The sequence below is a fragment of the Anaerostipes faecis genome (genome assembly GCF_910574135.1).
Classification (GTDB): domain Bacteria; phylum Bacillota; class Clostridia; order Lachnospirales; family Lachnospiraceae; genus Anaerostipes; species Anaerostipes hominis.
Genome location: NZ_CAJSYK010000003.1, coordinates 57,672 through 113,841, shown reverse-complemented (window position 1 = coordinate 113,841; position 56,170 = coordinate 57,672). Strand labels below are relative to the sequence as shown.

At 40.8% G+C, this 56,170-nt stretch carries 72 protein-coding genes and 1 riboswitch (2 of these 73 only partly in view); of the genes, 63 read left to right on the top strand and 9 right to left on the bottom strand.

Features of this window, described 5'->3' with window-relative positions:
* On the bottom strand, positions 1–1,166 hold the 5' portion of the coding sequence (locus QGT46_RS03865; protein ID WP_024729335.1) for a CaiB/BaiF CoA transferase family protein. Its footprint begins 4 nt before the window's first position; 1,166 of the gene's 1,170 nt are visible here — the first part of the coding sequence; its start codon is at positions 1,164–1,166; its stop codon lies beyond the left edge, outside the window.
* Positions 1,163–2,308 carry an ABC transporter substrate-binding protein gene (locus tag QGT46_RS03860; protein WP_148459110.1) on the bottom strand — a complete coding sequence of 382 codons (1,146 nt, stop codon included), beginning with the start codon at positions 2,306–2,308 and terminating at the stop codon, positions 1,163–1,165. Before QGT46_RS03860 ends, QGT46_RS03865 begins: the two co-directional genes overlap by 4 nt.
* 256 nt (positions 2,309–2,564) lie before the next feature.
* Between QGT46_RS03860 and QGT46_RS03855 the strand changes: the two genes are divergently transcribed.
* From QGT46_RS03855 to QGT46_RS03825, 6 genes are all read left to right on the top strand, one after another.
* The gene (locus QGT46_RS03855) at positions 2,565–3,578 is read left to right on the top strand and encodes an L-rhamnose/proton symporter RhaT (protein ID WP_148459111.1); all 1,014 of its coding nucleotides are present in this window, start codon (positions 2,565–2,567) and stop codon (positions 3,576–3,578) included.
* A 36-nt stretch (positions 3,579–3,614) separates the two neighbouring features.
* On the top strand, positions 3,615–4,691 hold the full coding sequence (locus QGT46_RS03850) for a Gfo/Idh/MocA family protein (protein ID WP_148459112.1): 1,077 nt from the start codon (positions 3,615–3,617) through the stop codon (positions 4,689–4,691).
* A gap of 346 nt (positions 4,692–5,037) precedes the next feature.
* Positions 5,038–5,460 carry a hypothetical protein gene (locus QGT46_RS03845; RefSeq protein ID WP_270430697.1) on the top strand — a complete coding sequence of 141 codons (423 nt, stop codon included), beginning with the start codon at positions 5,038–5,040 and terminating at the stop codon, positions 5,458–5,460.
* Between the two features lie 121 nt (positions 5,461–5,581).
* Positions 5,582–6,463 carry an amidohydrolase family protein gene (locus QGT46_RS03840; protein WP_148459113.1) on the top strand — a complete coding sequence of 294 codons (882 nt, stop codon included), beginning with the start codon at positions 5,582–5,584 and terminating at the stop codon, positions 6,461–6,463.
* Positions 6,464–6,477: 14 nt separating this feature from the next.
* A complete protein-coding gene (locus QGT46_RS03835) occupies positions 6,478–6,801 on the top strand; it encodes an L-rhamnose mutarotase (RefSeq protein ID WP_148459114.1) in 324 nt (107 codons plus the stop codon).
* Between the two features lie 696 nt (positions 6,802–7,497).
* Entirely contained in the window at positions 7,498–8,373 is an 876-nt protein-coding gene (locus QGT46_RS03825; protein ID WP_287519864.1) for a dihydrodipicolinate synthase family protein, read from the top strand.
* A gap of 52 nt (positions 8,374–8,425) precedes the next feature.
* Here the strand turns inward: QGT46_RS03825 and QGT46_RS03820 are convergent, their stop codons facing one another.
* A complete protein-coding gene (locus QGT46_RS03820) occupies positions 8,426–9,145 on the bottom strand; it encodes a FadR/GntR family transcriptional regulator (RefSeq protein WP_024729343.1) in 720 nt (239 codons plus the stop codon).
* Positions 9,146–9,370: 225 nt separating this feature from the next.
* Between QGT46_RS03820 and QGT46_RS03815 the strand changes: the two genes are divergently transcribed.
* Positions 9,371–9,544 carry a hypothetical protein gene (locus tag QGT46_RS03815; protein ID WP_270430684.1) on the top strand — a complete coding sequence of 58 codons (174 nt, stop codon included), beginning with the start codon at positions 9,371–9,373 and terminating at the stop codon, positions 9,542–9,544.
* A 257-nt stretch (positions 9,545–9,801) separates the two neighbouring features.
* On the opposite strand, the gene QGT46_RS03810 is transcribed toward QGT46_RS03815, so the two are convergent.
* Entirely contained in the window at positions 9,802–10,038 is a 237-nt protein-coding gene (locus tag QGT46_RS03810) for a hypothetical protein (RefSeq protein WP_270430682.1), read from the bottom strand.
* 192 nt (positions 10,039–10,230) lie between these two features.
* On the opposite strand from QGT46_RS03810, the gene QGT46_RS03805 reads away from it, so the two are divergent.
* The 34 genes from QGT46_RS03805 to QGT46_RS03640 all read left to right on the top strand — a co-directional run bounded on the left by QGT46_RS03805 (position 10,231) and on the right by QGT46_RS03640 (position 29,126).
* A complete protein-coding gene (locus QGT46_RS03805) occupies positions 10,231–10,533 on the top strand; it encodes a nucleotidyltransferase family protein (protein WP_024729344.1) in 303 nt (100 codons plus the stop codon).
* Positions 10,520–10,909 carry an HI0074 family nucleotidyltransferase substrate-binding subunit gene (locus QGT46_RS03800; protein WP_024729345.1) on the top strand — a complete coding sequence of 130 codons (390 nt, stop codon included), beginning with the start codon at positions 10,520–10,522 and terminating at the stop codon, positions 10,907–10,909. Before QGT46_RS03805 ends, QGT46_RS03800 begins: the two co-directional genes overlap by 14 nt.
* 375 nt (positions 10,910–11,284) lie before the next feature.
* Positions 11,285–11,605, top strand: coding sequence for a 30S ribosomal protein S10 (gene rpsJ / locus QGT46_RS03795; protein ID WP_009289945.1), 321 nt, complete (start codon positions 11,285–11,287; stop codon positions 11,603–11,605).
* A 118-nt stretch (positions 11,606–11,723) separates the two neighbouring features.
* Complete coding sequence (rplC, locus tag QGT46_RS03790) at positions 11,724–12,353, top strand: 50S ribosomal protein L3 (protein WP_024729346.1); 630 nt, start codon at positions 11,724–11,726, stop codon at positions 12,351–12,353.
* A 23-nt stretch (positions 12,354–12,376) separates the two neighbouring features.
* A complete protein-coding gene (gene rplD / locus QGT46_RS03785) occupies positions 12,377–12,997 on the top strand; it encodes a 50S ribosomal protein L4 (RefSeq protein ID WP_024729347.1) in 621 nt (206 codons plus the stop codon).
* Positions 12,997–13,296, top strand: coding sequence for a 50S ribosomal protein L23 (rplW, locus tag QGT46_RS03780; RefSeq protein ID WP_024729348.1), 300 nt, complete (start codon positions 12,997–12,999; stop codon positions 13,294–13,296). Before rplD ends, rplW begins: the two co-directional genes overlap by 1 nt.
* A 190-nt stretch (positions 13,297–13,486) precedes the next feature.
* Complete coding sequence (gene rplB / locus QGT46_RS03775; protein ID WP_024729349.1) at positions 13,487–14,329, top strand: 50S ribosomal protein L2; 843 nt, start codon at positions 13,487–13,489, stop codon at positions 14,327–14,329.
* 16 nt (positions 14,330–14,345) lie between these two features.
* Positions 14,346–14,627: a 30S ribosomal protein S19 gene (rpsS, locus tag QGT46_RS03770; RefSeq protein ID WP_006568489.1), complete on the top strand. Its 282-nt coding sequence runs from the start codon at positions 14,346–14,348 to the stop codon at positions 14,625–14,627.
* A 33-nt stretch (positions 14,628–14,660) separates the two neighbouring features.
* Positions 14,661–15,050: a 50S ribosomal protein L22 gene (gene rplV / locus QGT46_RS03765; protein WP_006568490.1), complete on the top strand. Its 390-nt coding sequence runs from the start codon at positions 14,661–14,663 to the stop codon at positions 15,048–15,050.
* A 12-nt stretch (positions 15,051–15,062) separates the two neighbouring features.
* Positions 15,063–15,719 carry a 30S ribosomal protein S3 gene (rpsC, locus tag QGT46_RS03760; protein ID WP_024729350.1) on the top strand — a complete coding sequence of 219 codons (657 nt, stop codon included), beginning with the start codon at positions 15,063–15,065 and terminating at the stop codon, positions 15,717–15,719.
* Positions 15,719–16,156, top strand: a complete 438-nt coding sequence (rplP, locus tag QGT46_RS03755) for a 50S ribosomal protein L16 (RefSeq protein WP_006568492.1) — start codon at positions 15,719–15,721, stop codon at positions 16,154–16,156. The genes rpsC and rplP overlap by 1 nt, the downstream gene beginning before the upstream one ends.
* Positions 16,146–16,349, top strand: a complete 204-nt coding sequence (gene rpmC, locus QGT46_RS03750) for a 50S ribosomal protein L29 (RefSeq protein ID WP_006568493.1) — start codon at positions 16,146–16,148, stop codon at positions 16,347–16,349. Before rplP ends, rpmC begins: the two co-directional genes overlap by 11 nt.
* A gap of 20 nt (positions 16,350–16,369) precedes the next feature.
* On the top strand, positions 16,370–16,624 hold the full coding sequence (gene rpsQ / locus QGT46_RS03745) for a 30S ribosomal protein S17 (protein WP_006568494.1): 255 nt from the start codon (positions 16,370–16,372) through the stop codon (positions 16,622–16,624).
* A gap of 28 nt (positions 16,625–16,652) precedes the next feature.
* Positions 16,653–17,021, top strand: a complete 369-nt coding sequence (gene rplN, locus QGT46_RS03740; RefSeq protein WP_006568495.1) for a 50S ribosomal protein L14 — start codon at positions 16,653–16,655, stop codon at positions 17,019–17,021.
* A gap of 12 nt (positions 17,022–17,033) precedes the next feature.
* A complete protein-coding gene (gene rplX / locus QGT46_RS03735) occupies positions 17,034–17,345 on the top strand; it encodes a 50S ribosomal protein L24 (protein ID WP_024729351.1) in 312 nt (103 codons plus the stop codon).
* Between the two features lie 23 nt (positions 17,346–17,368).
* Positions 17,369–17,908 (top strand): 50S ribosomal protein L5, encoded by a 540-nt coding sequence (rplE, locus tag QGT46_RS03730; RefSeq protein WP_024729352.1) that lies wholly within the window; start codon positions 17,369–17,371, stop codon positions 17,906–17,908.
* A 14-nt stretch (positions 17,909–17,922) separates the two neighbouring features.
* A complete protein-coding gene (locus QGT46_RS03725) occupies positions 17,923–18,108 on the top strand; it encodes a type Z 30S ribosomal protein S14 (RefSeq protein ID WP_006568498.1) in 186 nt (61 codons plus the stop codon).
* Between the two features lie 23 nt (positions 18,109–18,131).
* Positions 18,132–18,533: a 30S ribosomal protein S8 gene (rpsH, locus tag QGT46_RS03720; protein ID WP_024729353.1), complete on the top strand. Its 402-nt coding sequence runs from the start codon at positions 18,132–18,134 to the stop codon at positions 18,531–18,533.
* Positions 18,534–18,759: 226 nt separating this feature from the next.
* Entirely contained in the window at positions 18,760–19,302 is a 543-nt protein-coding gene (rplF, locus tag QGT46_RS03715) for a 50S ribosomal protein L6 (protein ID WP_024729354.1), read from the top strand.
* 14 nt (positions 19,303–19,316) lie between these two features.
* Entirely contained in the window at positions 19,317–19,685 is a 369-nt protein-coding gene (gene rplR / locus QGT46_RS03710) for a 50S ribosomal protein L18 (protein ID WP_024729355.1), read from the top strand.
* A 14-nt stretch (positions 19,686–19,699) separates the two neighbouring features.
* Positions 19,700–20,209 (top strand): 30S ribosomal protein S5, encoded by a 510-nt coding sequence (gene rpsE, locus QGT46_RS03705; protein WP_024729356.1) that lies wholly within the window; start codon positions 19,700–19,702, stop codon positions 20,207–20,209.
* 13 nt (positions 20,210–20,222) lie between these two features.
* Positions 20,223–20,405 carry a 50S ribosomal protein L30 gene (rpmD, locus tag QGT46_RS03700; RefSeq protein ID WP_009289941.1) on the top strand — a complete coding sequence of 61 codons (183 nt, stop codon included), beginning with the start codon at positions 20,223–20,225 and terminating at the stop codon, positions 20,403–20,405.
* 23 nt (positions 20,406–20,428) lie between these two features.
* Complete coding sequence (gene rplO / locus QGT46_RS03695; protein WP_006568504.1) at positions 20,429–20,872, top strand: 50S ribosomal protein L15; 444 nt, start codon at positions 20,429–20,431, stop codon at positions 20,870–20,872.
* Between the two features lies 1 nt (position 20,873).
* The gene (gene secY / locus QGT46_RS03690; RefSeq protein ID WP_024729357.1) at positions 20,874–22,190 is read left to right on the top strand and encodes a preprotein translocase subunit SecY; all 1,317 of its coding nucleotides are present in this window, start codon (positions 20,874–20,876) and stop codon (positions 22,188–22,190) included.
* A gap of 66 nt (positions 22,191–22,256) precedes the next feature.
* On the top strand, positions 22,257–22,901 hold the full coding sequence (locus QGT46_RS03685; RefSeq protein WP_148459115.1) for an adenylate kinase: 645 nt from the start codon (positions 22,257–22,259) through the stop codon (positions 22,899–22,901).
* Between the two features lie 7 nt (positions 22,902–22,908).
* Positions 22,909–23,664 carry a type I methionyl aminopeptidase gene (gene map, locus QGT46_RS03680; RefSeq protein WP_024729359.1) on the top strand — a complete coding sequence of 252 codons (756 nt, stop codon included), beginning with the start codon at positions 22,909–22,911 and terminating at the stop codon, positions 23,662–23,664.
* Positions 23,665–23,681: 17 nt separating this feature from the next.
* Entirely contained in the window at positions 23,682–23,900 is a 219-nt protein-coding gene (gene infA / locus QGT46_RS03675) for a translation initiation factor IF-1 (RefSeq protein ID WP_006568508.1), read from the top strand.
* Between the two features lie 71 nt (positions 23,901–23,971).
* On the top strand, positions 23,972–24,085 hold the full coding sequence (rpmJ, locus tag QGT46_RS03670) for a 50S ribosomal protein L36 (protein WP_024729360.1): 114 nt from the start codon (positions 23,972–23,974) through the stop codon (positions 24,083–24,085).
* 245 nt (positions 24,086–24,330) lie between these two features.
* Positions 24,331–24,699, top strand: a complete 369-nt coding sequence (rpsM, locus tag QGT46_RS03665) for a 30S ribosomal protein S13 (RefSeq protein ID WP_006568509.1) — start codon at positions 24,331–24,333, stop codon at positions 24,697–24,699.
* A gap of 134 nt (positions 24,700–24,833) precedes the next feature.
* Positions 24,834–25,226, top strand: coding sequence for a 30S ribosomal protein S11 (rpsK, locus tag QGT46_RS03660; RefSeq protein WP_006568510.1), 393 nt, complete (start codon positions 24,834–24,836; stop codon positions 25,224–25,226).
* Between the two features lie 18 nt (positions 25,227–25,244).
* Entirely contained in the window at positions 25,245–25,838 is a 594-nt protein-coding gene (rpsD, locus tag QGT46_RS03655; RefSeq protein WP_024729361.1) for a 30S ribosomal protein S4, read from the top strand.
* A 45-nt stretch (positions 25,839–25,883) separates the two neighbouring features.
* Positions 25,884–26,840 (top strand): DNA-directed RNA polymerase subunit alpha, encoded by a 957-nt coding sequence (locus tag QGT46_RS03650; protein WP_024729362.1) that lies wholly within the window; start codon positions 25,884–25,886, stop codon positions 26,838–26,840.
* A 73-nt stretch (positions 26,841–26,913) separates the two neighbouring features.
* Positions 26,914–27,450: a bL17 family ribosomal protein gene (locus tag QGT46_RS03645; RefSeq protein ID WP_024729363.1), complete on the top strand. Its 537-nt coding sequence runs from the start codon at positions 26,914–26,916 to the stop codon at positions 27,448–27,450.
* Between the two features lie 344 nt (positions 27,451–27,794).
* Positions 27,795–29,126, top strand: coding sequence for an MFS transporter (locus tag QGT46_RS03640; protein ID WP_270430659.1), 1,332 nt, complete (start codon positions 27,795–27,797; stop codon positions 29,124–29,126).
* A 61-nt stretch (positions 29,127–29,187) separates the two neighbouring features.
* Here QGT46_RS03640 and QGT46_RS03635 read toward each other — a convergent pair whose 3' ends face one another.
* A complete protein-coding gene (locus QGT46_RS03635) occupies positions 29,188–31,137 on the bottom strand; it encodes a BglG family transcription antiterminator (protein ID WP_148459116.1) in 1,950 nt (649 codons plus the stop codon).
* A gap of 180 nt (positions 31,138–31,317) precedes the next feature.
* Between QGT46_RS03635 and QGT46_RS03630 the strand changes: the two genes are divergently transcribed.
* From QGT46_RS03630 to QGT46_RS03610, 5 genes are read left to right on the top strand one after another with little or no spacing between them, the layout of a single operon-like run.
* Complete coding sequence (locus QGT46_RS03630) at positions 31,318–31,959, top strand: class II aldolase/adducin family protein (RefSeq protein WP_024729366.1); 642 nt, start codon at positions 31,318–31,320, stop codon at positions 31,957–31,959.
* Positions 31,960–31,976: 17 nt separating this feature from the next.
* Positions 31,977–33,122, top strand: a complete 1,146-nt coding sequence (locus tag QGT46_RS03625; protein ID WP_024729367.1) for an iron-containing alcohol dehydrogenase — start codon at positions 31,977–31,979, stop codon at positions 33,120–33,122.
* A 17-nt stretch (positions 33,123–33,139) separates the two neighbouring features.
* The gene (locus QGT46_RS03620; protein ID WP_024729368.1) at positions 33,140–35,107 is read left to right on the top strand and encodes an FAD-dependent oxidoreductase; all 1,968 of its coding nucleotides are present in this window, start codon (positions 33,140–33,142) and stop codon (positions 35,105–35,107) included.
* 44 nt (positions 35,108–35,151) lie between these two features.
* Entirely contained in the window at positions 35,152–36,201 is a 1,050-nt protein-coding gene (locus QGT46_RS03615) for a 2-hydroxyacid dehydrogenase (protein WP_024729369.1), read from the top strand.
* Positions 36,202–36,216: 15 nt separating this feature from the next.
* Positions 36,217–37,398 (top strand): MFS transporter, encoded by a 1,182-nt coding sequence (locus QGT46_RS03610; RefSeq protein WP_148459117.1) that lies wholly within the window; start codon positions 36,217–36,219, stop codon positions 37,396–37,398.
* A gap of 216 nt (positions 37,399–37,614) precedes the next feature.
* On the opposite strand, the gene QGT46_RS17195 is transcribed toward QGT46_RS03610, so the two are convergent.
* Positions 37,615–38,664 carry a zinc-binding dehydrogenase gene (locus QGT46_RS17195; protein WP_301589625.1) on the bottom strand — a complete coding sequence of 350 codons (1,050 nt, stop codon included), beginning with the start codon at positions 38,662–38,664 and terminating at the stop codon, positions 37,615–37,617.
* Between the two features lie 219 nt (positions 38,665–38,883).
* On the opposite strand from QGT46_RS17195, the gene QGT46_RS03600 reads away from it, so the two are divergent.
* Complete coding sequence (locus QGT46_RS03600) at positions 38,884–40,446, top strand: xylulokinase (RefSeq protein ID WP_024729372.1); 1,563 nt, start codon at positions 38,884–38,886, stop codon at positions 40,444–40,446.
* A gap of 13 nt (positions 40,447–40,459) precedes the next feature.
* Positions 40,460–40,696 carry an HPr family phosphocarrier protein gene (locus tag QGT46_RS03595; protein ID WP_024729373.1) on the top strand — a complete coding sequence of 79 codons (237 nt, stop codon included), beginning with the start codon at positions 40,460–40,462 and terminating at the stop codon, positions 40,694–40,696.
* Positions 40,697–40,772: 76 nt separating this feature from the next.
* Here QGT46_RS03595 and QGT46_RS03590 read toward each other — a convergent pair whose 3' ends face one another.
* The 3 genes from QGT46_RS03590 to QGT46_RS03580 form a co-directional block, all read right to left on the bottom strand.
* Entirely contained in the window at positions 40,773–41,564 is a 792-nt protein-coding gene (locus QGT46_RS03590; protein WP_148459118.1) for a hypothetical protein, read from the bottom strand.
* Positions 41,527–41,784: a hypothetical protein gene (locus QGT46_RS03585; protein WP_148459119.1), complete on the bottom strand. Its 258-nt coding sequence runs from the start codon at positions 41,782–41,784 to the stop codon at positions 41,527–41,529. Before QGT46_RS03585 ends, QGT46_RS03590 begins: the two co-directional genes overlap by 38 nt.
* Positions 41,785–41,953: 169 nt before the next feature.
* Complete coding sequence (locus QGT46_RS03580) at positions 41,954–42,169, bottom strand: hypothetical protein (protein WP_024729376.1); 216 nt, start codon at positions 42,167–42,169, stop codon at positions 41,954–41,956.
* Between the two features lie 191 nt (positions 42,170–42,360).
* A riboswitch (cyclic di-GMP riboswitch) is annotated at positions 42,361–42,435 on the bottom strand.
* Between the two features lie 68 nt (positions 42,436–42,503).
* Here QGT46_RS03580 and QGT46_RS03575 point away from each other — a divergent pair.
* The 15 genes from QGT46_RS03575 to rplM all read left to right on the top strand — a co-directional run.
* Complete coding sequence (locus QGT46_RS03575; RefSeq protein ID WP_024729377.1) at positions 42,504–43,355, top strand: energy-coupling factor transporter ATPase; 852 nt, start codon at positions 42,504–42,506, stop codon at positions 43,353–43,355.
* Positions 43,340–44,203: an energy-coupling factor transporter ATPase gene (locus QGT46_RS03570; RefSeq protein ID WP_148459120.1), complete on the top strand. Its 864-nt coding sequence runs from the start codon at positions 43,340–43,342 to the stop codon at positions 44,201–44,203. Before QGT46_RS03575 ends, QGT46_RS03570 begins: the two co-directional genes overlap by 16 nt.
* Positions 44,196–45,008, top strand: coding sequence for an energy-coupling factor transporter transmembrane component T family protein (locus tag QGT46_RS03565; RefSeq protein WP_024729379.1), 813 nt, complete (start codon positions 44,196–44,198; stop codon positions 45,006–45,008). The genes QGT46_RS03570 and QGT46_RS03565 overlap by 8 nt, the downstream gene beginning before the upstream one ends.
* A 14-nt stretch (positions 45,009–45,022) precedes the next feature.
* The gene (truA, locus tag QGT46_RS03560) at positions 45,023–45,781 is read left to right on the top strand and encodes a tRNA pseudouridine(38-40) synthase TruA (protein WP_148459121.1); all 759 of its coding nucleotides are present in this window, start codon (positions 45,023–45,025) and stop codon (positions 45,779–45,781) included.
* Positions 45,782–46,174: a radical SAM protein gene (locus tag QGT46_RS03555; protein ID WP_330655725.1), complete on the top strand. Its 393-nt coding sequence runs from the start codon at positions 45,782–45,784 to the stop codon at positions 46,172–46,174.
* Entirely contained in the window at positions 46,149–48,245 is a 2,097-nt protein-coding gene (locus QGT46_RS03550) for a ribonucleoside triphosphate reductase (RefSeq protein ID WP_270430634.1), read from the top strand. The genes QGT46_RS03555 and QGT46_RS03550 overlap by 26 nt, the downstream gene beginning before the upstream one ends.
* Before the next feature lie 404 nt (positions 48,246–48,649).
* Positions 48,650–50,497, top strand: a complete 1,848-nt coding sequence (locus QGT46_RS03545; RefSeq protein ID WP_148459122.1) for a S8 family serine peptidase — start codon at positions 48,650–48,652, stop codon at positions 50,495–50,497.
* Between the two features lie 38 nt (positions 50,498–50,535).
* Positions 50,536–51,696, top strand: a complete 1,161-nt coding sequence (locus QGT46_RS03540) for a hypothetical protein (protein WP_148459123.1) — start codon at positions 50,536–50,538, stop codon at positions 51,694–51,696.
* Between the two features lie 185 nt (positions 51,697–51,881).
* Positions 51,882–52,160, top strand: coding sequence for a DUF2712 domain-containing protein (locus QGT46_RS03535; protein ID WP_330655731.1), 279 nt, complete (start codon positions 51,882–51,884; stop codon positions 52,158–52,160).
* 66 nt (positions 52,161–52,226) lie between these two features.
* On the top strand, positions 52,227–53,012 hold the full coding sequence (locus QGT46_RS03530; protein ID WP_148459125.1) for a hypothetical protein: 786 nt from the start codon (positions 52,227–52,229) through the stop codon (positions 53,010–53,012).
* A complete protein-coding gene (locus QGT46_RS03525; protein ID WP_148459126.1) occupies positions 52,999–53,745 on the top strand; it encodes a WxPxxD family membrane protein in 747 nt (248 codons plus the stop codon). The genes QGT46_RS03530 and QGT46_RS03525 overlap by 14 nt, the downstream gene beginning before the upstream one ends.
* Entirely contained in the window at positions 53,732–54,430 is a 699-nt protein-coding gene (locus QGT46_RS03520; protein WP_148459127.1) for a DUF2705 family protein, read from the top strand. Before QGT46_RS03525 ends, QGT46_RS03520 begins: the two co-directional genes overlap by 14 nt.
* Before the next feature lie 14 nt (positions 54,431–54,444).
* Complete coding sequence (locus QGT46_RS03515) at positions 54,445–55,068, top strand: ABC transporter ATP-binding protein (protein ID WP_148459128.1); 624 nt, start codon at positions 54,445–54,447, stop codon at positions 55,066–55,068.
* 15 nt (positions 55,069–55,083) lie between these two features.
* On the top strand, positions 55,084–55,638 hold the full coding sequence (locus QGT46_RS03510) for a hypothetical protein (protein WP_148459129.1): 555 nt from the start codon (positions 55,084–55,086) through the stop codon (positions 55,636–55,638).
* Between the two features lie 159 nt (positions 55,639–55,797).
* Positions 55,798–56,170, top strand: the 5' portion of a protein-coding gene (gene rplM / locus QGT46_RS03505) for a 50S ribosomal protein L13 (protein WP_006568523.1). It continues 62 nt past the right edge of the window; 373 of the gene's 435 nt are visible here — the first part of the coding sequence; its start codon is at positions 55,798–55,800; its stop codon lies beyond the right edge, outside the window.

Below are 56,170 nucleotides of genomic sequence, written 5' to 3'. Positions count from 1 at the left end.
AGTGCATCTCCTTTCTCTGAGATCAAGCCGAATTCACGGCTGATTTTTTCGGTGTCTTCTCCTAATGCGGGTGCCCACTTGGAAGACTTCATAGAATCTCCGTTTACAGTGATCGGACATCTGGACGTCCACAAATCCTGACTGGTATGCGGACGCTTTACATTTTGAAGAAAGTCCAGGGCTTGAAAGCCATCGGACTCTATTAAACGATTCCAACTATATACATCAGAGCACCAATAACCGTTCGCTTCCAAGATGTCTAGCCAATGACCAGTTGTTTCTGATTTTAACTTTGCTCCGATGAGCTGCTTGATCTCCTCTCTTTTTGTAAACCATTCGTTCTGATCCGTATACCGGGCAAGTTCATCAATGTGGAGATATCTGCCCAGATCTGTCACAGAGCCCATTGCCAGTGCTATGTAGTTATCTCTGGTTTCATAGATACCGTAAGGAGCGCTTAAGTATGCATGGGCATTGTTGTATTTGCTGCGCTGAGGCTGCTTATGACCGTCATTCAGATAGGTTGTCAGAACTTCAAACTGCATATCTAAAATAGATTCCAACAGGCTGACCTCCACAAGGCCGCCCTTGTCAGTTCGGAATCTTCTGAACAAGCAGGCCATGATCCCTTCTGCAAGATGAACCCCGGTATAGGAATCGGCAATAGAGAGAGCAAAAGGTGCAGGGGGTTCACCGTCATTTCCATTTAGCCATGCAATTCCTGATAAGGACTGCAGCAGCAGGTCCTGACCTGGCTTCTTTGTCCATGGCCCTACTGTGCCGTATCCGGTAACGGTTCCGTATACAATACGAGGATTTATTTTCGTTACCGCATCATAGTCCAGGCCTATTTTTTTCATAACACCGGGCCTGAAATTCTCGATCATTACATCTGCTTTTTCGATGAGTTTTTTTACGGCCGCAAAGTTACTTTTGTTTTTCAGGTCAGCACAGAAGCTTTCTTTGTTGCGGTTGATTGTCTGAAATAAGACGCTGTCTTTATCTGCAATTAGATTCTTCAGGGTCATACTGCGGCTGCCGTCTCCAGAAGAGGGGCGTTCTATTTTGATAACTCTTGCACCAAGGTCTGCCAGGCGCAGAGCGGCAGAAGGACCAGCCAGGTACTGGCTGAAGTCTAAAACTAAGATTCCTTCTAGTGGTTTCATGAGTTTTCTCCTTTCGATTTGAGATAAAGGGCATTTAACTGATTCAGTGTTTTTTTCGGATCACCGCCGTTCATAACATAATCCTGGACATAATCACCTGCATGATCCTGGAAGTACAAGTATCCGCTGTATCTTGGACGCAGATAAGAGTGATCCAGGGTTTTTAATGTGTCTTTGAAGAAATCCATACACCGGCTGTTGGCGGTTTTATCTGTCCATGCACCGCGGTGGCCCGGCTGTCCTCCGTTATCAAAGAATAAGGTTCTTTGAATGAGAGGAGATGCCGTATACTCAGCAAATTCAACAGCGGTATCAATATTCTTGCACTGGCTTGAAATGGCAAGACCGGTACCTCCTAAGACTGTTCTAAACATATTTCCTTTGTAAGTGACCACATCTGCTGCTTTCAACAGGTGTTTTGCATAACCTTCCCTGGAATAGTTGGTATATCCATAAGCGAATGGACAATAATAGATTTCCTCTTGTGAAGAGAGAACCTCATGGACCTGGATTGGATCCCAGGAAAACATCTCTTTAGGACAGTAACTGGCAAGTTCTCTCATAGTCTCTAAAATTTCAATTCCCGAGGAGATATCGATGACTTCATCCTCTGTAAAAAAGCTGGAAGCAGAAGTGGCTGCAAACATATAGAAGTCCATTAATAAGTTCAAAGGGATACCGGCGTAAGCTACCACCCCCTGTTTTGCCAGAGTCAGCACTTCCTCAAAGGTCATAGGGACATTTTGTCCAGTGTTCTCAAAGTAATCCGGCCGGTATACTGCGATGGGAGTAGCTGCATCAATTGCCAATGCGCTCTGGAATCCCTGAAAATTGTAACTGATATGGGAAGCACCCACAGAATTCTCAGCCTGATCTTTTAGAAAATCTTTAGACAAATACTTTTCTAATGGAAGCAGGATTCCTGTGTCTGCAGCAAAACCAGCCCATGGATGGTCAATGATCAATAAATCATATGTCTTCGCCAGATTTTCTATAGGAGCATCGGCAAATTCCTGGAGAGAACGTTTTTCCCATTGAATATCGACACCCGGATGGAGTTCACTGAATCGTTGTGATACGGCTACGATAGAGGTAAAACCTCTGCTGTGCGACCATGTGATACCTTTTAATGTTTTGTTCATGAATGTTACCTCCTAACATTATCTCAAGTCGGTAATACCAAGGATAATATGTTGGTACTACCAAAATTTTTTCTTTTATTATATGTTTTATTGTATAATAGGAAAAATAAATGCGTCAATGGGAAAAATAGATAAAAACTGATAAAATATTTAGTTAATATTGCATATTGCATTAAAATAAATGCAGTGTTAAAGTGTAGACAACTGGTATCGTGGTAGTACCAAAAAACGAATGTGAATTAAGGAGGATGTATTAATGGTGATTTATGGTTTTGGTGTTTTGCTGCTTGCATGTCTGTTTCAGGGGAGTTTTGGTATCTGTTTTAAAAAATATCAGCCTTTTTCATGGGAAGCGTTCTGGGTGTTATTTTCAATTGTAGGAGTTCTGCTTATTCCTCATATCTGGTCGTTCATAGAAGTTCCTAATTATATAAGCTACATTATGCAGACCCCGGCGAAGACACTATTTTTGGGGGCGCTGGCAGGATTCTTTTGGGGGATCAGTTCTATTTGGTACAGTAAGTCCATTGATATGATAGGAGTTTCCTTGGTAACCGGGATCAACCTTGGACTTTCTAATCTGCTGGGAAGTTTTGTTCCCATGGCCATCCTCGGCAATGTGCCGTCTGCAAGAGTATTGGCTGTTCTTCTGGTCGGTCAGGCCGTTTTATTAGTAGGAGTTGTGATTTTATCAAAAGCCGGATTTATGAAGAATGATGATACCAGGGAAAGTATGCAGACAGAGGGAAAGAAAGGTTCCTTATTTGTGACAGGACTGATCATGGCACTGGCATCCGGGGCAGGTTCTGCAGCCATTAATATCGGCGCAACAGCATCAAATTATCCTGTGAATCTGGCGGTTGCGGATGGCATCAATCCTACAAGTGCTAGTTTATTATCATGGGTAGTGGTATTCTTCGGCGGTTTCATCGCAAATTTTGTCTACGCTATGATCAAATTGATCAAGAACAAAACTTATACGGATTATACCAAACCGGGATGCGGAAAAGCATACTTTAAAGTTCTTATTACATCCATTGTGTGGTTCAGCGCACTGGCTGTCTATGGAAAAGCGACATCATTGCTGGGAACCTTTGGACCGGTAGCCGGATGGGTTGTCTTTAATGGTTTGGCACTGATCATTGCGAATTTATGGGGATTTGCCGACGGTGAATGGAAAGGCTTTGAGAAAGCAAAAAAGGTGGCATTACTGGGAAATGGCGTCATCGTAATAGCGTTGGTGATCGTGGGTATATCAAATGGTTTGTAAATTAATTATAATGATATTGAATAGGAGGAAGCAAAAATGGTAAGCAGTGTAAAGGAATTAAACTATGCACCAGAAATGCCTGAGAAGGCAAGAAATATTGTGATCATAGGTGCGGGAGGGATCGTTTCAGGATCTCATCTCCCGGCATATCGGCTGGCAGGATATCCGGTGGTGGGCATCTATGATCTTGATGAGGAAAAGGCCAAAAGTGTGGCAAAAGAATTTGGGATCGCAAATACAGCGTCTACTGTAGAAGAACTTGTAAAGATCGGAACAGAGTATGATGCGGTATTTGACATCGCGGTTCCAGCTTCAGCGACAGCTGCGATCTTAAAACAGCTTCCGGATGGAGGGGGTGTTCTGATGCAGAAGCCCATGGGTGAAAGCATTGAACAGGCAAAAGAGATTCTGGACATCTGTCATCAAAAGAATCTGACTGCAGGAGTAAACTTCCAGCTCCGCCAGGCTCCTTATATTATAGCGGCAAGAAAGCTCATTGAAGAAGGTGTTATCGGGGATGTTGTAGATGTGGACTGGAGAGTTGTAGAACTTCATCCATGGCATTTGTGGGATTTTCTGTTTGAAAAAGAGAGGATGGAAATCAATTATCACAGCATCCACTACATTGACTGTATCCGAAGCATTGTCGGGGATCCGTCAGGAGTTTACTGTAAAACCATGCAGCATCCCAAAATGAGAGATCTGGCTCAGACACGTACAGCTGTCATCATGGATTATGGAAAAGATCTGAGGGTAAACATTCATGTCAATCACAATCATGATTTTTCAAATGACTATCAGGAAAGCACATTAAAGATTGAAGGAATGAAGGGTGCTATCCGTGTGACGGTTGGTTTGATCCTTGATTATCCGACGGGACGGCCTGATAAACTGGAATATATTACAGATGACGGCAAGGGATGGCGTGAAGTAGAAGTGAAGGGAAGCTGGTTCTCAGAAGCATTTATCGGCACTATGGGTGGATTGATGAAGAAGTTAGATGATCCGGATTATCATTATATGAATAGCGCAGAGGATGCTTACCGCACTATGTGTGTTGTGGAATCCTGCTATGAGTCAAGTGCTGATGGTGCAACGCCGGTAGAATATTAAAGGTAGTGTAAAGTAGCCTATGAAAAAACGAGCCAAAGAAAAATAGAGCTCAATGAACCTTGATAATTGCAGATATTATAGATGCTGACAGCATACGCCACCCTTGACGGCGCGCCAAAGCAATGCTCTGAACGTCATACCGACGGCGAAGAACTCAAGAACAGCTAGCAGCTCTGTTTCGTTGCAGCTTCAGGATTTCCTGTCGACCAGGAAAAATCAGGAGCTGCCATTTGTCGGGTATGCCACTTGCACCTTCCAACAATTCCGCCTTATTTAGGGGTTCTTTTCCGCCGGATAATTCGTGTGGACGTAAGAAGTTGTAATAGGCAACCCAAAGGGAGGCGTTGTGAACAGCGCCGCTTTCTGTGCCATAGCCGCAAGTAATGCCGTACGATTCTTTGAAGGTGTGGTTAAGACGTTCTATGAACTGCATAAACGGACGGAACTTTTTGAATTTATCAAAGGCCATGCGTATGGTGAGGATACAGGGACCTGGCTCTCTGGAAGTGGATACCTGATATCCGAGAATCGAGCGAGAGACTTTGTCCATGATGAGCCGGACATAGGCTTTAACGCCACTGATTTTAATGTAAGTTTCATCGGCAGCCAGTTCATTGGATGGATTATAGTTATAAGAATCCACAAAAGGACGGATGATGACAGCAGCTGTCTTAGCATAGTTGTTGCTGATACATTTATGGACACGGAAGTGTTTTCGGTCTTTGACAGGCTGGAGTGCATGACCACAGTATGGGCATTGGAGTTTTAAAGCAGTAACTATCTGAAGGAATATTTCGGGTCTTACCCTTGTGAGGCTTTACTGGTTTTTTCTGCTTTGCCATAGCTGAGGTGGTAATACTCGGTACCATATTAAAAATGGAGGGGATATCATGAAAATAATAGATACGCATTTACACCTTTGGAATATTAATGAGTTTTCTCTGCCGTGGCTGGACGGAGAAGGTTCTGTTTTAAAAAGAAATTATTCTATAAATGACTACAGCAAAGATATGGCGGCAGGATCAGATTATGAAATAGAAAAAGCGGTTTACGTGGAAGTGGACAGCGCCGATTTTGAAAAGGAACGTGAAAATCAATATGCATTAAACCTTTGCAGGGACAGTTCCAATATGGTATCTGCAGCTATTATTTCCGGTGACCTGACGAAAGATCAATTTAAAGAATATATCAATGCTTATCGGGATATTCCTCAGGTGAAAGGGGTAAGGCAGGTGCTTCATGTACCGTCTGTAAAGCCTGGAACATGTCTTTCCGGACAATTTATTGAAAATGTACGCTATCTTGGAGAAAACGATTTTCTCTTTGAGGGATGTTTAAGGAATGAAGAGCTTCATGATCTGTATCAGATGGCAAAACAATGTCCAGATACAATGATCGTTTTAGATCATATGGGAATTGCAGATCCGGATATTATTTCAAAGCCGGCTCCGGATGCAGAGGAACTGGCGTATAAGCGGCAGTGGATAAAAAACCTGACATTGCTGGCAGGACTTGAACATGTCGTGTGTAAAATCTCAGGACTAAATCCTGCCGGAGAGTGGAATGTAGATACTTTACGTCCGGCTGTGGATATTGCACTGGACATCTTTGGCGAAGACCGGGTGATGTTTGCAAGCAATTATCCGGTATGTAATATAGCAACCGGACTGTCCCCGTGGATTAAAAGTCTGGATGAAATTACAAGAGAGCGGGGAGAAGAGTTTCAAAAGAAACTATTTTATAACAATGCCAAACGGATTTATCATTTATAAGAAAGGAAATCATTATGGGAAAAGTACAGCGTTTTGGAAGTATTTCAAAAGTGAAACCGGAAAAATTAGAGTATTATAAAAAGCTGCATGCCAATCCATGGCCTCAGATCAATGCGATGATCAAAGAATGTAATATTGAAAACTATTCTATTTATTATCATGATAACCGTCTGTTTACTTATTTTGAATATACAGGGGATGATTACGAGGCAGACATGGCAAAAATGGCGGCAGATCCTGAAACTCAGAGATGGTGGGATGAATGTATCCCGTGTCTTGCCCCATACACAGAGGACGGACCGTGGCTTGATATGGAATGCGTATATCGCTTGGATTAGTATTGGAGGAAGAGTGAAAAATAAAGTAGATTTTGAGACGCACTTAAATTAGTTATCGTTGCGTTTTACTAACTTAGTGCTATCGTAACCAAGAGATTCAAGGTAGGCGAAAACATTGTTTTCGTTTAATGTAACCCGCCCTACATGATTTTGGGGATTCATCAATTCCTCATAGTCAGTCGGGGTAAAAGGCTTCTTTTCGGAAACCATGTGGTAAATACAGACCATCATCATACGTGCAATGGCGATAATGGCTTTCTTGTGACCACGACGCTTTTTGATACGTCCATATTAGCAATTATTCTTGATAAGCCAGGTTCTTGCCGGTGGTTACGATGGTTGCAACGATGACATTTTTGTGGACATCAAGCCCACAGCAGATGGAGTATCTTAGCTTCATCATAAGTATCACCACCTTAACTAAAAAAGGAATAGCAGCATTGACTGTCATCCTGCGACTAAATAAACATGGTTTATTACCAATGATAAGAGTCCGGGCTCAATGTCCCACTTGTTTGTGCTTGAAAGGATGACGGCACATATAAAAATACGGGGTGAAATAAATTCGCCACTCCTCCTCCCGTGCTCTGTAGTGTATTGCTATTCCATAGGAAGATTATATAACGGAAAATGGAGGGGCACAACTTTTTTCATTAACCTGTTTGTGCCTTGAGCGAAGCGAAAGGAATGGTAAAAATGATGAAAGGTTTATATGTGGCATCTATCACCCCTTATGATAGAGAGAATAAGATCAATGAAGAAGCAGCCAAACAGCTGTTTAGCAAGAATTTGGAAGAAGGTGCAAAAGGATTTTTTGTGGGAGGCAGCTCCGCAGAATGCTTTCTGATGACGAGAGAAGAAAGGGTTCAGTTGTTTGAAATAGCCAGCGGATTTAAAGAAAAAGCAGATCTTTTTGCCCATGTGGGAGCGCTTTCCACGGATGAAGCAATCTATTATGCCAAAGAAGCCAAAGCGATGGGATATGAGAATATTGCGGCAACACCTCCTTTTTACTTTGGATATTCACAGAAGGCCATTGCGCAGTACTTTTATGATATTGCTGAGGCGGTTGATATGCCGATTTTATATTATAATATCCCTTGTAATACATATAAAGAGTTGGATTTGACCAATGCGGATACGATTGCCTTGTTAAAGTCGGGAGCCTTAAGCGGTGTAAAGCATACTAATCTGGATGTGTATCAAATGGAGAGAATCAAAAATGTGAACCCTGAGTTATTGACATTCGGCGGATTTGAACAGAATATGGTTGCCTTTTTAGCGTTGGGATGCGACGGATTCATTGGAAGCACATTCAATTTTATGCTTCCGCACTACAAGAAAATTTATGATTTATATCTGGACGGAAAATCGGAAGATGCAAGAAAGCTCCAGATCAAAGCAAATAATATTATGGAGTGTATCTGGAATATCGGATTGTTCCCTGCGATCAAACATATCTTAAATGCCAGAGGAATGTATGTAGGGGAAGTGAGAAAACCGTTTCTTGAGTTAAGTCAGGAAGAAAAAGAAATTGTGGATCGTGTGGTCAGAGAAAATTTAGAGAACTAAAAATAAAGAAGTATTTCCGCTGAATGTGGGAAATACTTCTTTTTATTGTGTATTATTGTTCAATGGATGCGGAATTATCTATGGTAATAGATTGAATAGAATATTTAAAAAAGTCATCTAAGGCTTTTTTTAGTTTCTCCCGGTCATCCTGGTGAAAACAGTCAATGATTTTTTTGCGGTAATAAATGGCAGACGCTCTCGAGGTTGATAAAGCAAGAATCTTCATAGCTGATTCTTTCCTGAGGAGTACCATGGTCTGCATGAGCTTGTTATAGATGTTGTTGCCGCATGCACTTCCTACATAGAGATCAATATCTGAAATCAATGTATAGAAAGTGTCTGACGAAATTTCATTGATATCGGCATCAAACAGGACATCACCATAAGAAGTGATACGGGATATAATGTCTGGAGTCCTGTGATCAAAACATGTTAAATATACTTCAGTTTCGATCAACTTCCTTGCGGCATAAATTTCATCATGATTGTGGATCTCCTGATGATATATCCATAATAAAGTTTCATCGGGGATCTTGATTCCTTCCTCGTTGACAAAGCTGCCGTCACCTGGTTTGATCGTGATTAGACCAATCAGTGATAATGCGCGAAGTGCCTCACGAATCCTGCTTCTGGTGACATTGAACATCTCGCCCAAAGCGCGTTCATTTGGAAGTTTTTCTCCTGGTTTTAATTGTCCGGAAGTGATCTGAGAAGCAATCTCCTGCATGATCTGTTCCGTTAAAGTGATTTTCTTGACTGGTTCAACTTCCATGAAGCTAACCTCCTTTGTTTAAAATCGATACTCTAATTATACTGATAAAACAAGGAAATAGCAACTGATCTAGGTGCGGGAAAAACGAATCTGGGTACCTTTAATACTTCAGATAGACGTGCTTTGCACGAAAAGACACCGGCGCAGGTCCTCCTTCACTGACTTGTGCAGGATGGATTCGGAGTCATACCGAAATCTTCAAATGAGAGAAGGATCCGGCAGAACATGGGGAATTTTGATTTCCGGCTGACAGATGAAGAGATGAGCCGCATGCAGGAGCTCGCAGAGAAGCAGATCCAGATGGGAGATAATCCGAGAACCTACCGGTTCCCACTGCTGGATGAGATGATCGCGGCTGGAAAGGAACCGGAGAAGGATAAATTCGGGAATTATATGTAAGAAAGCGAAAAAAGAAGGACGGGTGTGCCCGTCCTTCCGATGTTTCCAGGGATATTAGGTCTGTTCAATAAAATGTGTATTAGTTTAGCTTTTTACAATCCCTGCTTAAAAAAGCTACTTAAATTTATAGTATTTTTCCGTATAATTCTGATCCATATAATTCATACCTTTTGAGGAAATATTCCAAGTACATATGACCTTAATATTTTTGGCGAGATATCTTTTTTTAGATCCATTTCGCTTACAGCGGATGACATCTACAAGAAAGCCTTTTTTGAGAGTTTTTTAATAGTTTGAATAATATAAAGTTTTCCGCGGACCGTATAATTTGCACATTTGGAGATTGTTTTAACTTTATCATTTTTTGTGGATAAAAACCTGAGAGGCTGTCCGCCATAGGCGTCTCCTGAATAGGGGTCTAAATATAAGTAATTTCCAGAACGGGTTGTCGAAGTGACATTCTTTGCAAGCCGCTTTATCTTTTTTGTTTTCATAATTTTAGACCACCCTTCCTTATTTCTTATAATTATACAATATTTTGGGTGGTTATCCAAGTTATTAATTGTAAAACTACAGATGATGAAATGTGATAATGGAAAATTGCATTCCTCAAATAGATATGCTACATTTATTCTATATAAAAGTAGTCAAACCAAAAAGAAAAATTAGAAATAGGAACAAAATATATGGATATCACTGATACAAGCGGAATAAAGAAAACAGTATTTGAAGAGATCAGAAAATTGGCAGAAGATTACGGCGTTAAAAAGGTTATTTTATTCGGCTCCCGTGCCCGTGGGGATTACCATAAGAAAAGTGACATTGATCTGGCAGTGTGCGGCGGAGACACAAATCGGTTTACACTGGCAGTGGATGAGGAGACTTCTACTCTGTTGATGTATGATGTAGTAGATTTGGGTCTGCCGGTTCAACAGGAATTGAAAGATAAGATAATTGAAGAAGGGTTAGTCATCTATGAAAAAATTTGAAAACTTCTGCAAGGCAGCAGATAATTTAGAAGATATATATAAGTATAAAGAGCCGTATGACAACGTTGTTCTCACTGGTTTGGTAGGGCTCTATGAAATCTGCTTTGAGCAGTCATGGAAGGCGGTCAAAGAAGTTCTATATGACAATGGAATAAAAGAGGCAGCCACAGGTTCACCCCGCAGTATTATAAAACTGGCTTACAGTTCAGATCTGATAAAGGATCAGGAGGTCTGGCTGGAGGCGCTGATTTCCAGAAACAATGTTGCTCATGCATACAATCATGCTATCGCCATGGATATTGTCAAAAAGACAAAAGAGAGATATGTTGATATGTTCCGGGAATTGAGAGAAGAAATAAAAGAAAACTGGATTTAAAGGTATTTCTTCTATATTATATAGCAAAAAGAAAAAACTTTGACCAATTTAGAAAATTTACAGTCTGGTATTCCAAAAAAAACAAAAAAAGCCTTGCAATACCTTGGATATTCGTATATAATCAAATCGTTGTGACCTTGATAGCGGTGAAGCGTGAGGTTGCTGTACCGGCAAAAGCCGGCGCAGGTTTTCCGTGGAGCGAATGTCAAGTTGTTAAAACTGGCGACAAGTCACTGTACGAATATTACAATCTATTTTTATAATATAAAGATAGAGACGCAGTGTGTAAATCTTACGATACACACGGAGGAGTGTACAGTCACCACTTGTCGTGCTACAAGAAATTTATAGTGCGAAAAGGAGGCGGCTTTTTTTATGGCAGCAAGTCAAGTAATGAGAATTACATTAAAAGCGTATGATCATCAATTAATCGATGCATCAGCAAAGAGTATCATCGAAACAGTAAAGAAGACAGGATCTAAGGTGAGCGGACCGGTACCGATGCCGACAAAGAAGGAAGTAGTTACCATCATCCGTGCCGTACACAAGTACAAAGATTCCAGAGAACAGTTCGAGCAGAGAACTCACAAGAGATTGATTGACATCATCACACCAACACAGAAGACAGTCGATGCATTATCTAAGTTAGAAGTACCGGCTGGTGTTTACATCGATATCAAGATGAAAACAAAATAGGAAGTTATCCCGCAGGGTTATGAACAAATAAGGAATCCCCTTTAGCTTTCATAGCGTCTAGGATGATTTTAACGTCATGCGTTATAATCCGCTGTAGATTAAATAGGAGGAAATATCAATGAAAAAAGCGATTTTAACAACAAAAGTCGGAATGACTCAGATCTTTAACGAAGACGGAGTTTTAACACCGGTTACTGTACTGCAGGCTGGGCCTTGTGTCGTTACTCAGGTAAAGACAGAAGAAAACGATGGCTACGAAGCAGTTCAGGTTGGATTTGCAGATAAGAAAGAAAAGTCTGTAAACAAACCGGAGAAGGGGCACTTCGACAAAGCAGGTGTTGCACCTAAAAAATTCGTGAGAGAATTCAGATTTGAAAATGCTTCTGAATACACAGTAGGTCAGGAAATCAAAGCTGACATTTTTGAAGCAGGAGATAAAATCGATGCAACTGCTACATCCAAAGGTAAAGGATATGCAGGTGGTATCAAACGTCACGGTTTAAGTACTGGTCCTAAGACACATGGTTCTAAGTATCACCGTCATGCAGGTTCCAATGGTATGGCTTCTGATCCGAGCAAAGTTTTCAAAGGAAAGAAAATGCCGGGACAGATGGGTGCTGAAAGAGTTACCATTCAGAATCTGGAAGTAGTAAAGGTTGATGCAGAAAAAAACATTATTTTGGTAAAAGGTGCTGTACCAGGACCTAAGAAATCTTTAGTAATGTTGAAAGAATCAGTGAAGGCGTAGGCCTAGGGAAGGAGGACAAACAGATGGCAGAAGTATCTGTGTTAAACATGGAAGGAAATGAAGTTGAGAAATTAAATCTTAACGACAGCATCTTCGGTGTTGAAATAAATGAGCATTTAGTGCATTTGGCAGTTGTAAGCCAGTTAGCAAATAACCGTCAGGGTACACAGAGCGCGAAGACACGTTCAGAAGTACGCGGCGGCGGAAGAAAACCCTGGAGACAGAAAGGTACCGGTCATGCAAGACAGGGATCTATCAGAGCTCCGCAGTGGACAGGCGGAGGAGTTGTATTTGCTCCGAAACCAAGAGAATATTCTAAGAAGTTAAATAAAAAGGAAAGAAGATTAGCTCTGAAATCCGCTTTAACTTCCAGAGTCAATGAAAATAAGTTCATCGTAGTAGATGAGTTCAAATTTGACGAAGTAAAGACAAAGAATGTTGCAAACATGTTAAACAACTTAAATGTAAAAAAAGCGCTGGTTATCATGGGAGATAAGAACGACAACTTAATCTTATCTGCAAGAAACATTCCTGGAGTAAAAACTGCTCTCACAAGCACCATCAACGTATATGATATCTTAAAATATGATACCGTTGTTGTTTCTAAAGAAGCAGTAGCAAATATTGAGGAGGTGTACGCATAATGGCAGACATCAAATATTATGACGTTATTTTAAAGCCGATTGTAACTGAAAAAAGTATGAATGCAATGGCAGAGAAAAAATACACTTTCTTAGTTCATCCGACTGCAACAAAATCTCAGATTAAAGAAGCAGTGGAAAAGATGTTCGAAGGAACAAAGGTTGCCAAAGTCAACACAATGAACTACGACGGAAAGACAAAAAGACGTGGAATGACTTTCGGAAAGACCGCTAAGACAAAGAAAGCGATCGTACAGTTGACAGAAGAAAGCGCAGATATCGAGATCTTCGAGGGGTTATAGGCATTGAGCACTTAGAGAGTGCAAGCGAAAGCGCAGCATGAGCTTAGTGCGAAAGCCGTTACCGAGACTCAGTGAAGCCGAGCCGCAGGCGAAAGCTGAACGCTAGTCGAGTGTAACTACCTTAATATATTTTATTGAAGCTATACGCAACAAAAGCGTGATATTAAATTGGAATTGAAAGGAGAAAGACATGGGAATCAAGACATATAACCCATATACACCTTCCAGAAGACATATGACCGGGTTAGATTTTACTGAAGTGACAAAGAGCACTCCTGAAAAATCTCTGACAACTTCCTTAAAGAAGACAGCCGGCCGTAATAATCAGGGTAAAATTACAGTAAGACACCGCGGAGGCGGAGTCAGAAGAAAATATAGAATTATCGACTTCAAGAGAAGAAAAGATGGTATTCCGGCAACAGTAACAGCTATCGAATATGATCCGAACAGAACAGCAAACATTGCACTGCTCACATATGCAGACGGTGAGAAAGCTTATATCATCGCTCCGAACAAATTAGCTGTAGGCGCTACAGTTATGAACGGTCCGGACGCTGAGATCAAAGTTGGAAACTGCTTACCGATGGCAAACATCCCGGTAGGTACAGAAATCCACAATATCGAAATGTATCCTGGAAAAGGCGGACAGTTAGTTCGTTCCGCGGGAAATTCCGCTCAGCTTATGGCGAAAGAAGGAAAGTATGCAACCCTTCGTCTTCCGTCAGGTGAGATGAGAATGGTTCCTGCTGTGTGCAGAGCTACTATCGGCCAGGTTGGAAACATTGAACATGACCTCGTAAACATCGGTAAAGCGGGACGTAAACGCCATATGGGATTCCGTCCTACAGTCCGCGGTTCTGTTATGAACCCTAATGACCATCCGCACGGTGGTGGTGAAGGTAAGACTGGTATCGGCCGTCCGGGTCCATGTACACCTTGGGGTAAACCGGCACTTGGTTTGAAGACACGCAAGAAACACAAACAGTCTAACAAGATGATCATTAGAAGAAGAGACGGTAAAAACGTTAAATAGTTTAAGGAGGTAACTTATGGCTCGCTCACTGAAAAAAGGACCATTTGCGGATGCAAGTTTATTGAAAAAAGTTGATGCAATGAATGAAGCTGGAGACAAAAATGTCATCAAGACATGGTCCCGCCGTTCCACAATCTTCCCATCCTTTGTAGGGCATACAATTGCCGTACATGACGGAAGGAAGCATGTGCCTGTATATATAACAGAAGATATGGTTGGACACAAGCTCGGGGAGTTTGTTGCGACCAGGACATTCCGTGGTCATACAAAAGCAGAAAAGAAATCAGGAATCAGATAATCGATAGAGGAATGGAAGGAGGTTTCACAATCCATGGCTAAGAAATACAGCAGATCTCAGTACAAAAAAGAAAGAAATGCACAAAAAGATACGAGACCTAGCGCTACCTTATCCAATGCCAGAGTGTCTGTTACTAAGGCATGTTTCGTATTGGATGCGATCAGAGGAAAGAGCGTTCAGGAAGCACTTGGTATCTTATTATATAACCCAAGATACGCATCTAGTTTAATCGAAAAATTATTAAAGTCTGCAATTGCCAATGCAGAAAATAATAATGGAATGAATCCGGAAAACCTTTATGTTGCAGAGTGTTATGCAAACAAAGGACCAACAATGAAAAGAGTTAAACCTCGGGCACAGGGAAGGGCATACAGAATCGAACACCGTATGAGCCATATCACTGTTGTGCTTGACGAAAGATAGAAGGAGGCAATAATGGGACAGAAAGTTAATCCTCATGGTTTAAGAGTTGGTATTATCAAAGACTGGGATTCCAGATGGTATGCAGAAGGCGATTTTGCAGATAACCTGGTTGAAGATGATAAGATCAGAAAATATGTAAAGAAAAAATTATACAATGCAGGAATCTCCAGAATCGAAATTGAAAGAGCTTCCGACAGAGTAAAATTGATCGTCTATACAGCAAAACCTGGAGTAGTGATCGGAAAAGGCGGATCTGCCATTGAAGAACTTAAAAAAGAACTCCAGAAGATGACAGACAAGAAACTGCTGATTGACGTAAAAGAAGTAAAAAGACCGGACAAAGACGCACAGTTAGTTGCAGAAAATATTGCACAGCAGTTAGAGAACCGTATCTCTTTCAGAAGAGCTATGAAGTCCTGCATGCAGAGAACGATGAGATCCGGAGCACAGGGAATCAAGACATCCGTATCCGGACGTTTAGGCGGAGCTGACATGGCCCGTACAGAATTTTACAGCGAGGGAACAATTCCTCTGCAGACACTCCGTGCAGACATCGATTATGGATTCGCTGAAGCAGACACAACTTATGGTAAAGTCGGAGTTAAGACTTGGATCTACCATGGTGAAGTTCTTCCGACGAAAGAAAAGCAGGAAGGGGGAAATAAATAATGTTAATGCCTAAGAGAGTAAAACGCCGTAAACAGTTCCGCGGAAGCATGCGCGGAAAAGCGACTCGCGGTAATAAAATCACTTACGGAGAATTCGGTATCGTGGCAACAGAGCCGGCTTGGATCAGATCCAACCAGATCGAGGCAGCCCGTGTCGCTATGACCCGTTACATCAAGCGTGGTGGTAAGGTTTGGATTAAGATTTTCCCTGATAAGCCAGTGACAGCACAGCCTGCTGAAACTCGAATGGGTAAAGGTAAAGGTAACTTAGAGTACTGGGTAGCAGTTGTAAAACCAGGACGCGTTATGTTTGAGATTTCTGGTGTAAGTGAAGAAGTTGCAAGAGAAGCTTTACGTCTTGCTGTTCATAAACTACCTGTTAAGTGTAAAATTGTTTCTCGTGAAGCTTTAGAAGGCGGTGACAACAGTGAAAACTAAAGAATTTGTAAAAGAGTTAAATAATAAATCTATTGATGAATTAAACAAAGAGCTAGTAGCTGCGAAAAAAGAATTATTCAACTTGAGATTCCAGAATGCAACAAATCAACTTGAGAACACAAGCAGAATCAAAGAAGTTAGAAGAAACATCGCTCGTATCCAGGGAGCGATTACAGCAAAGGCTAACGCTTAAATCGAAAGGAGGAATTTGTTGTGGAAAGAAATTTGAGAAAAACCCGTGTCGGGAAAGTTGTAAGCGACAAGATGGATAAGACAATCGTAGTTGCAATCGAAGATAATGTAAAACATCCATTATATAAGAAAATCGTGAAAAGAACTTACAAGTTAAAAGCTCATGATGAAAATAATGAATGCCGTATCGGAGACAGAGTTAAAGTTATGGAAACAAGACCTCTCTCTAAGGACAAGAGATGGAGACTTGTGGAAGTAGTCGAAAAAGCGAAATAGATTGTTCCATTAGGAAAGGAGAAACAGCATGATTCAACAGGAGTCAAGACTTAGAGTGGCTGACAACACTGGGGCAAAAGAAATCCTTTGCATCAGAGTGTTAGGTGGATCCACTAGAAGATATGCTAACATCGGCGATATTATTGTAGCTACGGTCAAAGATGCAACACCAGGTGGCGTTGTAAAAAAAGGTGATGTAGTAAGAGCCGTTGTTGTTCGTACGAAAAAAGGTGCCCGCCGTAAAGACGGATCTTATATTAGATTTGATGAGAACGCTGCAGTTATTATCAAAGAGGATATGAATCCAAGAGGAACTCGTATCTTTGGACCAGTGGCAAGAGAGCTCAGAGACAAAAAATTCATGAAGATTGTTTCATTAGCACCAGAAGTATTATAAGGAGGAAACACTGTGTCAGGAATTAGAATTAAAAAAGGCGATCTTGTGAAAGTCATCGCTGGAAAAGATAAGGGTAAAGAAGGCAAAGTTGTTGCAATCGACCACAAGAAGAATACTGTTATCGTTGAAGGTGCTAATATGCTCACAAAGCATACAAAACCAAGCGTACAGAACCAGCAGGGCGGTATTGTGACAGAAGAAGGCCCGATCCATATTTCCAACGTGATGTTTGTTCATAACGGCAAAACTACAAAGATCGGCTATAAAGTAGAAGACGGTAAAAAAGTCCGTGTTGCAAAGGCAACCGGAGATGTGATTGATTAATAAAGAGAGGAGGTTTCGGACAGTTGAGTAGATTAAAAGAACAGTATACCAACGAAATCATGGAAGCCATGATGAAGAAATTCGGATATAAAAATATAATGCAGGTACCAAAGCTCGAGAAGATCGTGATCAACATGGGCGTTGGTGAAGCAAAAGAAAATAAAAAGCTCTTAGATGCTGCTGTTGCAGATCTGGAAACGATCTCCGGACAGAAAGCGATCGTAACCAAGGCAAGAAAATCTGTTGCTAACTTCAAGTTAAGAGAAGGAATGCCGATCGGATGCAAGGTTACATTAAGAGGAGAGAGAATGTACGAGTTTGCTGATCGTCTGATCAACCTGGCACTGCCTCGTGTACGTGACTTCAGGGGTGTAAGCCAGAACTCTTTTGATGGAAGAGGAAACTACGCATTAGGAATCAAAGAACAGTTAATTTTCCCGGAAATTGAATACGACAAAGTGGATAAAGTCAGAGGTATGGATGTAATTTTCGTTACAACAGCCAACACAGACGAAGAAGCTCGTGAATTATTAACCTTATTTGGTATGCCGTTTAAGAAATAGTTAGGAGGGTTCCCATGGCTAGAAAGTCAATGGTATTAAAGCAACAGAGAAAACAGAAGTTTTCAACAAGAGAATATAGCCGTTGTAGGATTTGTGGACGTCCACATGCTTACTTGAGAAAATACGGAATCTGCAGAATCTGCTTCCGTGAGTTAGCGTACAAAGGACAGATTCCAGGCGTGAAAAAGGCCAGCTGGTAAGAATAGGGAAGGAGGAACTAACAATGACAATGAGCGATCCGATTGCAGATATGCTTACAAGAATCCGTAATGCAAACACTGCGAAACATGATACCGTAGAAATTCCTGCTTCTAAGATGAAGGTTGCGATTGCTGAAATCCTTTTAAAAGAAGGTTTCATCAAATCTTTCGACATCAAAGAAGAAGGTGCATATAACAACATCGTTATCACATTAAAGTACGGACAGGACAAGAATGAAAAGATCATCACAGGTCTTAAGAGAATTTCTAAACCGGGACTTCGTGTGTATGCAAACTCAGAAGAACTTCCTAAAGTATTAGGCGGACTTGGAGTAGCGATCATTTCAACAAACAAAGGTGTTCTTACAGACAAAGAAGCAAGAAAAGAACACGTAGGCGGAGAAGTACTTGCGTTTGTATGGTGACCTAGAGCACTTAGTGAAGGCAAGCGTCAGCGCAGACTGAGGTCAGTGCGAAGGTCGTTCGGAGGAATTTAATGAACCGAACTTCCTTACAAAAGGCTTGCGTAAGTTTCGAAAAAATTTTTTAACTTGAATTTATCTTATTGTTAAACTTTATATTATATAATAAAACGAATTCTGAAAACAGAAAGGACGCCCAGTCCTTTCCGACAATTTAAGGAGGTAACCTATGTCTCGTATAGGTAGATTGCCAATCGATATCCCTCAGGGAGTTGAGGTTAAGATTGAAGAAGGAAATAAAGTGACTGTGAAAGGTCCTAAGGGAACACTGGAAAAGAATCTTCCGGTGGAGATGGAAATTAAATTAGAAGACAACCAGATCGTGGTATCCAGACCGAATGACTTAAAGAAGATGAAATCCTTACACGGGTTGACCAGATCTTTGATCGCCAACATGGTGACTGGAGTGTCTCAGGGATATGAAAAGAAGCTTGAAATTAACGGTGTTGGTTACAGAGCACAGAAAAAAGGAAAAGAAATTACTTTCAACCTTGGATTTTCACATCCGGTAGCAATGACAGATCCAGAAGGCATCGAAACTGAAATGGAAGGTCAGAATATCATTATCGTTAAAGGTATTGATAAAGAAAAAGTTGGACAGTACGCTGCGGAAATCAGAGAATTAAGAAAACCTGAGCCTTACAAAGGAAAAGGTATTAAATATGCTGATGAAGTTATCAGACGTAAAGTCGGTAAGACTGGTGCGAAGTAAAGGAGTGAGATAGGATGATTAAAAAACAGTCAAGAAGCAAAGTTCGTGCGAAAAAACATTTAAAGCTTCGTAATCATATTAGCGGAACAGCGGAGAAACCGCGTTTAAGCGTATTCAGAAGCAATAATCATATGTACGCTCAGATCATTGATGACACCGTTGGAAATACTTTAGTATCAGCATCCACTTTACAGAAAGACGTAAAAGCTGATTTAGAAAAGACTGACGATGTAAAAGCGGCAGCTCACTTGGGAAAAGTGATTGCTGAAAGAGCTATCGCAAAAGGTATCTCCACCGTTGTTTTTGACAGAGGCGGATTTATTTATCAGGGAAAAGTAAAAGCATTAGCAGACGCAGCACGTGAAGCTGGTCTTAAATTCTAACAGGAGGAAATCAAATGAAGCGTACAATGATCGACCCTAGCCAGTTAGAGCTGGAAGAAAAAGTTGTATCTATCAAACGTGTTACCAAAGTAGTAAAAGGTGGACGTAATTTCAGATTCGCAGCATTAGTTGTTGTTGGAGATAAGAATGGACACGTTGGTGCAGGATTAGGAAAAGCAATGGAAATTCCAGAAGCGATCCGCAAAGGAAGAGAAGCGGCTGCTAAGAAATTAGTGGAAGTACCGATTGACGAAAAAGGAAGTACACCGCATGACTTCACAGGTAAATTCGGAAGTTCATCTGTATTATTAAAGACATCCCCGGAAGGTACCGGAATCATCGCAGGAGGTCCTTCCCGTGACGTATTGGAGCTTGCAGGATATAAGAATATCCGTTCTAAGTCCTTAGGTTCCAATAACAAGCAGAACGTTGTTCTTGCAACGATCGAAGGACTTAAAAACTTAAAAACTCCAGAAGAAGTAGCAAAGCTTCGCGGAAAATCTGTAGAAGAGCTCTTAGGTTAGGAGGAACATGAAAATGGCAGATAAATTAAAAATTACTTTGGTAAAATCTACAATCGGTGCCATTCCAAAGCATAGAAAGACAGTGGAAGCTTTAGGACTCAAGAAGTTAAACAAAACTGTTGAAATGCCGGACAATGCAAGTGTCAGGGGAATGATTCATCAGGTTCAGCATTTAGTAAAAGTAGAAGAAATTTAATTGTAGATTAGGAGGTGCGAAGGATGGAATTATCAAACTTACGCCCTGCAGACGGATCTAAGCACAGCGACAATTTCAGAAGAGGTCGCGGACATGGTTCAGGAAATGGAAAAACTGCAGGTAAAGGACATAAAGGACAGAAAGCCCGTTCCGGCGGCGGAGTAAGACCGGGATTTGAAGGCGGACAGATGCCTTTATACAGACGTATTCCAAAGAGAGGCTTCACTTGCATTAACTCTAAAGAAATCATTGGAATCAACGTATCAGCATTAGAGAGATTTGAAGACGGAGCCGAAGTTTCTGTTGAGACTTTAGTAGAAGCAGGAATCGTTTCTAATCCTAAAGACGGTGTCAAAATCTTAGGCAGTGGGGAACTCACAAAGAAACTTACAGTAAAAGCAAATGCTTTCAGTGCAGGGGCAAAAGAAAAGATCGAAGCTCTTGGAGGAAAAGCCGAGGTGATTTAGTATGGCGAATGCATTGACAAATGCGTTTAAAAACAAAGAACTAAGGAAAAAGCTTACGTTTACGGTGATCATTCTGATTGTCGTGCGCTTCGGGTCACAACTGCCGATTCCAGGAATCGATACTGCCCAGGTGACTGCATATTTAAAGAGTACTTTGGGAGATTCATTCAATCTCCTGAACTCTTTTACCGGCGGGTCCTTTTTGCAGATGTCAGTATTTGCACTGAGTGTTACGCCATATATTACATCTTCCATCATCATGCAGCTGATGACGATCGCTATCCCTGCATTGGAGGAGATGCAGAAAGACGGCGAAGATGGAAGAAAGAAAATAGCTAAGATCACGAGATACGTGACGGTTGTATTAGGACTCATCGAGTCCGCCGGTATGACCATCGGTTTCAGCCGCAGCGGTGCGCTGGGAGCTGAACACACCAATTTTACCATTGTGACGATGATCATTGCCCTGACAGCAGGTGCGATCCTCGTTATGTGGCTTGGTGAGCGTATCACGGAAAATGGTATTGGAAACGGTATTTCTATCATCCTGTTGATCAACATCGTATCAGGAATGCCGAAAGATTTTTATGCGCTCTATAATCAGTTCATGAAAGGCAAACAGATCGGACCGGCACTTATTGCAGGATGTGTGATCGCAGCTGTTGTGCTGTTGACTGTCGTGTTCGTTATCATCCTTTCAGATGCTGAACGCCATATTCCGGTACAGTATTCAAAGAAAGTTCAGGGAAGAAAAATGGTCGGCGGCCAGTCAAGCCATATTCCGCTGAAAGTGAATACAGCCGGAGTTATCCCGATTATCTTCGCCTCATCTATTATGCAGTTCCCGCTGATCATTCAGCAGCTGTTTAAGTATGAGAGCAATGGATTTATGGGAAAAGTTCTGCACAGTTTAAGTTCGTCCACATGGTTTGACGCAAATCATCCGAAGAGATCGCTGGGTCTTCTTATATATATTGTACTTGTTGTTATTTTTGCATATTTCTATACATCGATTACTTTTAATCCTCTGGAAATCTCAAATAACATGAAGAAACAGGGAGGATTTGTACCGGGTATCCGTCCGGGCAAACCGACAGTGGATTATTTAAATAAGATCTTAAAATATATTATTTTTATAGGTGCAGCTGGACTAACAATTGTAGCAGTCATTCCGTTTTTCTTTAACGGTGTATTTAGTGCTCAGGTTTCTTTTGGAGGAACTTCTATCATTATCGTGGTTGGAGTTATATTAGAAACGATCAAGCAGATTAAATCTCAATTGTTAGTGCAAAACTATACTGGTTTTTTAAATGACTAATGTGCGATAAGCTGTAGGGAATTCTACAGCTTATTTGTGCATTACATAATGTAAGGAGGATTCATTATGAAGATTATTATGTTGGGGGCTCCAGGAGCAGGAAAGGGAACTCAGGCAAAGCAGATTGCAGAGCAGTATAACATTCCGCATATTTCGACCGGTGACATTTTCAGGGCGAATATCAAGAATGGAACTGAGCTTGGCAAAAAAGCCAAAGAGTATATGGACCAGGGACTGCTGGTTCCGGATGAGCTGGTAGTTGATCTCGTGGTTGACAGGATTGAGAAAGACGACTGCCAAAAGGGCTTCATTTTAGATGGATTCCCAAGGACGATTCCTCAGGCAGAAGCGTTGGATGCGGCTCTTGTTGCAAAAGATATGAAAATTGATTATGCGCTGGATATCGAGGTTCCGGATGAGAATATCATTGACCGGATGTCCGGAAGACGTTCCTGCAAGGAATGCGGTGCGATCTTCCACGTAAAATATAATCCTCCGAAATCAGAAGGAATCTGTGATATATGCAGCGGTGAGCTGATCCTCCGAGATGATGATAAGGAAGAGACAGTAAAGAAAAGGCTGGATGTTTATCACGAACAGACCGCACCGCTGATCTCTCACTATAAGAGTGCAGGCAGCCTGCATGAGATCGACGGCACAAGGCACATTGATGTAGTATTTGATGAGATCAAAAGTATTTTAGAGGCATAAGATTAAGATGGCAGTGACGATCAAATCAAAAAGAGAAATCGAACAAATGAGAGAGGCCGGTAAGATCTTGGAAGAGACGCATGACCGTTTGGCCGAGATCATCAAACCGGGAATTTCTACTTTAGAGATTGACGAGTTCGGGGAAAAGATCATAAGGGAATACGGGTGTATTCCTTCTTTTCTGAATTACAATGGTTATCCGGCATCCATCTGTGTGTCTGTCAATGACGAAGTGGTCCACGGCATTCCAAAGAAGGAGCGGATCTTAAAAGATGGAGATATTGTCAGCCTGGATGCAGGGGTCATCTATCAGGGATACCACTCTGACGCCGCCAGGACTTATGGCGTCGGGGAGATCTCAGATGAAGCAGCCCGCCTGATCAGGGTTACAAAGGAAAGCTTTTTTGAAGGTATGAAGTTTGCCAAAGAAGGGAATCATCTATTTGACATTTCCGAGGCAATCCAAAGACACGTAGAGAACAATGGCTATTCCGTGGTGAGAGACCTGGTGGGCCATGGGATCGGAACGCATCTCCATGAGGACCCTCAGATCCCGAATTTCAAGGAACGCAGAAAAGGCATGAAGCTCAGGGCAGGGATGACATTGGCTGTAGAACCGATGGTTAACGCCGGAACATGGGAAGTAGAATGGCTTTCTGATGACTGGACCGTTGTGACGGCAGACGGAAGCCCTGCCGCCCATTATGAAAATACAATCTTAATAACCGAAAATGGTTACGAATTATTATCATTATCAAAGTAGAAAAAGGAGTCGGAAAAATGGCAAAGTCAGAAGCAATTGAAGTAGAAGGAATCGTATTGGAGAAACTGCCGAATGCGATGTTTAAGGTAGAGATCGAGGGAGGGCATGTGATTTTGGCACATATCAGCGGAAAGCTCAGAATGAATTACATCAAGATCCTTCCGGGCGACAAGGTTACTCTTGCACTTTCTCCGTATGACCTGTCAAAGGGAAGAATTATTTGGAGGGATAAATAAGAAAAGCCTTGAAAATTAAATAACATGATGATATAATTGAATCCGAACGTTTTGGGAAAGGAGAATTACAAGTGAAAGTTAGAGCATCTGTAAAACCTATGTGTGAAAAATGCAAGGTAATTAGAAGAAAAGGTTCTGTCAGAGTGATCTGTGAGAATCCGAAGCACAAACAGAGACAGGGATAATTTCTATTTCATATAGCAAGGATTCCTATCTTTGTTCTTTGTGTGTTTATATTACTGTATTCAAGGTACCATACAGTAATACTTTTTGTTAGGCGGCTGCAGTATGGAACGCAGATTCCATGCTGATATTTATATAGATAAAATCGTAGTCAGGCAAGAGACATATATATCATTTCACCGTACGCGGATATATGGATTGCCCCTGAACAACATTAAAATGAATAATTTTTGGAGGAAGAAAAAACATGGCTCGTATTTCAGGTGTTGATTTACCAAGAGAAAAACGTGTGGAGATTGGACTTACCTATATTTATGGAATCGGTCTTACAAGCTCTAAACGTATTTTATCAGAAGCAAATGTAAACCCGGATACTCGTGTACGTGACCTGACAGATGATGAAGTTCGCAGAATCAGCGAAGTTATCTCTGAGTCACAGACAGTAGAGGGAGATTTAAGAAGAGAAATCGCTCTTAATATCAAGAGATTAAAAGAAATAGGATCTTACAGAGGAAAACGCCATAGACAGGGACTGCCTTGCCGTGGACAGAAGACAAAGACAAATGCCAGAACATGTAAAGGTCCTAAGAAAACTGTTGCAAACAAGAAAAAATAACAGCATTTACATGGATCATCAAATATTTGATGGTATACTTTGGACGGAAATACATGACACGCCCCGTTGGGTTGTCAGGTTTTCTCGCTGTTTAGTGGATATGGTTTAGTTTAAAGAAAGGTAAAGAGTTAATTATGGCTAAAGTTACAAAAAAAGCGGCTAAAAAACGTGTGAAAAAGAATGTTCAGCACGGACAGGCACACATTCAGTCATCTTTTAATAATACAATCGTTACATTAACTGATGCTCAGGGAAATGCTCTTTCTTGGGCCAGCGCAGGTGGATTAGGATTCAGAGGATCCAAGAAATCTACTCCTTATGCGGCACAGATGGCTGCTGAGACAGCAACAAAAGCAGCATTGGTACACGGTTTAAAAACAGTGGACGTTATGGTAAAAGGACCGGGATCAGGAAGAGAAGCAGCAATTCGTGCTTTATCAGCAGCTGGTCTGGAAGTTACAAGCATCAAAGATGTAACACCGGTACCTCACAACGGATGTCGCCCACCAAAACGCAGAAGAGTTTAATTAGGAGGAATTTGAAAGATGGCAATTGATAGAACTCCAGTCTTAAAAAGATGTAGATCCTTAGGCCTCGATCCTGTATTTTTAGGAATCGACAAAAAGTCTAACAGAACTTCAACAAGAGGAAATAGAAAAAAGAGTGAGTACGGACTTCAGCTCCGTGAAAAACAGAAAGCGAAGTTTATCTACGGTGTATTAGAAAAACCGTTTAGAAACTACTACGCAAAAGCAGAAAAGATGAAAGGTCAGACAGGTGTAAACCTTATGACACTTCTGGAACTGAGACTTGACAATGTATTATTCCGTCTCGGATTTGGAAGAACAAGAAAAGAATGCAGACAGATCGTTGACCACAAGCATGTTCTTGTAAACGGCAAAACAGTCAACATCCCATCTTACAAAGTATCAGTAGGTGATGTGATCGAGATTAAAGAAAAACACAAAACTTCTCCTAGATACAAAGAAATCTTAGAAGTGACCGGCGGAAGAATGGTTCCTTCTTGGTTAGAAGCAAATCAGGAAGCACTGAGCGGAACTGTAAAGGAATTACCTGCAAGAGAAGAGATCGACGTTCCTGTAAATGAGACACTGATCGTCGAGTTATATTCTAAATAATCGTAATAACCCTCAACAAATTCCTAACCCAGAAGGAGGGCTTAAATGTTTGAATTTGAAAAGCCAAATATTGAGATTAGTGAGATTTCTGAAGATAACCGTTTTGGGCGTTTTGTAGTCGAGCCGTTAGTGCGCGGCTATGGAACGACACTCGGAAACTCCTTAAGGAGGATCATGCTCTCATCTCTGCCGGGCGCTGCAGTCAGTGCCGTAAAGATCAAGGGTGTGCTGCATGAGTTCAGTTCAGTCCCGGGAGTGAAAGAGGATGTCCCTGAGATCATCATGAACATCAAGTCCCTGGCGATTAAGAATAACAGTCCTACGGACGAACCAAAACAGGCCTTTATTGAGTACTCTGGAAGCGGTGTCGTGACTGCCGGTGACATCAAGGCTGACAGTGATATCGAGATTTTGAATCCTGATATGGTCATCGCGACGTTGAGCGGAGATGACGCACATCTGGATATGGAACTTACGATCACAAAAGGCCGCGGTTATGTCGGTGCTGACAAAGCAGACAAGGAAGGCAACTCTATCGATGAGATTGCAGTTGATGCAATCTATACTCCGGTAGAGCGTGTGAATTTAAAGGTGGAAAATACCCGTGTAGGACAGGTGACAGACTACGATAAGCTTACTTTGGATGTCTTTACAAACGGAACCCTTTCACCGGACGAGGCGGTCAGCCTCGCCGCTAAAGTATTGTGCGAACACCTGAACCTGTTCGTAGATCTCTCTGAGAATGCCAAGACAGCAGAAGTCATGGTAGAAAAGGAAGACGACGAAAAAGAAAAGGTTCTGGAAATGAGCATTGACGAACTGGAACTTTCCGTTCGTTCTTATAACTGCCTGAAGAGAGCAGGAATCAATACCGTGGAAGAACTGACCAACAAGACTTCGGAAGATATGATGAAGGTCCGCAACTTAGGACGCAAATCATTAGAAGAAGTTCTTGCAAAATTAAATGAACTTGGATTGGCATTAAATTCAGGGGACGAATAAGAAATCATAAAAAGACCCGCCTAGGCTGAAGGTATGAAGTAGGCATGGCGAAAAATCACAGGAGGTCATTACAATGGCAAAGTATAGAAAATTAGGAAGAACATCTTCTCAGAGAAAAGCATTATTGCGTTCACAGGTAACAGATCTTTTATACAGAGGCAAGATCGTTACTACTGAAGCAAAGGCAAAAGAGATCCGCAAGATTGCAGAAAAACTGATCGCTATGGCAGTCAGAGAAAAAGATAACTTTGAGACAGTCACTGTTGATGCTAAAGTAGCAAAGAAAGACAGCGACGGAAAACGTGTCAAAGAGGTTGTGGACGGAAAGAAAGTTACTGTATATGAAACAGTGAAAAAAGAGATTACAAAGGATATGCCTTCCCGCCTTCATGCAAGAAGACAGATGTTAAAGGTATTATATCCGGTGAAAGAAGTTCCGACAGAGCTTGCAGGCAAAAAAGCTAATACAAAGACTGTTGATCTTACAGAAAAGTTATTTAACGAGTATGCACCGAAGTATGCCGATAGAAATGGTGGGTATACAAGAATCGTCAAAATCGCACAGCGTAAAGGTGACGGTGCTTTAGAAGTATTGCTTGAATTAGTTTAAGATTGATCCTATAAAAAGCAGCAGGAGATTGAACGGGCCTCTGTTAAGTACACAGGAAGAATAACTAAAAATTGTATAAGTAAATGCGGCCATGTTGTTGGCCGCATTTTTTATGCAGTTTTTTATGATGAAGGTATTCAGCAAGTGTCTTTCTGCGGACATCCTTGTTAGCAGATTCTGATATTTCCCTTTCTAAACGGAAAAAGACTGTTTGAAGAGATGCACTTATGTTTTGTATATTATGTATATAATAGTTGAGTATATATAAAATAGATGCATCAATTTTACCAACTACACGGTCAAAAGTTATGAAGATTACACTTAAAGTAACTGAGAAACAGTTGATGAAAGAAGTTTGGCAGGGAGAATTAAGTATGGAAAAAAAGCTAATGATAAAAGAAAGCTTCAATTTGGGTAAAGGCTGGAATTTGATGTTTTTTGCAATTTTAGCAATGTTAGTTACAAATGCGGGTGTTAACGATGGATTAAACGTTGCACTTCCGCAAATTGCGAAAGGAGCAGGATTAAACTATGATTTATGTCTGAGTATGGGTACGGTAGCAGGGTTTGTCGGTGTGGCAATGATGCTTGTAATTGCAAAGTTCAGAGATAAATTCGGGGGAAGAAAAGTAAGTTCGGCATTATTTATTATATTTGGATTAACATATTATTTTTTATTCCTAAGAGCAGCAAATATTGTAATGTATGCCATTGCACAGTGCATTATGGTTAGCTGCGGACAGGGATGCTTCTATCTATGTACAGGGCCAATGCAGTCTGATTGGTTCCCTAAAAAAAGGGGAGTTGTCAATGGAATCAGTACAATTGGAGCAAATATTGGTACAGCGGTTTTAGCGCCCCTTATGACTTTTTTATTAACGGTGGCAGAGTATAAAACAAGTTTTTCACTGTTTGCAATCACCGCCATTGTCTTAGGAATCTTTGCGTATATTACATTGCGCGATAATCCGATAGAAGCGGGTATGTATCCGGATAATGTTTCAAAGGAAGTTTATGAAACAGAGTATAAACAATTATCAGAAAAAGATGAGTATGTAAGTGATTGGACCATTCCTAAAATGTTAAAATGCAAAGAGGTGTGGATTGCAGCGATTGTTCCGGGATTTATTACGTTGGGACTTTTGGGTATCATTACACAATTCGTAAAAAGAAATATGGCGTTAGGTTTATCTAATGGAGTTGCAATATCGGCAATGACAATCGCGGGGCTTGTCGGGATTATTGGAAGTTATGCAATTGGATATATGGATACAAAACTTGGTACAAAAAAGGCATGTATGATTTATTGTGCAGTATTTGCGACGGGAATTCTATGTAACCTTCTTGCGTCATTATGGATGCCGTTGGTATATGTTTCAATTATTATTGTAGGTTTTTCATTGGGAGGAAGCACCAATATGTCACTGTCATTTCCAGCGTCTATTTTCGGAGTACTTGATTATCCAAAGGTAAACGGAGTGATTTTTCCAATCAATTATTGTATCGGATGTCTGAATTTTGCGGTGAACGCAGCAGTCATGAAATTTACAGGCAGTTTGACAGGAGCGTACGTAGTATATTTATGCCTTTTCCTGATCAACATTGTGATTGTAGCAATAACGGAAGAAGGAAAGTGGGATAAGCTAAAGCATCCGGAACCGGCAAATAATAAATAGCAATGGATCTGAACCAAAAAAGAGAGAGGATATTCCTTTCTCTTTTTTGGATTTTGAAATGTTAAGAATCAGAACTATATGTCAAGAAAAAATCTAATAATGCTTGTTTTGTTTTTAAAAACTTGGTTTCTTCTATGTCAAATAAATTTCCATACAGCAGATTCAGGAAACTGAAAATAAGTGTGGTATCTTCCGGCCGGACAGCTAATGAAATGATGGTACGAATCTTGTATCCATTCCGGCGAATTCGATGTTTCATTGTGGCAATGGAAAGACAGGTTCTTGTACTTGGAGTTAAAGCGTACATCAGAACAATACTGGGTTTAAATGCAAAAGTTAAAATTGCTTCTCTTTGAAACAACTTTGTAATGTAGTCAGAGGTCACATAACCGTGCCGGATAAAATCTCCAGCTAAAAGTTCCGCTACTTCCAGATAATTATCACTTTCTAATTGTTCATGCCAAAATGCGTCCTGAAGCAGCTTGTGGATAGAAGGAAGTCTGTTAGAACACAGTCGTATGATTTGTAATTTTGAAATATAAGCATCCAGTTTTTCTTCATCCTGAGCGGTCAGAAATGGGGAAATCCTAATCGTTTGGCAATCTTTATTTTCTGTTATATTTTTATTAATCGTTGTCACGATCAAATCCACTTTAGAAAAATCATAGCTGTCTTTTATGTAGACAGGGAGCAGCGCAGTAATTGAAAGATAATCCTGAAATTTGCTCAGAATTTTTTGTTTCAAATACCAAGTGGAAGACAGATTTAAATGTGACATAACAACTGTTTTTAATTTTGGCGCCGTTCTATTGTTATAAGATAAAGCTCCGGAAATACAAAAAGCTAAAAATAACAGTTCGGTATAATCTAAATAATTTTTATAGTATTCGGCGGCAAGCGGCTGAACCAAAAAAGCGATTTCAAAAGAAATAATTAGATTGCTGCGGGCAATATCATAGGGAATATCAACATTATTGAAGTGATGGACCGGAAGAAACATATAACGGAAAAATTGGAGGATGGTAATGAAAAAATCTTCATTTTCCGTTAAGTCTATATGATAAGTTTCTTTGATGATTTGCAAATAGCGATTGCATATCTCAAGGGTATTTTTATTAAAATATGTCCCGGCTGTTGCAAAACTTAGTTTACTTGCGTCTAAGAGCCGTGCACAAGAAATATGTAAGTATACTTCTTGCCGTTCTGCTTCCGGAAATCTGCAATTTAATTTCTTCTCCAATGCATCAAAAATTTCTTTGGCTGCATGAACAGCGGTGGCATCTTCATAGGCTAAAGCAGTTATATCAGTGAGAATATGTCCGTTAATCATTCGATAGTACATAATGGCAATCGAGAGATTCAAAATTACCATATTAATATCTTCAAAAACAATATTGTATTTTTGAAGATATTTCTGTGTAATAGGCATAATCAAATTTACAATTTCTTCTTCCAGATATTGATACTGATAATAAGTATTCCCCCGGGCATTATAATTCCAATTTTCAGTAAATAATTTGTTAAGAATGGCTCTCCTCTTCTGTTCGTCTTTTCCGAAAAAAATTGTATTTTGGGCGCGGTGAAAATCAATGTGAGGGAAGGGAAGAATATATTTGCTGCGCAGCATTTCTAAATCGTGCTCTAAGGTTGTATGGCTGATGTACATTTCATCTTCTAAATCATATAGATTAATTGGATGTTCGGCAAGGCAAAGCCGAAAGGCAATATGCCGGATCCGGTCTTCTCTCGATAAAAAGGAACGCCCTGTCTGGCTTAATTCCTTTAATAAGTTATTGTCTTCCGAAAATAGCAGATACCCACGGCTTCTTTTTGAATGTACTTGAATACCATGGTCTTCAAGGAGTTGGTTCATTTCGTTAATATCATTTCTGATGGTTCTGGCGGATACATTCAGATGTTTTGCAAGCTCTTCTCCAGTTACGTATTCTGTTTTTTGTTGAATATAGTTTAACAGTTTTCTTTGACGCAAAGTTAATGAAGTGTGTTCCATAATTTCCTCCTTGTACAGGAATTACAATTCATTGTTAAGGATATTTTACCTTTATTATAATAATAAATTACTAGTATATAAAATAAATAAAATTTCCGTTTTAAAACGGAAAATCCTTGTTTGAGCATAAACTTACAATAGACTAAGATTTAAATACAAATTTAAAGGAGGATTCAAACAATGAAGTACGAAAAAATCAGAGAACAGGTATTAGAAGCAATTTTAGATGCAGTTGATCAAGGATTAATCAAAGGAACATCAGGAAATATCGCATTAAGAGATGACGAGGACGATGTTGTTGCAATTACACCAAGTGGAGTTCCATATAAAGGAATGACATTAGAAGATATTGCAATCGTTGACTTAAACGGGAAATGGCTGGATGGGAATTTTAAACCATCTTCTGAAGTTCCAATGCATACAGCAGTCATGAGAGCCAGACCAGATGTAAAAGCTACGGTACATACACATGCAATGTTTGCAACAATCATGGCTATGGGAGCAGAAGAGATCAAAGCAACCACACCTCCGCAATGTGAATTTGTACCCGTCAGAGTAGTACCATTTACAATGCCGGGCAGTGATGAAGTTGCCGATCGGGTTGTGGAAGCTTTAGGAGAAAGTGGAAAGTCAGTTCTTATTAAAAATCACGGAATGTTCTGCTGCGGAAAAAATATGAAAGCTGCGATGTCAGCAACCGTATATACAGAGGAAATGGCAGTTACAGAATATTATGCAAGAGTTCTTGGAAACTTTGAGCCAATGCCTCAGGAAGCAGTTGATAAAATGCAGGCATTAATCGCAGCGGATCAGGCAGTCTAGAGTCAGGGGGATTTAAAATGGCAAAAGAATTTTTTGTAAAAAGCAATGTGGTATTTGGAAAAAATGCCGCAAAGGCGCTGCCGGAGATTTTAAAAGAATACGAAGCAAACAACGTTATGGTTGTGTACGATGCCGGAGTTAAGATGGCAGGTATCTCTGAAAAAGTATTAGCTGAAATTAAAAAAGCAGATGTGAATGTAACCATATTTGACGGAGTGATTCCAAATCCGACAAACGAAGTAGTTGAAGAGGCAGCATCCATTGCACTGCAAAATAAAATTGATGTTTTTGTTGCAGTTGGCGGCGGAAGCAGTATTGATTTAACAAAAGCAGTAAATATTTTGATGACAAATCCAGGACCAATTGGACAGTATGGCGGAATTGGCCTTGTAAAAAAAGGAGTACTGCCATTGATCGCAGTGCCAACCACAGCTGGCACGTCAAGTGAAGTTACAAATGTAGTAGCTTTAACAGATATAAAGGCAGTATGTAAGTATGTGATTATTGATAACAAGCTGGTTCCGGACAAAGTCATAGCGGATCCGGAATTTACAAAAACAATGCCCGCAGGTGTTACGGCAGCAACAGGAATGGATGCCATTACACATGCAGTGGAAAGCTATATTTCTAACATGGCAACTCCTTTAACCCAATATCATTCCATCAAAGGCCTTCAGATATTTCATGAGAATCTTCCAAAGGCAGTTGCGGATGGCTCAAACATGGATGCGAGAGAAAATATGATGCTCGGTTGTATAATTGCCGGATTTGGATTTTCTAATGCGAACTTAGGATTGGTCCATGGAATCGCACATACCTTAAGTGCACATTTCCACTTGGCCCACGGAATGGCAAATGCAACGGTACTTCCATATGTTATGGAATACAATGCAGATACATGCCCTGAAAAAATGATCGAACTTGCCAAAGCAATTCAGCTTCCGGTGAGCGGAAACCCAGAAGAAGACAAATATTCTTTATCTAAAGAATTGTTAAGGCTGACAAAAGAATTAAAAATAAAAACATTGTCAGAACAAGGAATCAAAGAAGAAGATTTCGATATGATTGCAAACGATGTATTGAAAGAACCTGTTCTTAATTTTAATCCGAAACAAGGGGTTACAAAGGATGATGTTCTGGCTATTTTGAAAAAAGCCCTGTAATAAGAAAAGGAGACAGTATGGAAGAAAAGAAACTATGCGGAAAAAGATATCCACATTTATTTTCACCATTGAGAGTCGGAAATGTAAAGATGAAAAACAGAATCATCTGTGCGCCAACAAGTCCAAGCATGATTGATTTAAATGGCCATTTTACACCGGAGATGACAGCATACTTAGAAGAAAAAGCAAAAGGCGGGGCAGGTGTAGTTACATACGGAGAGGCGATTGTACACTCTGCAACAGGAAAATCCCATAACAAACAGCTTCAACTAGATGCTTTTGGAGTCAGACAAGGCATGACGGAGGCAGCAAGATTGATTCATAATGCAGGGTCGTATGCAAACATCCAGCTCTCTCATGGTGGTATGTACGGAGGTCTTGCCAGCGTTGGCGGAGATGTGGACAAGGAAAATATTGCGTATGGTCCCAGTGATTTTGAAATGCCGCAAGGACATGTCACAGAGATGCCCCGGGAATTGATCTATGAAATTATTGAATCTTATGGAAAAGCTGCAAAGCTTTGTAAGGAAACCGGTTTTGATATGGTTCAAGTACATGCAGCTCATGGCTGGTTATTTTCACAATTCTTATCGCCCGTTTTCAATCAGAGAACCGATGAGTTCGGCGGGTCTTTAGAAAACCGGGCAAGATTTTTCATGCTTTCATTGGACGCTGTAAGGAATGCAGTTGGACCATTATTTCCGATTGAAGCGCGTATATCCGGGGATGATTTTACCGACAGAGGTTTGGGCATGGATGACTGTGTGAAAGTAGCGGAAATGATCGATGACAAAGTTGACCTTATCAATGTCTCATGTGGAAATCATGAGGATCCGGATATGTTTTGCCGAACTCATCCATCTGCATTTTATAAACGAGGAGTTAATGTATATCTTGCAGCAGAAGTAAAGAAACATGTAAAAACTCCGGTTGCATGTGTGGGATCACTCAACGACCCGGCTCAAATGGAAGAAATCATTGCATCTGGAATGGCTGATGTTGTGGAACTTGGAAGGGCAAGTCTTGCAGATCCATACCTTCCACAAAAAGCTTATAATGATGAAGCTGATGATATTACACCATGCCTTCGATGCTATGAATGTTTTGGTGCAACTGGTGAATTGGAGATGGTAAAATGTGCGGTTAACCCAATTATGGGAGAGCAGCTGCAGGCGAGATATAAAAGACCTCTGCCGGAAAAGAAGAAAAAAGTTTTGATTGTCGGCGGCGGACCGGCAGGTATGGAAGCCGCGATTACAACAGCCAGGCGGGGACACCAGGTTACACTTGTGGAAAAAACAGAAAAGCTGGGCGGAAATCTTCATGCAGCAGGAGCTGCATATTTTAAAGAAGATGTACAAAAGCTGATAAAAGTTTTAAGCAGCCGGGTAAAGAAAGCGGGTGTAAAGGTAATTCTGAATACAGAGGTCACACCAGATTACATTAAAACGTTTCATCCGGATGCACTTATGGTGGCAATCGGATCGGAAGAATTAAGGCCGCCAATAAAGGGGCTTGATTCAGATCATGTAGTTATGGCTATTGAAGCGGAACTTCATCCGGAAAAACTTGGCCAGAAGGTTGCTATTGTTGGCGGCGGTCTTGTGGGGGCAGAAGGTGCAGTTGGATTCAAACATGAAGGCAAAGAATGTGTGATTATCGAGATGAAATCAGAGATCGCAGAAGAAGTAAACTCATTTTACAGAGGCGGTCTTATGGTAGAAGTTGAAAAATCTGCAGCGTGCTATTTGAATACAAAGGTGAAAGAAATCCTTTCCACAGGAGTTTTGTGTGAAAAGGACGGAGAAGATATTATCATCGAAGCAGATACGGTTGTATGTGCCTTAGGTTTTAAGTCACCATTTGAAAAAGTGGATGCACTTACAGATTGTGTTGACGAATATTATATCCTTGGTGACTGCAGGAAGGTTGGAAAAATATACGATGCGATCAACACAGGATATTATACAGGATTACGTGTTTAATATAAAGACGAAATTTATATCACCTGAATATTGGGAGGAAAACGATGAAAAAAAGGTTAGTACTTTGTACTCAGCTTCCTGAAAAGAGAAGACAGGAAATTGAAAAGCTATGTGATGTTACAGAGGCAGGAGAGTTAAAACACGGAAAAGGAAACGTAACAGAAGAGATGATCCGTGAGGAATGTAAAGGATTTGAGATCGTTGTTTTAGGAGATGAAAATGCAAAGGCGGATACAATCAATACATGGATTGAATCTGGAATGAAATTCATTGGAGTTGCCAAAGGAACACCAGTTACAGTTGACAATGAAGTGCTAAAGGCAGCAGGGATTCCACTGTCATACACACCGGGAAGAAACAGGGTTGCCGTTGCAGAATTTAATATGGGATTAATGATTGCGGCAGCACGAAATCTGGCCCTTAGTTCCACAGGACTTTCTAAAGGGGAACATACAGGACCAGCGAAAGAAAATATCTATGATGTTCCGGATGTTAAAAATGTAACATTTGGTCCGTTAGACGAGAACCATCCTTTCACAGATTATGGGATTGGATTTGAACTTTATGGAAAGAAGCTTGGCATTGCCGGATATGGTGCAATCGGACGTGAAGTTGCTGTTAGAGCAAAAGCATTTGGTATGGAAATTTTAGCATATGATCCATTTATGCCAGAGGAAGTAATCACAGCAGATGGCGCCAAGAAAGTTGATTTGGATACGATGCTCACAAAGAGTGATATGGTAAGTCTTCATCTTCCGGTAATTGAAGATACAAAGGCATCTGTTAATAAAGACTGGTTCTCTAAAATGAAGAAATCAGCTTTCTTGATTAACACAGCACGTGCGGCAGTCATTGACCAGAAAGACCTTGTAGAAGCACTTCAAAACGGAGACATTGCAGGTGCGGCGATTGATGTGTACTGGGAGGAACCGGTTCCGGCAAACCATCCGTTATTACAGATGAGAAATGTTGTATGTACACCACATATGGCAGGGTTAACAACAGATGTGGACGGATGGTCTGGTGAAATGATGTCTCAGGAAGTATTAGCTTACTTAAATGGAGAAGAACGAAAATACATCTGGAAAAGATAAGAGGAGGAGTATAAAATGGAAAACACAAAAAATAAAAAATTCATTGCTGCCGGATTGTTGGTGATGTCGTTGACTATGGCGTGTAATAGTGCATTGGCGCCGATTTTAGCGGAGGTTGGAAGATTCTTTCCAGGGGCAGGTGATTCAGCAATTCAGATTGTTTTGACCCTGATTAATTTGACAACTTTACCGGCAATGTTCATAGAACCAATGTTGGAACCGAAGATCACCAAAAGAAATATTGCAGTAATTGGTACAATTCTTATGCTCGTGGGAGCCTTGATACCACAAGTATTAAATACGCAATTATGGATGCTTTATGTAGCAAGTATTGTAATCGGGGTAGGTTTATCTTTTGTTGTTGTAACAAGCTCATCGTTGATTTCTGACTACTTTACAGGACTTGAAAAATCAAGAGTCATGGGATTACAATCAATTTTTGTAAGTATCGGCGGAACTATTATCGCAAAAGGTTCTGGTTTATTAACAGCTATGGCTGGATGGGAACGAGGATACCTCGTATTTTTGATTACGATACCTATCGTATTGATCATTCTGTTTACAGTACCTAAGGGAGAAACAATACCGGCAGTTGTAAAAGGTGAAAACAGCAGGATTTCAAATGAAATGGTGTATTTTGGTGTCTTATGTTTAATCACAGGTATTTTTGTTGCAACATTTAATACAAATATTGCTATGTACATCGACCGAAAAGGAATTGGGGATGCAAGTACAGCTGGTACGGTTGCTTCTATTATGCAAGTTGTAGGTATCGTAGGAGGCCTCTTGTTAGGAACAACTGTTAAAAAGTTCAGGAAATTTACTATTGGTGCAGCGATTCTTTTGATGGCGGTAGGTACCGCAATGGTTGGTGTGTCTACAAATTTCTATGTCATCTGTATAGGAGCATTAGTTGTAGGTTTTGGTTTTGCAATCAGGAATCCAGGTGCAGTAACATTTGCGGCAAATATGGTTCCGGCGGCACAGGCTTCTCTTGCAATCGCTATCGTATCTGCAACCTATAATATTGGTAACTTTATCTCAGCATACGTAGTAAATGCAATGGCAAATGTAATGGGAAATGATATTTCCAACCGTTTTATTGTTTCAGCAATTGGACTGGTAGTCGTTGGTATCATCGCTTGTGTCAAGACACCAACAACGAATGCACAGGCACTAGATTCTCAAGGAGAATAATCTCCGACATCGGAGAAAAACTATAAGGGACGACACCTTCTATTATGGTGCCCGCCATAAAAACGCTCCGCGAGGATGCACACAAAATGCGAAAGGAAAACATTTGACTTCGTCAAATCGCATTTGGCGCTCAAAGTTGTCAAGCCCCTCTTGAAGGAGGGGCTTGACAACTTTGTTCTGTCTGAAGAGCAAAAAAAGAGCATCACCAATACGATGTTAGTTGTCAAATGGATGAAGAACCACTTTAATTGCTTCACCCGTACGCGTAAGTTGAATTCCTTCATTGATCTTATCTAATGGAAGGATGTGTGTAATAAATTTCTCTGTTGGAAATGATGAAGAAATTGCAAGTTGGAATGCGCGTTTTGACTGGCTGTAGGAAGCGCCAAAGTGACCTTTAATCCAGATATTGTTATAATGGATCAAATTACAATCTAATTCGGTCATAGAGCCTTTTGGAACGCCGCCAAAGAAAACAGCCAAACCGCCTTTTCGTACCATATGGATACTCTGTGTTTGTGTTGCGTTTGCAGGTGTGGCGGAAATTACTTTATCGGCTCCTTTTCCACCTGTAAGCTTTTGAACTGCTTCAATGGGATCTTCTTTTGAACTATTGATTGTGATGTCCACTCCAAAGCCTTTGGCCATTTCCAGACGGGTATCATTTAAATCAATCATAATAACTTTCTGTGCACCGCGGATTTTAGCTAACTGCGCCATGAAACATCCAATAGGACCGGCACCGATGATGACTAAGGTGTCAGGATATTCAACCTTTACATTTTCCAGACATGCAAATACGGAAGTTAAAGGTTCTCCGAGACTTGCGGCATCAAAAGATACGTCATCGGGAATCTCATAAATACCTCCTCTTCGGATCTTTTCGCCGGATACAGAAACATACTGGGCAAATCCTCCGGTACCTGCAAGTTTTGCAACCTCGGTGTTTGAACAATTTTCACTGTGACCGCTGATGCATTCATCACATTCCATACAATAGGTTCCCGGGAATAAAAACAGGCGGTCGCCTACTTTATATTTTTTTTCCTCTTCCCCGATTTCATCAACAAAACCTACAATTTCGTGTCCATAGATAAAAGGGTAGTTTCCTTTTCTGGAATCAGTTGTTAAGTTTCGGATATCGGATCCGCATAAACCTACGGACATGACCTTTAAAATCAGACCATCTTCAGGACAAATAGGTTTGTCTGTTTCCTCAACGCGAATATCGCTTGGTCCATACATTAATGCTGCTTTCATTTTCATAAGTAAGTCTCCCTTCTTTATTTGTTATACCTTCTTACAACTCTAGTATAATGAATAAAAACAGAAGAAAACAAACACGTTATTGCCGTTATATTGCGGCAAATGGTATCTGAAATATTTCCGTTTAAATGAGGAAAAAGACCTTTTGAGTGTGAAGAATAAATTTGTTATTCTTACGTTAATCAATATAAAGTCTTAAATACCATTGGAGGAAGCGGAATGAAAAAAGCGGATAATTATTTATTAGGTATGGATTGCGGAACAACAAATATGAAAGCGATTATACTTAGTGAAGATGGAGATGTTGTTGCAGAGGCAGGCAGACCAAGTAAATTTCTGGTACCTGGTCCGGACATGCAGGAACAAGATGCAAACGAGTGGTGGAGCAATACAGTTGCTATATTCAAAAGTCTGGGAGAACAGGCAGGATCTGAGGTTATAAAGAAAATCAGAGGAATTTCCATTAGTTCACATACAGTTACAATGCTTCCATTGGATGAAAATGGAACACCGCTCAGAAATGCTTTAACGTATCAGGACAATCGCTCAGCAGAAGAATTGCATTACATAGTTGATACCATAGGAAGTGATAAATTTGTCCGTATTGTAGGGGGACAGCCGGCGGTGGCCTTTCTTCCGAACAAAATTTTATGGTTTAAAAACCATGAGCCGGAACTTTTTGCAAAGACAAAATATTTTTTACAGGCAAGTTCTTATATTAACTATAAACTGACTGGAAAAATGACATCTGATATTGACCAGGCAACAAGAACGCAATGTCTCGATATCAGTAAAATGGAGTGGTCAAAGGAGATAGGAGATGTCATTGGTGTTGATTTGGAAGCAATGCTTCCTGAATTAAAGTTAGTAGATGAAATTATCGGATTTGTCACAGAGGAAGCAGCCAAAGAAACTGGATTAAAGGAAGGGGTTCCAGTCATTGCAGGATGTAGTGATGCTATGGCATCTATGCATGCAACAGGAATCAGTCGTCTTGGGGAATGTGGGGAGTCATCTGGAACAACATCTCTCGTTTTCATTGGAAGTGATGTTAAGAGTGCGCCGGATGTACCGGTTGTTACGAGACCTTGTGCAGTTGATGGAATGCCATGGGTATTTGATGCACCAATTCAGACAAGTGGAGCGGCGTTAAAATGGTTTATTGACACTTTTGCAGCAGAAGAAAGAGCATACGCCGAAGCAAACAATAAAAATATTTATTCATACTTAAATGAGTTGGCATTGGAGTCAGAACCAGGATCAAATGGTGTGATATTCTTCCCATATTTGCTAGGAGAAAGAGCGCCGTTGTGGAATGAATATGCAAGAGGTATGTTTATCGGAATGGGAATGGATATGACCAGAGCAGATTTGACACGTTCTGTATTTGAAGGTACAGCATACGCTGTTCGCCATGTATTTGAAACAGTAAAAAAATCAGGGGCGGCCGTTGATTGTTTACGAATTTGCGGTGGCGGAGCAAAAAGCCGTACATGGGCTCAGATAAAGGCATCCATGCTTCATATTCCTGTATATTTATTAGACGAAAAATCAGGGGATGTTCCGGTGGGAGACGCATTCATTGTTGGACGAAAAGTTGGAGTATTTCCGGACCTTACAAAGGCAGCCGAAAAAATCGTAAAAGTAAAAGAAATAATTCAGCCGGTGAAAGAATGGGAAGAAGCTTATGACAGGCTGTATCCATATTATGTAGAAATGTATCAGAGCTTAGATCAAGATTTAAAGAGTTTAAAAGAAACAATAGGCGAACTGAGAAAATAAAGGGAGTAAAATTATGGTTAAAAAAACGATTCAATTAGATACTGTAGAGGATGTAAAAACGTTTGCCGCAGCTGCCGGCAGATATGATGGAAGTGTAGATTTAAAGTCAGACAGATATGTGATTAATGCAAAATCGATCTTAGGAATTTTCAGCTTAAATATTTCCCATCCATTAGAACTTCAGATTGAACCGGAGAAAAGTGATTACGGGAAATTTCTAGAAGAAATAGATGAGTATATCATTGGATAAAACAATCTATATGACAGTAATCATAAAGAAGTCCAGGAAAAATCCTGGACTTCTTTGTAGTATAAGGAGCCTAAGATCATCTTCTTAAATGTCTTGTGAGCAGCATGCCCGCACAGATAAGGCTTCCTGAAAGGAGGATCAACAAGGATGAGATATCATACTTCTGATCTCCGGTGGACGCTGTATCTTTATAGGATACAGTGCTGTTGTGCGTTGAAGCTTTCGTACCTTTCTTAGAGCTTGTGTGGCGGGAGGAGGTATTTCGCCTGCCTATGGATGTCTGTTTCTGTTTGGAAGTGGTCTTATTTTTCTCAGTGGAAGAAATTTCAGTATTGTGTTCTGTTGTTGAGGGTGAGGAATCTTGTGCATTCTTGTAGACCAGAGAATATACGGAAAACCGGTCAGTTTCAATTGTAACTTTATCAGGCTCAGGGTTTAAGTCTTTTAAAGTGGATGCAGAGTATGTTCCGTCAGCCTGTTCGTGAAGACGGATCACAAAGAATTCCCGCGTCTCATTGCGGTATTTTTCCGGCACATCAAAGGTGAGTGTGAGTGGAGAATCCACGGTAGGGATTCTTTCTGGTACGCCGTCTGTCATCTTTAACAGATTAATATCCAGAAGAATAGTACGTTCCATCTCCTTATTCAGAAGGTTCTGTGCTTGTTTCGGAGGAGCAGATACCGGCTCTGATTTTAAAGCAATCTCAATAGTGCTTCCGGCTGCAATTTTCTGTGCATCCTCCTCAGTGAGAAGAGCGTCGGCTTCATAATTCTCCACGGTGATGCCAGGCATCCCGGAAGGCTTCTCAATGGCAATAGAGCCGGAACCGTTAGCGGAACCTCCGCCGTTTAAAGGCGGCAGCCACAAGATTGCCCCATTGTTCGGCTACCGGGGAGACAGAATTTATGATTTTCAGAGCGACAGAGCCGCCTGCATAGACTTCACTTACATCGACGTTTTCCAGCGTACAGGAAATGGAACCGGATACATTAGCACTTGCATTGCCTTTGGAAGCAATGGCATAACCGCCCCCGTACACGGAAGATACCTGTACATTCTGGATGACAATGCTGACATTGGATTCCACGGCTTTATTTTTTCCGCCGGTGTCCTTCTTTATTAGAATAGACGTACCCTGGGCATACAGATTAGAGTCTTCGATCAGTATACCTGAATTTTCATTGGAAACAGATTTTTTCTTTTTTGATTCCGTCGAACTGTCAGCGGCAGTGTTGCCGGATGCAGGAACAGCAGAGTTAGCGTCCGGTGGCTGGGACTTCTGTCTGTGACTGTGTGTCTGAAGATGCCGTCTCTGTGATTTTACTCTGTGTCTCTGATGCAGAAGAGGCTTGAACGGCCTCTTTATTGTCTTTTGTTTCATCGGCTGCATAGCTTAAATTGCCGAGCATTGCTAAAATAAATGCCAGAAGCGTTGCCGCCAGCAGGATGGTGTGCCTTTTGTATCGCCTCATAATGATTCCCCCTTTCATGATATAAAACTAAATATACAGTATGTAAACGAAAAAAACTCCGGCAGAATACTGCCGGAGTCTATTTTATCTATAAAGTATACAATGTAAGGTAAACTGCACGAAAAGAGTGCAGTGTAAGATCCATTGACAGGACAGTCAGATCAAATATAAATGATGTCCGATAGGTAAAATGGAGCAGCCGGCTGTCATACCATCTCATGGTTTAGGCCCTTGGCTTTGCGTCACGGGATTTACCCGCAGTAATGTCAATGAATACCTATTGTTTCCAGCCCATTTTATTGATATAATGGAGCATATGTCAAAGGAGAAACCAATGTCAATATTACAGATCAAAGATTTAATTCATCAATATATAACTTACGGGGAAAAGGAAGAGGAAAATCAGACCGTCAATGCCGTAAATGGTGTGGATATGTCGGTGGAAAGGGGGGAGTTCATTGCCATTCTGGGACACAACGGCTCCGGCAAATCTTCCCTGGCAAAACATATCAACGGACTGCTCCAGCCCACATCCGGTTCTGTCTATTTAAAGAGTATGGATACAAGAGACCATGAAAAGCTCCTGAAGATCCGTCAAAGTGCAGGCATTGTATTTCAAAACCCGGACAACCAGATTGTCGGTTCTGTGGTGGAAGAAGATGTAGCCTTTGGCCCGGAAAATATCGGCGTGCCCACAAAAGACATCTGGAGCCGCGTGGCAGGGGCATTGGAGGGCGTCGGGATGACTGCTTACCGCAGCGCAAGCCCCAATCATTTATCCGGCGGGCAGAAACAGCGCGTGGCCATTGCAGGGATCATGGCCATGGAACCCGAATGTATAATTTTGGACGAGCCCACTGCGATGCTGGACCCCAGGGGACGACAGGATGTTCTGTCTCTTGCAGGGGAGCTGAACAGGGAAAAAGAGATCACGATCATTCTGATCACACATGATATGGAAGAAGTACTGCTGGCTGACAGAGTGTTTGTCATGGATCAGGGAAAGGTCGTGATGAGCGGAAAGCCAAAGGAAGTCTTTGCACATGTAGAGGAGCTGAAAGGGTACGGGCTTGAGGTGCCATTTGCCGCAGAGCTTGCCTATGAGCTTAAAAAGGAGGGAATCAGGCTTTCCGATGCGGTAACGACAAGGGAAGAACTGGTGGAAGAGTTATGTCAATTAGTTTAGAGAAAGTAAGTTATATATATGAAGATAATTCGGATATAAAAAAGCCCGCGCTGATCGATGTAGATTTAGAGATCGGAGAGGGAGAGTTTATCGGCATCATCGGACACACGGGATCGGGTAAGTCTACGCTGATCCAGCATCTGAACGGGCTCATGGAACCTACAAAAGGACGGGTATATTTTGAGGGAAAGAATATCCATGCCGAGGATTATAATATCAAGAGTCTTCGGGGAAAGGTTGGCCTCTGCTTTCAGTATCCGGAACACCAGCTGTTTGAGACGACCATACTGGAGGATGTCTGTTTCGGTCCTTTGAACTTTGGGGCCTCCAAAGAAGAAGCCGAAGAAGCTGCGAAGGAGGCACTCAAAGACGTGGGGATCTCTGAGGAACTGTTCGGAAAGTCGCCATTTGAACTGTCCGGAGGACAGAAGCGCAGAGTGGCCATCGCAGGCATTCTGGCAATGAAGCCTGAATATTTTATCCTGGATGAACCGACCGCCGGTCTGGACCCTGAGGGAAGGGTACAGCTGTTGGAACTTCTGAAGTGTCTCAATCAGGAACAGGGGATCACAATCATACTTGTGTCCCACAGCATGGAAGATATCGCATCCTATGTAGACAGGATGATCGTCATGAACCGTGGGCGCCTTGAATTTGACGGGGATAAGGAAGAAGTGTTCTCTCATCAGGAAGAACTGGAGCAGATGGGGCTGTCCGTACCATTTTTCAGACATCTGGCCAACGATCTGAAAGAAAAGGGATTTCCTGTCGAGGGAGAGATCCTGACCCTTGAAGATGCCAAGAGGGCAATCTTAAAAACATTAAAGAAGGAACAAACATATGATTAAAGACATCACCATAGGACAATATTACAGATCAGACTCTATTCTTCACCGGCTGGACCCACGGGTGAAGCTGGCGGGGACATTGATTTTTGTCATAACCTTGTTTTTTTCAAAGTCTTCGCTGACTTATGCGGCTTCTCTGCTGTTTTTGGCTTTGATGATCGGGCTTTCCACCGTACCCCTCTCTTTTATTGTCAGGGGTCTGAAAGCCGTTGGCGTTATTTTGCTTTTTTCCGTTGTCATCAATATTTTCTTTATACCGGGCGAAGCGATCGTACATTTTGGTGTCATCAGGATCACCAAAGAAGGAGTCGTCACAGCCGTTTATCTGGGCACAAGGCTGGTGATGCTTGTATTGGGCACTTCCCTTATGACCTTTACGACCACACCCAATGAGCTCACAGACGGGCTTGAAAAGTCGCTGGGCTTTTTGAAACTGATCAAAATTCCTGTGCATGAGATTGCGATGATGATGTCTATTGCCCTAAGGTTTATCCCGATCCTCACAGAGGAGCTGGACAAGATCATGAAGGCTCAGACCGCAAGAGGAGTGGATTTTAAAAACGGAAGTTTTCTGCACCGGATGAAGAGTATGGTGCCGATCGTAGTGCCGCTGTTTGTGGCGGCCGTGAGGAGAGCCAATGACCTGGCCCTGGCCATGGAGTCCAGGTGCTACCACGGCGGAGAAGGGCGGACGAAGATGAAGCCTCTCAAATACTGCAGAAGGGACCTGCTGGCTTATCTGTTCCTGGCTTTATTTTTGGCATTGATGATTTACCTGGGATTTTTCTGTCCGATTGGCAGATAGGCGTGAGGTGATCTATGAAACGGATAAAATTAGAAGTGGCATATGAAGGGACAAATTACTGCGGCTGGCAGATACAGCCAAAGGATACGACCATAGAAGGGGTTCTCAATGAGAAACTTGGCAGTCTTTTAGGAGAAGAGATCACGGTGATCGGTGCCAGCCGCACCGACTCCGGGGTTCATGCCTTTGGGAATGTGGCAGTATTTGACACGGAGACGGAGATTCCGGGTGAGAGGATCGCCAGGGCTCTGAACCAGAGGCTGCCGGATGATATTGTCATACAGTCTTCCAAAGAAGTGAGGGACGATTTTCATCCCAGGTATCAGGATACGAGAAAAACTTATGAGTATACCATTTACAATTCAGAGTTTGACAATCCGGTCACGGCGAGGCATCATCATTTTGTTTATGTACCTTTGGATGTGGAGCGTATGCGTACAGCCGCCCGCTATTTTTTAGGTGAGCATGACTTTTTAAGCTTCTCCACTACAGGAAGTCCTACAAAGACTACTGTGCGCACGATTTATGAGTGTGAGGTGAGGCAGAACAGCCGGTATATTACAATGAGAGTTACGGGAAACGGATTTTTATATAATATGGTGAGGATGATGGCCGGAACTCTGATCTCCATTGGAAGGGGCAAAAGAGAACCGGAGTGGGTCCGGGAGCTTTTCCTGCATCCGAAAAGAGGAAAGGCAGGTCCAAATGCCCCGGCAAAAGGACTGACACTCATTAACATACGTTATATGAATGAAGAAAAGGAAGCGGATTAGATGAAGATTATGGGACTGCAAAAGTCAACACTCCTGGATTATCCGGGGAAAGTCGCCTGCACGGTATTTACCGGCAGGTGTAATTTTTTGTGTCCGTTCTGCCACAATGCGGAGCTGATCTCAGTGTCAGAGAAAGAGCAGGGGCTTTCACACAGCGGCCTGCTTGCTTTTTTAAAGAAGCGGAAAGGAGTCCTGGACGGAGTCTGCATTTCCGGAGGAGAACCGCTGATCCACGACGGGCTTTTGGAACTGATCGGAGAGATCAGGGAGCTTGGATATCTGGTAAAACTGGATACCAACGGAAGCTTTCCGGAAAAGCTCAAAAGGCTATATTTTATACAGAAAACAGAGAGAAAAGATCCGGAATATGAAGTCTACGATCCTGGACTATAAGGAGCTGGTGGACAGTTATGTGAAAGCCAGTGACTGGAGGGTAAAAGAAAACTCTACCGTGACATATTCCGTCGGAGGACTGATTTTAAGCAACAGCGGGGCTATCACGGCCAATTACTGGCTCTCCGAGATCTATGACGATGAGATTGCCGATGCCCACAGGAATGCGGACATCCATATCCATGATCTTTCCATGCTGACCGGTTACTGTGCGGGCTGGTCTTTAAAGCAGCTGATCCAGGAAGGTCTGGGAGGCGTGCGAGGTAAGATTACCTCCGCACCGGCAAAGCATTTGTCCACACTGTGCAATCAGATGGTCAATTTCCTTGGAATCATGCAGAATGAGTGGGCCGGCGCCCAGGCGTTCTCCTCTTTTGATACCTATCTGGCTCCATTTGTGAAGGCAGACAATCTGTCTTACTATGAAGTTAAAAAGTGTGTGCAGTCCTTTATTTTCGGCGTCAATATTCCGAGCCGCTGGGGAACCCAGGCACCTTTTTCTAACATTACTCTGGACTGGACTGTTCCGGATGATCTGGCTGAGCTCCCTGCCATCGTGGGCGGAAAAGAGATGGATTTCTGTTATAAAGACTGTAAAAAAGAGATGGACATGGTGAACAAGGCATTTATCGAAGTTATGATCGAAGGGGATGCCGAAGGACGGGGCTTCCAGTATCCGATCCCTACATATTCTATTACAAAAGACTTTGACTGGTCTGACACTGAAAATAACCGGCTGCTGTTTGAGATGACCGCTAAATACGGCACCCCGTATTTTTCTAATTATATCAACAGTGAAATGGAGCCGAGTGATGTGCGCAGCATGTGCTGCCGTCTGCGCCTGGATTTAAGAGAACTGCGCAAAAAAGCAGGGGGATTTTTCGGAAGCGGGGAGAGTACCGGCTCCGTAGGAGTAGTTACGGTCAATCTGCCTAAAATCGCCTATCTTTCTAAAGATGAAAAAGAATTCTATCACAGGCTGGATCATTTGATGGATGTGGCAGCAAGATCTTTAAAGATCAAAAGGACCATCATCACCAAACTATTCGATGAAGGGCTGTATCCTTATACGAAACGTTATTTGGATTCCTTTAATAATCACTTTTCTACCATCGGGCTGATAGGAATGAATGAAGCGGGTCTCAATGCAGACTGGATCAAAGCGGATCTGACCGAAGAAAAGGCGCAGGAATTCGCGAGGGAAGTATTGAATCATATGAGAAACCGTCTGTCAGATTACCAGGAAGAATACGGCGATCTCTATAATCTTGAAGCGACTCCGGCCGAGTCCACTACATACCGTCTGGCGAAGCATGACGTGGCAGAGTTCCCGGACATCATCACAGCTTCAGAAGAAGGAGGAACACCGTTCTACACAAACAGTTCCCATCTGCCAGTGGGATATACGGACGATGTTTTCGACGCGCTGGATATTCAGGATGAATTACAGACATTATATACATCAGGGACAGTTTTCCACACCTTTCTGGGAGAAAAGCTTCCGGATTGGAAAGCGGCCGCGGCTCTGGTGAAAAAGATCGCAGAAAATTACCGTCTTCCATATTATACGATTTCGCCGACCTACTCTGTGTGCAGCAACCACGGCTATTTAAACGGAGAGGTTTATGTTTGTCCGGTCTGCGGAGAGAAGACGGAAGTATACAGCAGGATCACGGGCTACTACCGACCGGTCCAGAATTGGAACGATGGAAAGGCACAGGAATATAAGGAGAGAAAGCTGTATGATGTAGAGCACTCAAGCCTGAAGGCCTCCAGGACTCCGAAAAAGGATGTAAGCATTGCCTCTGAGGCAGAAAAGAAGATGGAGGAAGCGGAAAAGATGCTTCTGTTTACCACAAAAACCTGTCCGAACTGCCGCATGGCTGGAGAAGTCCTGAAGGATTCCCAGATCCCTTTTGAGATTGTGGATGCGGAGGAACATCAGGAATTGGTGCAGGAATACGGCATCATGCAGGCTCCATCCCTGGTCGTACTGCGAGGGGAACAGTTCGAGACGCACTGCAATGTTTCCAATATTAAAAAATACGCAGAGCAGAATCACTGCGGCTGATGAGAACATGTTAAAATAAAATTCTTTTATTATGAAAACAGCAGTTTGTAAAAAAAACAAGCTGCTGTTTTCTTGTAAATAAATAGAAAAATATATGTCGATTATCGGAATGTTAAACCTTTTATCAACAATATAATCCAATTACTAGAAATATGATATAAAATAAAAAGAAAATCTAGTTACTCATCATATGAAGCGAAAAAGGGAGGTATTTCAGGAAAAGAAAGGAGAGGGATACCTATGATTGAAAAAAATCCATGTAATACTAAGGCGCCAACCTGTATCTGTACACTGTTGTACAGATTGTATCACATGGATGCTTATATTTTATCAGAATCGTAATAAAATTCAAGAAACAAGAAATGATAATTCTGTAAAATATAGGAGTGATTGAAGATGAAAATATGATTCAAGATCAGGTGCAGAAAACGGATTTGTTAGAAGAAGAACATATTTTGGTATCGAAATTGACAGAAACAGAGGCTGAGATTATTGAAAAAGATCAGCAGGTATTAGCAGTAGAGGAAGATATAAATGTATCTGCATCAGACCTGGATGATGGTTCTTTACAGAATACGGATGAAGGTACTTCTTGGAATTTGAAAAGTATTCATGTTGATGAGAAACAAGAAGTAAATCCAACGGAAAAAGTAAAAGTTGCACTTTTAGATTCAGGAATTGATTATCAGGAGGGTCTTGAGGTTAAAGAGAGAGTAAATCTGATAGCAGAAGGTGAGGAAATTTCACCAATGTTTGAGGATGTTTCCAATCATGGTACTTCCATTGCAAGTTTGCTAGTTAGCAAGAATAATAAAGTAGATGGCATTAATCAAAATATTGAGTTGTATTCTGCAAGAATTTTAGATGAGAAGAAGCAGGCACCAATTAGCCGTGTTGTAGAAGGAATTTATTGGGCAATTGAAAAAGATGTAAATATTATCAGCATCAGTTTTGGTACAAATCAATATTCGCAGGCTCTGCAGCAGGCAGTTGATGACGCAAATAAAAAGGGAATTTTAGTAATTGCTGCAGCAGGAAACCAAGGAGAAGATGGAACTGATAATGTAGAATACCCAGCAGCTTTTGACAATGTTATTGCTGTTGGCTCTGTAAATTCCAAGGCAGAAATTAGTGATTTTAGTTCTACAGGAAAAGAAGTAGATGTGGTGGCACCGGGAGAAGCGGTTCGTGCTACGGGGGCATTTGGAGAGACAATGGTAACTTCCGGAACCAGTATGGCTGTTCCTCATGTGGTAGGTACAGCGAGTCTTTTATGGCAAAAAGATACCTCAAAATCAAAAGAATTTATCAGAGATCTTTTAGAGGAAAGTGCAAGACCACTAGGTGATAAAGAAACTTATGGCAAGGGAATCATTGACTATGAATATGCCGAAAAAGTATATCCTACAGCGGAAGAGCAGTATCAGAAAGGAGATGATATTCAGGTAAAAGAAAATACCAAGAGTGTTAAGAAATATGATAACACTGCGGATGAAGCGAAGGTAGAGGGAACATGGTCCGGAACAAATCATCAAAAGTATTTAACTGATAAAGGTGTGAATTTAACGGCAATGAAGGCAGGAGCAGTATATCCGGATAGTGGAGTTCCTAGAATGTCAGTTTATCCGGATTTCCACGGATATTATCATCGGAAAATATCTGAAAATCCTGATAAATATGAAAGAGTCAATTATCTTGCAAGTTATCGGTTTTTAATTAAGATTGGTAATGCATATGGAAGAGGAGAATCTTATACGGCAGTAAAGAAAAGCGATATTCCGGGATTAACACAGAAAAGTTATGATGCTATTCGTAATGCATTTAAATCAAAAATTCATGCTAAAGCAAAAGGATATTCTTCGAATTCTAATCGAAAAGCATTTGTATTTGGAGTTGCAATGCATTCTGCAACAGATGCGTTTGCACATTCAACTTACAAATATGAATTCAAAGAGAAAGGAAAATGGGGACGCATTGATCATCCTAAGGCAGATGATACTTCGTATCAAAAGCGCCGATTTACAATGGCTTATCGAATTGAAAGAAATAACTTGTATAGATTTCAAGGAAAACGTAAAGAGGTGGCAGTTTGTCATGATTTTCATGCGTCTGGCGATAAGGATGGAACTTATTATGTAGCAGATAGTAGTAAAAAATATTATAGAATTACTTATATTTCTAAAAATGCTACAGAAGTACATATTACAGATTCAAATGTAATTAAACATTATGGAATGATTAACCTAAACTAGGTGTTGGAGAATAAGATTAGTAAAGGAGGAATGTAAGTATGAAACAAAAAGTAAAAAGCATAATGTTGGTTTTAATAACTTTTTTATTTGGTTTGTCAATTTCTGTGCAAACAAAGGGAAATGAGAGCCGATATAAAGATTGTACGGACGTACAGGAAATACAGGCTCCTTTTGTAAAAGAAATGAAAAATGCGACATGGCAGAATCCAGTGAGAGGTAATCCCTATAGGTTTAGTTCTAAAATGGCAGGGAAATATGTGAAAATTATTCCGCAGGGAGAAGGAACTTTATGCCTTCTAGTAGATGGTTGTACGATTTACGATGCTGATAAAAAGATAGTGAATATCTCTGAATCAGAGTGGAATAGTGGTACGTATTATATTAAAAATGTGAACAAAGATAGTGTGTATTACATTAAGATAGGAAACGAATATAATGAGTGGGATCAGTGCAATGCTTCTGTGACCGCATACATATGTCCGGATAATGTATCTCAAATCGAAAGCGGCAAGACATACATTCAATCAGCACAAGGGAAGTATCTGTATAAATACTTTACTTTGAAAAAACGAACGAAGAGTGTGATTACAATGTATCCGGCAGTCGTTGATTATAAGACACATACCTATTTTTATGTTCAACGAAAAGAGAAGGATGGATGGAAGAATGTTACAAAAAGACAGACTGTGGAAGCAGATGAACATGGAAAGCATGGAGCTGTTTTTGGATTAAAGAAAGGTCAGTATCGTATTGCGTTAAAATCGGCAGCTATGACACCTGGTAAGGAAAGTCAGTTTACTATAATTAGTATGGAAAATAGCACTTTGTCCGACAAATATCAGACGAAAAAATCCAAAGCGCAGAAAGTAAAGTTAAAGACGAAAAGGACTAACATTTATACACCAACAGAAAAAGCTTCCCGGTGGTACAGAGTTTACCGGAAAACAACAAAATATAAACGCTATATAACTGTTCGGGTAGAAAATAATTCCGGAAAAGTTAAGGTTGCAATTTATAAAAAAGGCAGAAGTAAACCTGTGAAAACCAGTATATTATTTTCTGATGCGAATGCTCCATATGAAAGGAGTGGAAAGAAAAAGTTGACGTATCGCTTGAAAAGTGGAAAGGGAACCTATTATGTAAAAGTAAGCAAATCAGGTTCTAAGATGAACGGACAGTATTCCATTCAATATAAGTAGTATTTTTTAAAAGGAAAATCAACAGAAAACGCAGCATAAATAAAAGTGCAGTGATAAATGAACCGTATCTTTATTTTCTGCATCCTAAGATAATCAGGACTTACAAAATAACAGGAAACCTCGGAATATATCGGTGATATACTCCCTTTTAGGCAGACAAGTGGAATAATAAACCTGAATTATTCATTTACGATGAAATCACAAAAAGAACAACAAATCCCTGGAAAGTAAAAATGATGTACAGCGCTGAGGGAACTGGGACAAAGGCTTTCTACTGGATTGCAAATGCAAGTTCAAAATCCAAGGTCACAGCTGGAATGACAGTGACTCAGGGATCACATGAGAGAAGGCAGGAACCTTACGCTTCTGCAAATCAAAAGTGGGTCAGGCTTGCGGTGAAGAATAATAATGATTCTAATAAAACTTATTATGTAAGCGGCGTATGGGATGAGGAAATTGATTAAAAAGAAAATAGCAGATTGTATACAATCTGCTATTTTCTTAACTACAATGTGGAAAGAGAATACATTATGTTACACAATCATTTAAAGAGAATTTTCAAAAATAAAGTGAAGCTGTTATTTGTTGTACTGTTTTTTTTGATACCATTATTGGATGGCCTGGAAATACTGAAGAACAACTTTGTTTTCCAACTTACGGGCAGCCAGAAACCTAATCCTCAGTTCAGCACATTTTTGGCTGCCCAGCAGGATCTTAATTTTATTTTTCATACTATTTTAATGTGGTTTCTGCCTCTTTATCTCCTGGTAATTGTAGGTGATGAGGGAACAGAAGATTATAAAACTGGTTATAGAAATATTTTGATAGAAAAAATCGGAAAAAAAGGATATCTTCTTGATAAAGCGGTTTTTTCTTTCTGTTTCTGTTTTGTTTTGTTTTTTGCTGCAATGATGCTAAATTATATTGTTGTAAACGTGGTTTGCTATGGAGGAAAGTCGATGATCCTTGATCCTGCGGATTCCCCATGGAATTTCTTGTACACTTGGGGGTGTCAGCATCCGGTGATTACAAACATTGGATTTATAATCGTAACTTCTTTTTTTGCAGGTTTGAGCGGCTGCCTTGGGAGCATGTTGTCATTGACCTTACATGACCGCAGAATCGTATATCCTCTGGCATTTTTTCTATGGTTTTTTTATGACCTGTTTACAAAGACCTCTTTGTTTTATCTGTTTCAGCCATTTACAGAATATGGATTTGAAACCCTGATTCCGTTATTTATAAGTACATTTCTAATATATGCTGTGCTGATTACAGGAATGTATTTCTGGGAGGTCAAACATGAAACGATATAGAAAATATTTGCTGTGTTTTGCGGTCTGTCTCATCATTTTTGCATTGGTCTGGCATTTTGAAAACTTGAGTTATTTTAAGATAAGGACAAGGATTCCGTCAGAAACACTGTTTCTGTTGGGATTTGCCAGCGCAGGCGGAGGATACCTGGGGCTTGAGCATCACGCACAAGTATATTCTCTGATCTTTTTATTTTTTTTATATAAAATGAAAATTGGAGAATCTTCAATCAGACTCCTTCGTCTTTCCTCTAGAGAAGAATGTTACAAAAAGCATATCATAAATATCGTTATTATTGCGCTGATTTTCAGTACGGCCATGCATCTTATCAATCTTTTGTTCGTTTCGATCCATATGTCATTGGGGCTGATGGAAAAGACAGGATTTTTTCATTATTTTCCTGTGGCTGTATTGATTTCAGCATTTTACTTCATTCGGATAGGGATTATCACCCAGCTCTTCTCTGATCTAATGCAGAATAAAACAGTTCCATATCTGTTGACTTTTGTTTTATGCTATCTGGAACAGTGTCCGGTCGAATTTGTGGAAGAAGTGCCGACGACATGGAGATTATGTGTGGATCTTCAGCTTTTTTATCAATGTGTAAGTGGAACAGCTTCCATAGGCTATATCTCCATTGTTTTTGTAAGACAGATCAGCATTATGGTTGTTTTGCTTATGGTCGGGGCCTGCGTATTTAAGAGAAAGGACTTTTTGACGAGTGAAAAAAAATAGACTGCAGATTTTTGTTTTTTTGATTTTTATTTTTGCCATGCAGAAATCAGCTATTTTAAACAGTGAAGATGCGGCATATGCTTTTCCATTTGCCGCAGGCTTTAAGGTGCCAGAGGACAAAATAACGGATATTGGAGAATTTTTGATTATTGCAATACCTATCTTTCTGCTTATGTTCTTATTTGGAGGAAGATTTGACAATATAAGATCTGGATATGGGAAACTTTTGATCATTAGGGATGTGCGTCGGACAAAGCTCTGCTTCAAACAAGTTTTAAACTTATATTTTGGGTTTGCAGGCTGTGTTTTGATTCAGACTTTGATCTTTCTGAATACGCGGAATGGAGAAACAGGTACTGTTGTAAAAATGTTGGTTTTATATTATTTAACCATTACCGCGGTACTGATGCTCCAGGGGGTTCTGGAACTATATATAGATTCCGTTTATGCCAATATAGCTGTATTAATTTATTTTACAGTATCCATTTTATCGGGGGACAGATTTATGGGGCAGGACAGCGGGATGATTCTTCATTCTGTCTTATTCCCCAATTTGGCCTTTGGCTATCGGAACGGTTGTATTGGGAGCGGTGAGTGCAGTATAGCATTTTTGACAATACTTGTGGTCAACATACTTCTGGTGGGAATTTCAGTGAAAAGATTCAGATCATGTGATATATTTTAAAGGAAGGAAACAGTATGATAGAGTTAATAAATATAAGTAAAAAAATTGGGAAAAAGGACATACTGAGAAACATATCTTACCGATTTGAAGATGGAAAAGTATATGGGTTATGTGGTTACAATGGCTGCGGGAAAACAATGCTTTTAAGAGCTATTGCGGGCTTGATTACAATAAATGAAGGAGAAATATTGTCAGATGGGAAGAAACTTCATAAGGATCTCTCCTTTCCTGAAAATACCGGAATTGTAATTGAAAATATGGAACTTTTACCTCAATACACTGCATTTCAAAACATGCAAATGTTAGCGGATATTAAAAAAATTGCTTCGGATGAAGATATTATAGAAGCGCTGAAAAGAGTTGGTCTGGAAGAGAATAAAGACACAAAAGTAAAGAAGTTTTCGCTTGGTATGAGGCAACGGCTAAATATAGCTCAGGCGATATTTGAGCATCAAAATTTGATTCTTCTGGATGAACCGACAAATGCTCTGGATAAAACTGGAGTGGAACTTATCTATCGGATCATAAGAGAAGAGGCAAAAAGAGGAGCCATCGTCATTATTGCAACCCATCACCAGCAGGATCTGGAAAGTGTATGCGATCATATTATTGAAATAGAAAATGGGATGATTTGTTAAAAGGGGTATACAGCTATGAAGAGAAAAAGAAGATATATAGTTTTTATTGCAATGTTAACTGTTGCCGCAATTTTATGTTCTGGATGTAAAACAGAACATAAAACAACGGAATTAAATCAGGAGAATCAGAGTTTTGAGAAAAAACTGATGAAAAAACTTTCTTCTGCGGAAAAGCAGGCAAGAAAGGATTCTAAGGACATAGAAAAGAATGGGGAACAAATCAGAAAAAGTTTTATCTACATCAGTAAGAATTTGGGGAAAGTAGAGGAAAAAGAAAATCAGCCTGAGATGATGGACTGCACGGCATATATATACAATCTGATTGTTATCAGGAAGGATGTCCATGAAAATAAAAAAAATATGACTCATGAGGATCAGGCTTTTATAAAAAATGTAGAAAAGCAGAATATCACAAAAATGGTTGGTGCATTATACAATTACCTGTTGTCATCCGGAGAAGCAGAATATAAGGATTCTCTCGATGAGGCAGAGAAATACATGAAAGATATAAAAAAGGCGGGATTGGATTCGGAAGTGAAAAAACTTATCGATATATTGGCCGAGAAATAATATAATATATAAGGCTTTTTGGATAAAATTTATTGACACACCCCGGTCAGTGTTATATAATATGAAAATGTGACATAAAAGAAAATGCTTACCCCAATGCCCCGGAGGGAGTATTTTATATAGAAGACACATTGATTGAGAAATTTAGGAGGAAGAACCATGAAGAGCTTTATGGCAAGCCCATCAACAATTGAAAGAGAATGGTATGTAGTTGACGCCACAGGACATACATTAGGACGTTTAGCATCAGAGATCGCAAAAGTTTTAAGAGGAAAGAATAAGCCGACTTATACTCCTCACATTGACACAGGCGACAACGTGATCGTTGTGAACGCAGATAAAATCCAGGTAACAGGAAAGAAATTAGACCAGAAGATCTACTACAATCACTCTGATTATGTAGGCGGAATGAAAGAAACAACTTTAAAAGAAAAAATGGCAAAAAAGCCTGAAGATGTTATCTATCTTGCAGTAAAAGGTATGCTTCCAAAAGGTCCTTTGGGAAGAGCAATGATTAAGAAACTTCACGTAT

Coding starts and splice junctions, on each gene's coding strand:
- QGT46_RS03555 (WP_330655725.1), top strand. CDS start 45,782: ATGAAGATTATGGGACTGCAAAAGTCAACACTCCTGGATTATCCGGGG.
- QGT46_RS03650 (WP_024729362.1), top strand. CDS start 25,884: ATGTTTGAATTTGAAAAGCCAAATATTGAGATTAGTGAGATTTCTGAA.
- QGT46_RS03510 (WP_148459129.1), top strand. CDS start 55,084: ATGAAGAGAAAAAGAAGATATATAGTTTTTATTGCAATGTTAACTGTT.
- map (WP_024729359.1), top strand. CDS start 22,909: ATGGCAGTGACGATCAAATCAAAAAGAGAAATCGAACAAATGAGAGAG.
- QGT46_RS03685 (WP_148459115.1), top strand. CDS start 22,257: ATGAAGATTATTATGTTGGGGGCTCCAGGAGCAGGAAAGGGAACTCAG.
- infA (WP_006568508.1), top strand. CDS start 23,682: ATGGCAAAGTCAGAAGCAATTGAAGTAGAAGGAATCGTATTGGAGAAA.
- QGT46_RS03565 (WP_024729379.1), top strand. CDS start 44,196: ATGATTAAAGACATCACCATAGGACAATATTACAGATCAGACTCTATT.
- secY (WP_024729357.1), top strand. CDS start 20,874: ATGGCGAATGCATTGACAAATGCGTTTAAAAACAAAGAACTAAGGAAA.
- QGT46_RS03835 (WP_148459114.1), top strand. CDS start 6,478: ATGGGAAAAGTACAGCGTTTTGGAAGTATTTCAAAAGTGAAACCGGAA.
- QGT46_RS03515 (WP_148459128.1), top strand. CDS start 54,445: ATGATAGAGTTAATAAATATAAGTAAAAAAATTGGGAAAAAGGACATA.
- rplN (WP_006568495.1), top strand. CDS start 16,653: ATGATTCAACAGGAGTCAAGACTTAGAGTGGCTGACAACACTGGGGCA.
- QGT46_RS03580 (WP_024729376.1), bottom strand. CDS start 42,169: ATGAGGCGATACAAAAGGCACACCATCCTGCTGGCGGCAACGCTTCTG.
- QGT46_RS03855 (WP_148459111.1), top strand. CDS start 2,565: ATGGTGATTTATGGTTTTGGTGTTTTGCTGCTTGCATGTCTGTTTCAG.
- QGT46_RS03545 (WP_148459122.1), top strand. CDS start 48,650: ATGATTCAAGATCAGGTGCAGAAAACGGATTTGTTAGAAGAAGAACAT.
- QGT46_RS03635 (WP_148459116.1), bottom strand. CDS start 31,137: ATGGAACACACTTCATTAACTTTGCGTCAAAGAAAACTGTTAAACTAT.
- QGT46_RS03595 (WP_024729373.1), top strand. CDS start 40,460: ATGGTTAAAAAAACGATTCAATTAGATACTGTAGAGGATGTAAAAACG.
- QGT46_RS03600 (WP_024729372.1), top strand. CDS start 38,884: ATGAAAAAAGCGGATAATTATTTATTAGGTATGGATTGCGGAACAACA.
- rpsC (WP_024729350.1), top strand. CDS start 15,063: ATGGGACAGAAAGTTAATCCTCATGGTTTAAGAGTTGGTATTATCAAA.
- rplW (WP_024729348.1), top strand. CDS start 12,997: ATGGCAGACATCAAATATTATGACGTTATTTTAAAGCCGATTGTAACT.
- rpsJ (WP_009289945.1), top strand. CDS start 11,285: ATGGCAGCAAGTCAAGTAATGAGAATTACATTAAAAGCGTATGATCAT.
- QGT46_RS03530 (WP_148459125.1), top strand. CDS start 52,227: ATGTTACACAATCATTTAAAGAGAATTTTCAAAAATAAAGTGAAGCTG.
- QGT46_RS03805 (WP_024729344.1), top strand. CDS start 10,231: ATGGATATCACTGATACAAGCGGAATAAAGAAAACAGTATTTGAAGAG.
- rpsM (WP_006568509.1), top strand. CDS start 24,331: ATGGCTCGTATTTCAGGTGTTGATTTACCAAGAGAAAAACGTGTGGAG.
- rplP (WP_006568492.1), top strand. CDS start 15,719: ATGTTAATGCCTAAGAGAGTAAAACGCCGTAAACAGTTCCGCGGAAGC.
- QGT46_RS03820 (WP_024729343.1), bottom strand. CDS start 9,145: ATGGAAGTTGAACCAGTCAAGAAAATCACTTTAACGGAACAGATCATG.
- rplB (WP_024729349.1), top strand. CDS start 13,487: ATGGGAATCAAGACATATAACCCATATACACCTTCCAGAAGACATATG.
- rplF (WP_024729354.1), top strand. CDS start 18,760: ATGTCTCGTATAGGTAGATTGCCAATCGATATCCCTCAGGGAGTTGAG.
- rpsS (WP_006568489.1), top strand. CDS start 14,346: ATGGCTCGCTCACTGAAAAAAGGACCATTTGCGGATGCAAGTTTATTG.
- QGT46_RS17195 (WP_301589625.1), bottom strand. CDS start 38,664: ATGAAAATGAAAGCAGCATTAATGTATGGACCAAGCGATATTCGCGTT.
- rpsK (WP_006568510.1), top strand. CDS start 24,834: ATGGCTAAAGTTACAAAAAAAGCGGCTAAAAAACGTGTGAAAAAGAAT.
- QGT46_RS03540 (WP_148459123.1), top strand. CDS start 50,536: ATGAAACAAAAAGTAAAAAGCATAATGTTGGTTTTAATAACTTTTTTA.
- QGT46_RS03640 (WP_270430659.1), top strand. CDS start 27,795: ATGAAAGAAGTTTGGCAGGGAGAATTAAGTATGGAAAAAAAGCTAATG.
- rpsE (WP_024729356.1), top strand. CDS start 19,700: ATGAAGCGTACAATGATCGACCCTAGCCAGTTAGAGCTGGAAGAAAAA.
- rpsD (WP_024729361.1), top strand. CDS start 25,245: ATGGCAATTGATAGAACTCCAGTCTTAAAAAGATGTAGATCCTTAGGC.
- QGT46_RS03550 (WP_270430634.1), top strand. CDS start 46,149: ATGAAGTCTACGATCCTGGACTATAAGGAGCTGGTGGACAGTTATGTG.
- QGT46_RS03625 (WP_024729367.1), top strand. CDS start 31,977: ATGGCAAAAGAATTTTTTGTAAAAAGCAATGTGGTATTTGGAAAAAAT.
- rplO (WP_006568504.1), top strand. CDS start 20,429: ATGGAATTATCAAACTTACGCCCTGCAGACGGATCTAAGCACAGCGAC.
- QGT46_RS03725 (WP_006568498.1), top strand. CDS start 17,923: ATGGCTAGAAAGTCAATGGTATTAAAGCAACAGAGAAAACAGAAGTTT.
- QGT46_RS03630 (WP_024729366.1), top strand. CDS start 31,318: ATGAAGTACGAAAAAATCAGAGAACAGGTATTAGAAGCAATTTTAGAT.
- QGT46_RS03860 (WP_148459110.1), bottom strand. CDS start 2,308: ATGAACAAAACATTAAAAGGTATCACATGGTCGCACAGCAGAGGTTTT.
- QGT46_RS03615 (WP_024729369.1), top strand. CDS start 35,152: ATGAAAAAAAGGTTAGTACTTTGTACTCAGCTTCCTGAAAAGAGAAGA.
- QGT46_RS03815 (WP_270430684.1), top strand. CDS start 9,371: ATGGGGAATTTTGATTTCCGGCTGACAGATGAAGAGATGAGCCGCATG.
- truA (WP_148459121.1), top strand. CDS start 45,023: ATGAAACGGATAAAATTAGAAGTGGCATATGAAGGGACAAATTACTGC.
- QGT46_RS03575 (WP_024729377.1), top strand. CDS start 42,504: ATGTCAATATTACAGATCAAAGATTTAATTCATCAATATATAACTTAC.
- rplV (WP_006568490.1), top strand. CDS start 14,661: ATGGCTAAGAAATACAGCAGATCTCAGTACAAAAAAGAAAGAAATGCA.
- QGT46_RS03525 (WP_148459126.1), top strand. CDS start 52,999: ATGAAACGATATAGAAAATATTTGCTGTGTTTTGCGGTCTGTCTCATC.
- rpsH (WP_024729353.1), top strand. CDS start 18,132: ATGACAATGAGCGATCCGATTGCAGATATGCTTACAAGAATCCGTAAT.
- QGT46_RS03850 (WP_148459112.1), top strand. CDS start 3,615: ATGGTAAGCAGTGTAAAGGAATTAAACTATGCACCAGAAATGCCTGAG.
- QGT46_RS03840 (WP_148459113.1), top strand. CDS start 5,582: ATGAAAATAATAGATACGCATTTACACCTTTGGAATATTAATGAGTTT.
- rplD (WP_024729347.1), top strand. CDS start 12,377: ATGGCAGAAGTATCTGTGTTAAACATGGAAGGAAATGAAGTTGAGAAA.
- QGT46_RS03825 (WP_287519864.1), top strand. CDS start 7,498: ATGATGAAAGGTTTATATGTGGCATCTATCACCCCTTATGATAGAGAG.
- QGT46_RS03800 (WP_024729345.1), top strand. CDS start 10,520: ATGAAAAAATTTGAAAACTTCTGCAAGGCAGCAGATAATTTAGAAGAT.
- QGT46_RS03620 (WP_024729368.1), top strand. CDS start 33,140: ATGGAAGAAAAGAAACTATGCGGAAAAAGATATCCACATTTATTTTCA.
- rplR (WP_024729355.1), top strand. CDS start 19,317: ATGATTAAAAAACAGTCAAGAAGCAAAGTTCGTGCGAAAAAACATTTA.
- QGT46_RS03645 (WP_024729363.1), top strand. CDS start 26,914: ATGGCAAAGTATAGAAAATTAGGAAGAACATCTTCTCAGAGAAAAGCA.
- rplC (WP_024729346.1), top strand. CDS start 11,724: ATGAAAAAAGCGATTTTAACAACAAAAGTCGGAATGACTCAGATCTTT.
- QGT46_RS03570 (WP_148459120.1), top strand. CDS start 43,340: ATGTCAATTAGTTTAGAGAAAGTAAGTTATATATATGAAGATAATTCG.
- QGT46_RS03610 (WP_148459117.1), top strand. CDS start 36,217: ATGGAAAACACAAAAAATAAAAAATTCATTGCTGCCGGATTGTTGGTG.
- rpmD (WP_009289941.1), top strand. CDS start 20,223: ATGGCAGATAAATTAAAAATTACTTTGGTAAAATCTACAATCGGTGCC.
- QGT46_RS03810 (WP_270430682.1), bottom strand. CDS start 10,038: ATGAAAACAAAAAAGATAAAGCGGCTTGCAAAGAATGTCACTTCGACA.